General features: G+C 72.5%; 32 protein-coding genes (2 of these 32 only partly in view). 11 read left to right on the forward strand and 21 right to left on the reverse strand.

What is annotated here, in order from left to right:
• The 3 genes in view from BUE44_RS22215 to BUE44_RS22225 are tightly spaced (at most 56 nt apart) and all read left to right on the forward strand, a layout consistent with a single transcriptional unit that may run on beyond the window.
• On the forward strand, positions 1–329 hold the final stretch of the coding sequence (locus BUE44_RS22215; RefSeq protein ID WP_073500739.1) for an ABC transporter permease. The gene continues 655 nt to the left of window position 1, outside the view; 329 of the gene's 984 nt are visible here — the last part of the coding sequence; its start codon lies off the left edge, out of view; its stop codon occupies positions 327–329.
• Between the two features lie 56 nt (positions 330–385).
• Positions 386–1,324: an ABC transporter permease gene (locus tag BUE44_RS22220; RefSeq protein ID WP_073500740.1), complete on the forward strand. Its 939-nt coding sequence runs from the start codon at positions 386–388 to the stop codon at positions 1,322–1,324.
• Positions 1,321–3,438 (forward strand): dipeptide ABC transporter ATP-binding protein, encoded by a 2,118-nt coding sequence (locus tag BUE44_RS22225; protein WP_107415799.1) that lies wholly within the window; start codon positions 1,321–1,323, stop codon positions 3,436–3,438. Before BUE44_RS22220 ends, BUE44_RS22225 begins: the two co-directional genes overlap by 4 nt.
• Before the next feature lie 130 nt (positions 3,439–3,568).
• Here BUE44_RS22225 and BUE44_RS22230 read toward each other — a convergent pair whose 3' ends face one another.
• Genes BUE44_RS22230 through BUE44_RS22240 form a run of 3 tightly spaced genes read right to left on the reverse strand, consistent with a single transcriptional unit; the run spans position 3,569 to position 6,181 of the window.
• Positions 3,569–4,333, reverse strand: a complete 765-nt coding sequence (locus BUE44_RS22230; protein WP_235002348.1) for an FAD:protein FMN transferase — start codon at positions 4,331–4,333, stop codon at positions 3,569–3,571.
• Positions 4,334–4,335: 2 nt separating this feature from the next.
• Positions 4,336–4,809: an FMN-binding protein gene (locus BUE44_RS22235; protein WP_073500741.1), complete on the reverse strand. Its 474-nt coding sequence runs from the start codon at positions 4,807–4,809 to the stop codon at positions 4,336–4,338.
• Positions 4,810–4,816: 7 nt separating this feature from the next.
• On the reverse strand, positions 4,817–6,181 hold the full coding sequence (locus tag BUE44_RS22240) for a ferredoxin reductase family protein (protein ID WP_073500742.1): 1,365 nt from the start codon (positions 6,179–6,181) through the stop codon (positions 4,817–4,819).
• A 149-nt stretch (positions 6,182–6,330) separates the two neighbouring features.
• Between BUE44_RS22240 and BUE44_RS22245 the strand changes: the two genes are divergently transcribed.
• The 4 genes from BUE44_RS22245 (at position 6,331) to BUE44_RS22260 (ending at position 9,520) form a co-directional block, all read left to right on the forward strand.
• Complete coding sequence (locus BUE44_RS22245) at positions 6,331–7,071, forward strand: response regulator transcription factor (RefSeq protein WP_073500743.1); 741 nt, start codon at positions 6,331–6,333, stop codon at positions 7,069–7,071.
• Between the two features lie 35 nt (positions 7,072–7,106).
• On the forward strand, positions 7,107–8,552 hold the full coding sequence (locus BUE44_RS22250) for a sensor histidine kinase (protein ID WP_073500780.1): 1,446 nt from the start codon (positions 7,107–7,109) through the stop codon (positions 8,550–8,552).
• A 68-nt stretch (positions 8,553–8,620) separates the two neighbouring features.
• Positions 8,621–9,055 carry an ATP-binding protein gene (locus BUE44_RS22255; protein WP_073500744.1) on the forward strand — a complete coding sequence of 145 codons (435 nt, stop codon included), beginning with the start codon at positions 8,621–8,623 and terminating at the stop codon, positions 9,053–9,055.
• Between the two features lie 123 nt (positions 9,056–9,178).
• Positions 9,179–9,520, forward strand: a complete 342-nt coding sequence (locus BUE44_RS22260; protein ID WP_073500745.1) for an STAS domain-containing protein — start codon at positions 9,179–9,181, stop codon at positions 9,518–9,520.
• Positions 9,521–9,559: 39 nt separating this feature from the next.
• On the opposite strand, the gene BUE44_RS22265 is transcribed toward BUE44_RS22260, so the two are convergent.
• From BUE44_RS22265 to BUE44_RS22285, 5 genes are all read right to left on the reverse strand, one after another.
• Positions 9,560–10,525 (reverse strand): anti-sigma factor RsbA family regulatory protein, encoded by a 966-nt coding sequence (locus BUE44_RS22265; protein WP_073500746.1) that lies wholly within the window; start codon positions 10,523–10,525, stop codon positions 9,560–9,562.
• Entirely contained in the window at positions 10,522–11,334 is an 813-nt protein-coding gene (locus BUE44_RS22270; RefSeq protein WP_073500747.1) for an MEDS domain-containing protein, read from the reverse strand. The genes BUE44_RS22265 and BUE44_RS22270 overlap by 4 nt, the downstream gene beginning before the upstream one ends.
• Before the next feature lie 310 nt (positions 11,335–11,644).
• Positions 11,645–12,970 (reverse strand): serine/threonine-protein kinase, encoded by a 1,326-nt coding sequence (locus BUE44_RS39320; protein ID WP_079189973.1) that lies wholly within the window; start codon positions 12,968–12,970, stop codon positions 11,645–11,647.
• 145 nt (positions 12,971–13,115) lie between these two features.
• The gene (locus tag BUE44_RS22280) at positions 13,116–13,457 is read right to left on the reverse strand and encodes an STAS domain-containing protein (RefSeq protein ID WP_159450276.1); all 342 of its coding nucleotides are present in this window, start codon (positions 13,455–13,457) and stop codon (positions 13,116–13,118) included.
• Positions 13,458–13,577: 120 nt separating this feature from the next.
• Positions 13,578–13,982 (reverse strand): ATP-binding protein, encoded by a 405-nt coding sequence (locus tag BUE44_RS22285; protein WP_073500748.1) that lies wholly within the window; start codon positions 13,980–13,982, stop codon positions 13,578–13,580.
• Positions 13,983–14,900: 918 nt separating this feature from the next.
• Here BUE44_RS22285 and BUE44_RS22290 point away from each other — a divergent pair.
• The 3 genes from BUE44_RS22290 (at position 14,901) to BUE44_RS22300 (ending at position 37,438) form a co-directional block, all read left to right on the forward strand.
• The gene (locus BUE44_RS22290; RefSeq protein WP_073500749.1) at positions 14,901–15,119 is read left to right on the forward strand and encodes an MbtH family protein; all 219 of its coding nucleotides are present in this window, start codon (positions 14,901–14,903) and stop codon (positions 15,117–15,119) included.
• A gap of 288 nt (positions 15,120–15,407) precedes the next feature.
• On the forward strand, positions 15,408–29,852 hold the full coding sequence (locus BUE44_RS22295; protein ID WP_073500750.1) for a non-ribosomal peptide synthetase: 14,445 nt from the start codon (positions 15,408–15,410) through the stop codon (positions 29,850–29,852).
• Positions 29,849–37,438, forward strand: a complete 7,590-nt coding sequence (locus tag BUE44_RS22300) for a non-ribosomal peptide synthetase (RefSeq protein WP_073500751.1) — start codon at positions 29,849–29,851, stop codon at positions 37,436–37,438. Before BUE44_RS22295 ends, BUE44_RS22300 begins: the two co-directional genes overlap by 4 nt.
• Before the next feature lie 115 nt (positions 37,439–37,553).
• On the opposite strand, the gene BUE44_RS22305 is transcribed toward BUE44_RS22300, so the two are convergent.
• From BUE44_RS22305 to BUE44_RS22350, 10 genes are all read right to left on the reverse strand, one after another.
• Positions 37,554–38,456: a carbohydrate ABC transporter permease gene (locus BUE44_RS22305; RefSeq protein ID WP_033174258.1), complete on the reverse strand. Its 903-nt coding sequence runs from the start codon at positions 38,454–38,456 to the stop codon at positions 37,554–37,556.
• Entirely contained in the window at positions 38,456–39,346 is an 891-nt protein-coding gene (locus BUE44_RS22310; RefSeq protein WP_235002349.1) for a carbohydrate ABC transporter permease, read from the reverse strand. Before BUE44_RS22310 ends, BUE44_RS22305 begins: the two co-directional genes overlap by 1 nt.
• Before the next feature lie 137 nt (positions 39,347–39,483).
• On the reverse strand, positions 39,484–40,797 hold the full coding sequence (locus BUE44_RS22315) for an ABC transporter substrate-binding protein (protein WP_073500753.1): 1,314 nt from the start codon (positions 40,795–40,797) through the stop codon (positions 39,484–39,486).
• Between the two features lie 303 nt (positions 40,798–41,100).
• The gene (locus BUE44_RS22320; RefSeq protein WP_073500754.1) at positions 41,101–42,474 is read right to left on the reverse strand and encodes a ricin-type beta-trefoil lectin domain protein; all 1,374 of its coding nucleotides are present in this window, start codon (positions 42,472–42,474) and stop codon (positions 41,101–41,103) included.
• Between the two features lie 100 nt (positions 42,475–42,574).
• A complete protein-coding gene (locus BUE44_RS22325) occupies positions 42,575–44,035 on the reverse strand; it encodes a ricin-type beta-trefoil lectin domain protein (protein WP_235002350.1) in 1,461 nt (486 codons plus the stop codon).
• A gap of 60 nt (positions 44,036–44,095) precedes the next feature.
• Positions 44,096–45,892, reverse strand: a complete 1,797-nt coding sequence (locus tag BUE44_RS22330; RefSeq protein ID WP_079189960.1) for an RICIN domain-containing protein — start codon at positions 45,890–45,892, stop codon at positions 44,096–44,098.
• A 465-nt stretch (positions 45,893–46,357) separates the two neighbouring features.
• Positions 46,358–48,289: a hypothetical protein gene (locus tag BUE44_RS22335; protein WP_073500756.1), complete on the reverse strand. Its 1,932-nt coding sequence runs from the start codon at positions 48,287–48,289 to the stop codon at positions 46,358–46,360.
• 112 nt (positions 48,290–48,401) lie between these two features.
• Positions 48,402–49,355 (reverse strand): carbohydrate ABC transporter permease, encoded by a 954-nt coding sequence (locus BUE44_RS22340; protein ID WP_073500757.1) that lies wholly within the window; start codon positions 49,353–49,355, stop codon positions 48,402–48,404.
• Positions 49,345–50,259 carry a carbohydrate ABC transporter permease gene (locus BUE44_RS22345; protein WP_079189961.1) on the reverse strand — a complete coding sequence of 305 codons (915 nt, stop codon included), beginning with the start codon at positions 50,257–50,259 and terminating at the stop codon, positions 49,345–49,347. Before BUE44_RS22345 ends, BUE44_RS22340 begins: the two co-directional genes overlap by 11 nt.
• The gene (locus BUE44_RS22350) at positions 50,256–51,626 is read right to left on the reverse strand and encodes an ABC transporter substrate-binding protein (protein WP_073500758.1); all 1,371 of its coding nucleotides are present in this window, start codon (positions 51,624–51,626) and stop codon (positions 50,256–50,258) included. The genes BUE44_RS22345 and BUE44_RS22350 overlap by 4 nt, the downstream gene beginning before the upstream one ends.
• A gap of 330 nt (positions 51,627–51,956) precedes the next feature.
• On the opposite strand from BUE44_RS22350, the gene BUE44_RS22355 reads away from it, so the two are divergent.
• Positions 51,957–52,736, forward strand: coding sequence for a FadR/GntR family transcriptional regulator (locus BUE44_RS22355; protein ID WP_407640042.1), 780 nt, complete (start codon positions 51,957–51,959; stop codon positions 52,734–52,736).
• A 195-nt stretch (positions 52,737–52,931) separates the two neighbouring features.
• Here the strand turns inward: BUE44_RS22355 and BUE44_RS22360 are convergent, their stop codons facing one another.
• From BUE44_RS22360 to BUE44_RS22375, 3 genes are all read right to left on the reverse strand, one after another.
• Positions 52,932–55,340 carry a ricin-type beta-trefoil lectin domain protein gene (locus BUE44_RS22360; RefSeq protein ID WP_073500759.1) on the reverse strand — a complete coding sequence of 803 codons (2,409 nt, stop codon included), beginning with the start codon at positions 55,338–55,340 and terminating at the stop codon, positions 52,932–52,934.
• 144 nt (positions 55,341–55,484) lie between these two features.
• Positions 55,485–57,023, reverse strand: coding sequence for an arabinofuranosidase catalytic domain-containing protein (locus BUE44_RS22365; RefSeq protein ID WP_073500760.1), 1,539 nt, complete (start codon positions 57,021–57,023; stop codon positions 55,485–55,487).
• Between the two features lie 593 nt (positions 57,024–57,616).
• Positions 57,617–57,671, reverse strand: partial view of an endo-1,4-beta-xylanase gene (locus BUE44_RS22375; protein ID WP_265737168.1) — the final stretch only. Its footprint extends 1,370 nt past the window's final position; the window shows 55 of its 1,425 coding nt (coding positions 1,371–1,425); its start codon lies off the right edge, out of view — the gene reads right to left on this strand; the stop codon is at positions 57,617–57,619.

Below are 57,671 nucleotides of genomic sequence, written 5' to 3' on the forward strand. Positions count from 1 at the left end.
ACGTGCTCGGCTCCGACTACCTGCGCACCGCGCGGGCCAAGGGCCTCACCCGCCGCAAGGCGCTGCTGCGGCACGGGCTGCGCACCGCGCTCATCCCCATGTCGACCTTCTTCTCCTACAACTTCCTCGCGGTCTTCACCGGCGCCATCTTCACCGAGGCGATCTTCGGCTGGCACGGCATGGGGGAGTGGCTGGTCGCCTCCATCGGCAAGGACGACGTCAACTCGGTCGTCGCCGTCAGCACCTTCGCGGCCGTCGTGGTGCTGCTGTCGGGCTTCGTGGCCGACCTGCTGCACGCCGCACTCGATCCGCGCGTCCGCCACTCCTGACCACCGCACTCGTTCCGCCCGTTCGCCACTCCTGACAGGGGCCACACCACACCGCCATGGCAACAGCACCGGAAACCCTGCTCGCCGGGGCCGACCAGGACGACGGCCTGATCGCCCGGCCGCCCAGCCGGGCCAGAGTCACCCTGCGCCGCTTCGCCGCGCACCGCACCGCCTTGGCGGGGCTGATCGTCGTGGCGCTGCTGTTCGTGCTCGCCTTCGCGGGGCCGCATCTGACCCGGTGGAGCTACAGCGACATCGACTACACCGCGCTGCGCTCCGCGCCCTCCTCCCGGCACTGGTGGGGCACCAACAGGATCGGCCAGGACGTCTTCGCACAGACCGTGCACGGCCTCCAGAAGTCGCTGATCATCGGGCTGCTGGTGGGGGTGGCCGCGACCGGCGGCGCGGCGGTGGTCGGCGCGTGCGCCGGCTACTTCGGCGGCTGGACCGACCGGCTGCTGACCTTCACCACCGACCTGCTGCTGATCTTCCCGAGCTTTCTGGTGATCTCCGTCGTCTCACCCCGGCTCAAGGGCGGCGGCTGGCTGGTCTTCGCGCTGCTGCTGGCCTTCTTCGCCTGGATGGTCACCGCCCGGGTGGTGCGGTCGATGGCCATCTCGCTGCGGGAGCGCGAGTTCGTACGCGCCGCCCGCTACATGGGCGTCGGGCCGCTGCGGATCATCGCCCGGCACATCGTGCCCAACGTGGCGTCCTTCCTCATCATCGACGCCACCATCGCGGTGGGCTCGGCGGTGATGAGCGAGACGGCACTGTCCTACTTCGGCTTCGGTGTGCAGTCCCCCGACGTCTCGCTCGGCACTCTGATCGCCGACGGTACCGGCGCCGCCGTCACCTACCCGTGGATGTTCTTCTTCGCCGCCGGGCTGCTGGTGGTCTTCGTCCTGGCGGTCAACCTGGTCGGCGACGGCCTGCGCGACGCGATCGACCCGACATCACGGCCCGGCCGCCGCCGGGGCAGGGGAGCGGCCAAGTGAATGCCACGACCGCCGGCGCCGTCCTCGACATCCGCGGCCTGCACGTGGACTTCGCCGGTGTGCCCGCTGTACGCGGGGTGGACCTCGCCCTGCGCCGCGGTGAAGTCCTCGGCCTGGTCGGCGAGTCCGGCTCGGGCAAGTCGGTGACCGCGCTGGCCGCGATGGGCCTGCTGCCGAGCGGCGCGGACGTACGCGGCTCCGTGACCCTGGACGGGACGGAACTGATGGGCGCGGGCGACACGGCGCTGTCCGCGGTGCGCGGCAACCGCATCGCCATGGTCTTCCAGGACCCGCTGTCCGCCTTCACCCCGGTCTACCGGATCGGCGACCAGATCGTGGAGGCCCTGCGCACCCACCAGGACATCTCCCGTGAGCGGGCCGCGGAAAGGGCGGTGGAACTCCTCGACCTGGTCGGCATCCCCGAGCCGCGCATCAGGGCCGCGGCCTTCCCGCACGAATTCTCCGGCGGTATGCGGCAGCGCGCCATGATCGCCATGGCGGTGGCCAACGACCCCGACGTCATCCTCGCCGACGAGCCCACCACCGCGCTCGACGTCACCGTGCAGGCGCAGGTGCTCGACGTGCTGCGCACCGCGCAGCGCGAGACCGGCGCGGCCCTGCTGCTGGTCAGCCACGATCTGGGGGTCATCGCCGGCACCGCCGACCGGGTCGCGGTGATGTACGCGGGCCGGATCGTGGAGACCGCGCCCGTGGACGAGCTCTTCGCCCGGCCGCGCATGCCGTACACGCTGGGCCTGATCGGCGCGGTGCCGCGGCTCGACGCCGACGCCAAGGGGCGGCCCGAGCCCCTGGTGCCGATCCCCGGCGCACCGCCCGCCCCCGCCGCACTCCCGCCGGGCTGCGCCTTCGCGCCGCGCTGCCCGCTCGCCGAGGACCGCTGCCGGGTGGCGCAGCCCGAGTTGGTGGAGGTGGCACTTCCCGAGCCGGCCGTGGCGGTACGGCCCGAGCCGGCCGTGGCGGCGGACGAGCCGCACCTGGCGGCCTGCCTGCGGGCCGGCGAGGTCGCGGGGCTGCGCCCGCTCGACGTCTTCCCCGTGCCGGGCGCCGACGTTGCGGCGGAACGCGCCGCCGACGGGCGGCCGGAAGGGACGAGCGTGCTGCGGGTCAGCGGGCTCGCCAAGACCTTCCCGCTGCTCAAGGGAGCGGTGTTCAGACGCCGGGTCGGCTCGGTCCACGCCGTGGACGGGGTGGACCTCGACATCAGGGCCGGTGAAGTCCTCGGCCTGGTCGGCGAGTCCGGCTCGGGCAAGTCCACCACGCTCTTCGAGATCCTGGAACTGCGCCGCCCGGAGCGCGGCAGTGTCGAGGTGCTGGGCCGCGGCACCGACACGCTGACCCGGCGTGAGGCGCACGCCCTGCGGGCCCAGGTGCAGATCGTCTTCCAGGACCCGATGGCCAGCCTCGACCCGCGGCTGCCGGTCGGCGACATCATCGCCGAGCCGCTGCGCGCCCAGCGCGCCGAGCGGGACCGGATCGCCCGCCGGGTCCCGGAACTGCTGCGCCAGGTGGGCCTCGACCCGGCGCACGCCGACCGCTTCCCGCACGAGTTCTCCGGCGGCCAGCGGCAGCGCATCGGCATCGCCCGCGCCCTGGCGGTGGACCCCAGACTGCTGGTGCTCGACGAGCCGGTGTCCGCGCTCGACGTGTCGGTCCAGGCGGGCATCCTCAACCTGCTGCTGCGGCTGCGGGCCGAACTCGGCCTGTCCTACCTGTTCGTGTCGCACGACTTGTCCGTGGTGCGGCACATCGCCGACCGGGTGAGCGTGATGTACCTGGGCCGTACGGTCGAGACCGGCGCGGTCGGCGAGGTCTTCACCCGGCCCCTGCACCCCTACACCCAGGCGCTGCTGTCCGCGGTGCCGCTGCCCGACCCGGTACGCGAGCGGGCGCGCGCCAGGATCCTGCTGCCCGGCGATCCGCCGAGCCCGACCAGGCGGTTGCGGGGGTGCCCCTTCCGCTCCCGCTGCCAGGTCTTCGCCGCGCTGCCGGGGCCGCAGCGCGAGCGCTGCACCGACCAGGCGCCGCCGCTGGCGGAGCAGGGCGGGGACCACGTGGCGGCCTGCCACTTCCCGGCCGCGCGACCAGTGCTCTGACCACCCCGGGCAACGCCCCGCGGCGGTCAGGCGCGGACCCGAGCCGCCGACCGCGGCGGGTGCGGGCGGTCCGGGGCCCGGTCGACCGACCGGGCCCCGGGCGTCCGATCCGCCGCCGCGCGGCGCCGAGTCACCGAAGCACCCGCCCGCCGTCCGGTTCGGGGCCGCCGGTGGTCCACGAGGTGCCGTCCGGGGCGATCGCCAGGGACCGGGTGCCCGGCAGCGACGCCAGCCAGGCGCGGGCGCGGTCGCCCATGGCGTAGCCGGCGGTGGCGTGGGCGTCCGCGTCGGTCAGGCTGCGCGTGACGACCGTGAGGGAGGCCAGCGCGGTGGCCGGGGGGAGGCCGGTGCGGGGATCGACGACGTGGCAGCCGCGTTCCGCGGGGCCGGAGGTGGCGACGGCCAGTTCCCCCTCGGCGTGGACGACGGCCGCCACGGCCCCGCTGCGCAGCGGATCGGTCACGCCGATACGCCACGGTCCGCCGTGCACCTGGACGTCACCGCCGCCGTTGACGCACACCGCCTCGGCGCCGGCCGAGGAGAGCATCGCGGCCGCCCGCTCCACCGCCCAGCCCTTGACCAGCCCCGTGGGGTCGAAGCCGCCCGCGTAACCGGCGCTGAACCAGCCGCCGCTGCGCCGTTCGGCGGCCTCGCAGAGCCTGAGCACCTCCCACACCTCCGGTGAGCACGCGGACAGCGCCAGTTCCCCTGCCGACAGCCGGCTGATCTGGCTCTCCGGCCGGTATGTCGAGAAGATCCCGTCCACGTGGCGCAGCCAGGCCACCGCGGCCTCCAGGGCGGCGGCGACGCGCGGGCCGGCGCCGCGTACGTCGAAGGAGAAGGCGGTGCCCATGGTGTGCTCGACCCGGCGCAACCGGCCGTCCGCGTCAGCCATGGTCAGCCACCGGCCTTGTCGAGGGCGCTCTGCAGGGACTGGATGTAGCCCTCGCTGGTGTACGTCGCCCCGGAGACGGTGTCGATGTGCGCGCTCTGCGCCGCCAGCGCCTCCTGGGTGAGCTCGGGGACGGCGAAGCCGGTGATCTCCTGGTCGCGGGGGTTGTCCTGCGGCACCTGGACGGCGGACACGGCGGTGATCTTGCCGCCCTGCAGGGTGATCCGCAGCTGCACGGGGCCGTACCGGGTCTGCACGGTGTCGCCGTCCACGGTGCGGGTCCCCGTCGCACCGGTCGAGCCCGCCCCCGCGGAGGGGGCCGCCGAGGGGGCGGACGGCTGGGGCGCGGGAGGGGCGGCGGCGCTGCCGGCTCCTCCCGTCGCGTGCGGCTTGAGGCTGAGCAGGAGGAGCACGCCGGTGACGGTCACCAGGATGCTGAGCAGGACACGCCGCAACGGGCGGTGGGTGAGGCTGTTCACGGGCGTCTCACAGTTCGAACGACTCGTGGTGGATGTGGCGGGCCGGCACGTCGGCGTGCCGCAGTGCTTCGTAGGACGCCCGTGCCATTCCCGGCGGCCCGCACAGGTAGACGTCGTGCCGCGCGATGTCGGGCACCGCGGCGCGAAGCGTGTCGGCGGTGAACCGGGGGCTGCGGCCGTCGGCCTGGTTGAGCAGGTAGTGCAGGCGGGCGCCGCGGGAGCGGGCTATGGACTCCAGCTCTCCGCGCAGCGCCAGGTCCTCGGCCCTGCGGGCCCGGTAGATGAGCGTCAGGTCGCCGGGCCTCGCGGGCAGCGACTCGAACAGGGCGCGCAAGGGTGTCACCCCGACCCCGCCGGCGAGCAGCAGGACCTTCTGCCGGGTCCTGCGGTCCGAGGTGAGGGCGCCGTAGGGCCCCTCGGCCCAGATCCGGGTGCCGGGCCGCAGCCGGGCCAGCGCCGCGCTGTGGCCGCCCACCTCCTTGACGGTGATACGCAGCAGGTCGGGCCGCGGCGCGGTGGACAGCGAGTACGGGCTCGCCGTCCACCGCAGCCCGGGAGCCAGGAAACGCCACCGCAGGAACTGTCCGGCGCGGGCCGCGAGCTCCGGCAGCCGCTCGCCGTGCACGATCACCGACACCACCCCCGGCGCCTCCCTGACCACGTACGCCACCCGCAGGCGGTGCCGCAGGTTGAGCCGTAGCGGGACCGCGATCCGGTACCAGAGCACGGCTGCCGCGGGCGTCACGTAGAGCGCGTACCAGAAGGCGCGGGCGAGCGGGTGGGAGGAGAAGTCGGCACCGAGGGCGAGCTGGTGCCAGAAGGCCAGGAAAATCGCCAGGTAGGTGAGCAGGTGCAGGTAGTACCAGGTCTCGTAGCGGACCCTGCGGCGCACCGCCCGGGCGGAGACGACCCCGACGGTGAGCAGCAGCAGCCCGCCGGTCGTGCCCTTGAGCATGTCGGGGTACGTCAGGACGACCGTCGTCGCCTCACCGACCAGGCCCCTGTGGGCCTGCACCGCGTAGCCCCAGAGGACCAGCGTGACGTGCGCGACCAGCAGGCACACCGTGTAGCGGCCCAGTGCGGAGTGCCAACGGGCCGTCCTGTCGCTGCCCACCCCCTGTTCGAGGACGGGGATCCGGGCCATCAGGCCGACGAGCAGCGCGCAGCAGTAGCCGCTGAGCAGGCCGGCGATCCGGCCCGCTCCGATGATCCAGTCCGCGGCGCCGACAACGGCGCCCGTGTCCTGCCACCACAGGGCCAGAACCACGGCCGCGCCCGCCCAGCAGAGGAACAGCACCGGTGCGGCGGGGGAGCGCCGCCCGCTGGGCGCCACCGCGTGCCGCACCGGGCGCGGGCTGTTCAAGGTGGTCATGGGAGGTCCTTTCCTTCGCCGTGCACCGCCACTGTGCAGGCGAAACCTCTCAACCAGCTCTGAGACCGCACTCCGGCGGAAGGACCACAGCTGATTCAGAGGAAGCCGAGAGCCTCGCCGCTGCCCGGCCAGGGCATGCTGGAGGGACCATGGACACCGCACCGCGCGCCCAGCCCGCGCCCCTCTCCCGGCCCGACGGGTCCCCGGTCCGCGTCCTCGTGGTCGACGACGAGCCCGACCTCACGGAGGTTCTGGCCGGGGTGCTGAGCTACGAGGGCTGGCAGGTGCGCACCGCGGGCGACGTCGCCACCGCCCTCGCCCAGGCCGCCGACTTCCAGCCGGACGCGGTGGTCCTCGACATCATGCTGCCCGACGGGAACGGCCTCGCGGCGCTGCGGAAACTGCGGGCGTCCAGCCCGGACGTGTGCGTGCTCTTCCTCACCGCGCGGGACTCCGTGGAGGACCGGATCGCGGGCATCACCGCCGGTGGCGACGACTACGTCACCAAGCCCTTCAGCCTGGAGGAGGTGCTCGCCCGGCTGCGCGGCCTGCTGCGCCGGGCCGGGATGACACGGGCACGCAACGACACGGCGCTGCTGGTGGTGGGCGATCTCACCCTCGACGAGGACGCCAGGGAGGTCACCCGCGGGGGCGAGCCGATCGACCTGTCACCGACGGAGTTCGAACTGCTCCGCTATCTCATGCGCAATCCGCGCCGCGTGCTGAGCAAGCCGCAGATCCTGGAACAGGTCTGGTCCTACGACTTCGGCGGCGAGGCCCACGTGGTGGAGCTGTACATCAGCTACCTGCGCCGGAAGGTCGACGCCGGCCGCAAGCCGATGATCCACACCGTGCGAGGCGCGGGATACGTGCTGAAAGCCGCGCCGTGACAAAGCGGAGCGCCGTGACGAGGCTGCGTGCCGTGATGCGGCGGATGGTGCCACGCACCCTGCGGGCCCGGCTCACCTGCGGCCTGGTCGTGCTGCTGGCACTGAGCTGCGCGGCGGTGGGGATCGCCGCCGTCGTCACCCTGCGCTCCTTCCTCACCGAGCGGCTGGACCAGCAGCTCTCCCAGGCCGGCGGCACCTTCCCCGCCAGCCTCGAACACCACGGGTCCCACGAGCCGGACGCGGACAACGCGCACGTCGACACCCGCCGCCAGGTGCCCGGCACGTTCGGCGCCCGGCTGCTCCACGGGCAGGTCACCGCGGCCGGCGTCGTCCGGTCAGGCGCGGACACCTCGGTGACGCTGACGGCCCGCGACAGAGCAGCGATCGCCGCGGTCCCCGTGGACGGGCACACGCACGCGCTGGAACTCTCGGCGCTCGACGACTACCGGGTCAGGGCCGTCACCGGGGACGACGGGGACGTCCTGGTGACCGGGCTGCCGCTGAGCGGCGTGCAGGACGCCGTGGCCCGCCTGGTCATGGTCGAGGGCGCCGTCTTCGGCGGGGCGCTGCTGGTCGCGGGCGCGGCGGGTGCGTTCTGGGTGCGCTGGTCGCTCCGGCCGCTGCGCCGGGTCGCCGCCACCGCGGCCTCGGTGACCGCCCTGCCGCTGGCCAGCGGTGAGGTGGCGCTGCCCGACCGGGTCCCGGACACCGATCCGCGGACCGAGGTCGGCCAGGTCGGCATCGCGCTGAACCGGATGCTGGGCCACGTCGAGAACGCGCTCGGCAAGCGGCACGCCGGCGAGGAGCGGCTGCGCCGCTTCGCCGCCGACGCCAGCCACGAGCTGCGTACCCCCGTCGCCTCCATCCGCGGCCACGCCGAACTGGCCAGGCTCCACCCCGAGCCCGTACCGCCCGGGGTGTCCCGCGCCCTGGAGCGCATCGCCGCGGAGTCGGCCCGGATGGGCGGTATGGTCGACGACCTGATGCTGCTCGCCCGCCTCGACGCCGGCCGGCCGCTGGCCCGCGAACAGGTCGACCTCACGTTGCTCGTCCTGGACGCCGTCGACGACGCGCGCGCCGCGGGCCCCGGCCACCGCTGGGTCCTCGACCTGCCGGAAGCCCCGGTCACCGTGACCGGGGACGCGTTGCGGCTCCAGCAGATCCTCGGAAATCTGCTGGCCAACGCCCGCCTGCACACTCCGGCCGGCACCCGGGTCACCGTCCGGCTCCGCCAGGACCAGGCCGCGTCCCGCCTCGTGGTCGAGGACGACGGCCCCGGCATCCCCGCGGACATCCGCGACACCGTCTTCGAGCGCTTCGCCCGCGCCGACCACACCCGGCCGGGGCCCGAGGGCCGCGGCGCCGGACTCGGTCTCGCGATCGTCACCGCCGTGGCCACCGCCCACGGCGGCACCGCGGAGGTACGAAGCCGCCCGGGTGCCACCGAGTTCACGGTCACGCTGCCCAGGTCCGTCCTATAGTCGGCAGTTGTCGCTCGAAACGCGGAGCGCCGGGACGGCTGGAGCCCGGTGAAAGGGGAGGGCCTGGGATGCAGGAGAAGCCACAGGACGGGGACACGGTGTCCAGGCACGCCCGGTTGCGGGCGGCGGTCTCGTACGACGGGCAGTCGTCCGTGATCGGTCAGGCGCGCGATTTCACCGGGGTGTTCCTGGACCGGGCCGCGGCGCGGGGCGTGACGGTGGGCGCGGTGCAACGCGGGGACGCCCTGCTGGTGGTGAGCGAACTGGTGACCAACGCGGTGCGGCACGCGCCAGGCCCGTGCACCCTCACCCTCGACCTGGACGGTGATCTGCTGGAGATCGCCGTGACCGACACCTCCGCGCGGCCGCCGCGGGCCCAGCTCTTCGAGCCCGAGCGTGTCGGCCAGCACGGACTGGAGATCGTCACGGCCGTGTGCTCCACGGTCGTCACCTCCGTCACCGACCGCGGGAAGACCGTTCGCGCCCAGCTCATGGTCTTCTGAGGCCCGCCCCGCCGCAGTTGTCGCGGTGCACCGGAGTTGACACCGGCAGGACGATTGCGCTGGGCTGAAGACCAGGCCGCTCCCGCGGTCGGCGGTACCGAGGCCGCCCGGAAAGGTGGCACATTGTTCAGCGAACGCCTGCAGATCCGTACGACTGTCACATCCCGGGGCATCACGGTGGTCACCCCCGCCGGGGAGGTCGACCACACCGGCGCCCCCGCCCTGGAGGAAGTCCTCACCGCGAGCGGCCGGCTGCCCTGCGCCGTGGTCGACTTCTCCCACACCGCTTTCATCGACTCCAGCGGGATCACCGCCCTGCTCCGCGCCAACCGGAGCCTGCGTGCCGCGGGCGGCTGGCTGCGGCTGAGCAGCATCCCCGAAGGACCCCTGCGCGTCATGCGGATCGTCGGCCTGGACCACGTCATCGACGTGTACCCGACCCTGCACGCCGCCCTCCGGACGTAGCAGCTCCCCGGCGGCGGACGCGGCTGAGGGTGAGCGGTGTCATGACAGCGCTGTGCTCAGACGTACGGTGGTGCCGCGCTCGGCTGTGGAACGTATCTGGACGAGGTCGCACAGCTGGTTGACCAGCCACAGGCCGCGGCCGCCGATCTGCTGCGGCGTCGGACGGTAGCGTCCCACCAGGGGATCGCGGATGTGGCCGCTGTCGTCGAACTGGCAGATGAGGGCGTCGTCGCTGACCCAGGCCCGCAGAGTGCCGCGGCCGCCGCCGTGCCGGACGCTGTTGGCGGCCACCTCGGTGGCGGCCACCAGGAATTCCTGCAACCGGGGGCCGGTCAGTCCGTGCCGTCGGGCGCAGGCGGCGACCCTGGCACGCACCTCACCCAGGTCACCCGCACCGTAGACCAGTGACTGCTCGGGGTCGCGGGGCGCGGTCAGCTCGTCGAAGGGGAAGGGGCCGTCGGCGAAATGCGGGTTGTCGCCGTGGACGCCTTCGACGAGGTGGTAAGGATGGCAGCGGCGCGCGGAGTCCAGCACGGTTTCCTCCACGACGGCGGTGTCGTACGGGCACAGCAGCCACCAGGCGGGGGAATCGATGAACGTCCGGTTGACCAGCCACTCGTGGTAGCGCAGCTCGCCGCGTTCGGCCGGCGTCGCGGTCGCCCACGGGGACTCGCTGATACCGCGCACGGGCAGGCCGTGGCCGAAGCTCTTGGCGATCCAGTCCTTCCAGGCGGGGATGAGCCGCCCGGGGTTGCGGCCCAGCGCCCCGGTGTCCATGAAGGTCACCCGTTCCCGCCCGGCGCCGGCCCCCACCGCGTCGCGCAGCACGGCCCGCTTGTCCTCGCCCACGGCGACCAGCACGGTCTCGTCGGCGTCCAGCGCGTCGTGGATGAACGTCACGGCGCCCTGGAGGAACGCGGCCTCGCCCCGATAGGGGTACAACTCGTGGCGGAAGACCGGCGTGCCGCCGGTGCGGGGCGAGGCGGCCGCGGGCGGTGAAATCATGGTGCCAGCTCCACGGCGATCGTCGGGTCGTTGAAACCGAGCAGCTCCCAGCACTTGCGGACGGTCGAGTTGCAGCCCTCGACCAGGATCCTGCGGCCGGGGAAGGCGCGTGCCGCCTCGGCGAGCGTCTGCATGCCCGCCACGTCCATCATGTCCAGGCCGTGGCAGAGCAGCCGCAGCGTGGCCGTGGTCCGCAGGAGTTCGGTCACCGCGGTGCGAAAGGCGTCGACGCCGTCCGCGTCGACCACCCCGCTCACCGTCCAGCGTCCCTCCCCGGAGCTGAACAACTGGAAGGACGGCGCGCGGGCGGGGCTTCCGGCGAAATGCGGATGCAGCGTCGCCGCCTGCTCCAGGATGTGGGGGAGGAAGGCGCGGCCGGGATAGGCGCACACCACAGCCGCCGCCGTGCCGCTGCCGACGAGCGCGTCCAGCTTCAACTCCTGGTCGGCGATCTGCTGCGGCGTGGCGCCGGCGGGCCAGACGTGGTCCATCCGGGCGAGCACCCGCAAGGCGCGGTAGCCCTGGCGGCCGGCGGTCTCCGCCTCCTGCCGGACCAGGGACACCAGCGAGTCCGTGCCCCAGGCCGAGCCGCCGGCGGCCGGATCGATGAGCAGGGCCTGCGGGGGTCGCCACTCCGGCCACGCGGTGGACAAGGGCCCCAGGACCATGAGTTTGTCGCCGATCTTCGCGCCGTCGTGGAGGTAGTCGTAGGCGGTGCGCCGGAAGTCGTCGTCGGCGGGCACCAGCCAGCACACGTGGTCGCCGACGTTGACCGGAGAGAGGCTGGCCGCGTTGCGAGCGATCCTCACAGCGTTCTCCTCGTCTCGTGCCGCCGACTCGAGCAGCGGTTCAGCGCGGTGTTCCGCTTCTCGAGGACGACAGGTCAGGTGCTCCCTCAGCCCGCGTACCGGGCGCGGGCCCGCGATCGTGCGGGCCACTCGTGACGGTGGGACCCGGGATCACCGGCCCCGACGGTCTGTTGGAAAAGGTCGTCATGCAACTCATCTGCCCAGTAGGCGCGGTTCAACCGCGCACGCTGCCGCGCATCCGCAGGCCCGGGCGCCAGGAGCCTGTCGCCGGTCGGCCGGCGGCAGAGCGCGGACCGGCAGGGCGGCGGCCCTACTTCTTGGGCTTCTTGGGTTTCCTCGGCTTCTTGCCGGATGAGCCGTCGTCGTGTGCCGGGGGTGCTGCCTGGTGGGTGGTGGCGGCGGGGCCGGCGGCCGGCGGGGGCGGGGCGGTTGTGGTGGCCTTCGCGGAGGCGTGGCCGGGGGAGGCGGCGGTGGATGCCGCCGGCCGGGCGGCCGTGGGGGAGGACATGGAGTGTGGCGAGGCCGCTGCCGGTTGGGAGGGCGCCGGGCCTCGGCCGTTACCGGAGGTGGGGTCGGACAGGGCGAGGATGCCGGCGGCCGTGGCGCCCAGCGTGGCCGCGGCCGCCGTTCCGATCACCAGCCGTTGGCGCCTTTTCGACCGGGGAGGATACGCCCGGGACGGTGTGGTGGGGTCGAGCGCGGGCGCCGGACCCGGCAGGGGCCGGCGAGTGGTGCGGGTCGTGGTGGTGCCGGGCGCCGGGCCGGGGCTCCAGTGGCGCAGCCAGCTCTCGGCCTGTTCCGCGGTCGGGCGTTCGGCGGGGTCCTTGGCCAGCAGGCGCAGGATGTACTGCGAGAGCGCCGGCGGGATCGCCGGGTTGCGCTGGTGCGGCGGTTCGGGCTCGGTGTGGACGTGCTGGTAAAGGATCGCGGCGGGGACGTCCGCGGTGAAAGGCGGCGCGCCGGTGAGGAGCTGGTAGAGCGCGCAGCCCAGGGCGTAGACGTCGCTGGCGGTGGTGGCGGGACGGCCCAGGGTGCGTTCGGGGGAGAGGTAGGCGACGGTGCCTATGACCTTTCCGTTCGAGGTCGGTACCAGGGCGGCCGTGGTGTCCTGCGTGAAACGGGCGATGCCGAAGTCGGCGATGCTGACGTTCCCGTCCTCGTCCAGGAGCAGGTTGGCGGGCTTGATGTCGCGGTGCACGATGCCGTGCCGGTGGGCGGTGGCCAGGCCGGCGGCGATCTGCGCGCCCAGGGCTGCCACCCGCGGGGCGTCCAGCGCGGCGACGTCCTCCAGCTCCTGGGCCAGCGAGCGGCCGGTGACCAGTTCCATCACCAGATACAGGCGGTCCTGGTCGGCACCGAAGTCGTACACCGTGACCACGTGCGGGTCGTTGAGGTGTGCGGCCGTGCGGGCCTCCAGCGAGAACCGCTGGGTGGCGGCCTGGTCGGGGGTTTTCTCGGTCAGCACCTTCACGGCGACCGGGCGCCCCAGCGTTTCGTCCCAGCCGCGCCACACCTGGCCCATACCGCCGCGGCCGATCAGCGCGTCCAGCCGGTAGCGGTCGGCGAGCAGGAGGCGTTGGTGCGGGTTCCGCGCCTTGTCCGCCTCGCCCTGGCCTCGTCCCGGATCTGTCGACATGGTCGCCATCTACCCCGCGCGCCCCGCGCCACTCGCCCGCTTTCCCGGCCCGCCGGCCGCGCTGCGGGAGGCCGCGCCACCGCCGGCATCGCCACCGGAAGCCGGGCCGCCCCGGTACGGCCCGGCAAGATCCGCCGGACAGGCCCTAGGTCCGGAGGGCCCCGCCGAGGCTCGGGTAGACGTCGATGACCTGGTCGATGCCGACGATCCGCATGGCACGCAGCGGCGTGTCGGGGACGCTGCTCAGGCGCAGCCAGCCGCCGGCGGCCCGCAGGGTGTGGCTGGCGCGGAGCAGGGCGGTGATCCCGCTGGAGTCGATGAAAGTGATGTGCGGGAAGTCCACGACGGCGCACGGCAGCCGGCCGGTCTCGGTGAGGGCCGCCTCCAGCGCGGCGGCGCTGCCGTAGTCCAGTTCGCCGGCGGGGGTGATGACCGTGACGCCTCTGGGGGTGACGGACGTACGGATCTGTATGCGTTCGCTGGGCAAGATGCCCACCTTTCCGGACGGCTTCGACACCGCCGGCTGTTGGAGAGGGCCGGCCGTCAGGCCTGCCCATCCGTCCCGCCGGTCTGTGTCTTCCCGCAGTCGGACGGGCCGGCGCGGATCTCAGAGGACCAGGATGCGGGCGCGGACGGTTTTCCCGCGCTCGGTGGGTTCGACGGCGACCCCGGTACACAGGGCCACGACTATTTCCAGCCCGTGCTGGCCGATGCGGCGCGGCTCGTAGGGCTGCGGCTGCGGTGGCAGCCGCGAGGTGTCCGACACGGCGATCTCCAGCAGGTCGCCGTGCAGGGCGAGAGCGAGGGTGCACGGTCCTGGCGCGTGCCGCACCGCGTTGGTCACCAGCTCGCTGGCCACCAGCAGCGCGTCTCCCCGCGGCACGGGGGCCACCTGCACACCCCGCACCGCGGCACGGTCCAGGAACGCACCGACGAAGCCCCGCGCCTGGCCGATCACGGGCACCTGCCCGTCATAGGAGGCCACCGCCCGCAACCGGGCCCGCCGGGACATGGTGCTCCCCTCCTGCGGTATCTGTTGCACCGAAGGCCCCCTCTTCCGACGTCAGGCTTGTGCCTGGCACCCGCGCCTTGAGCGAAGGTGCCGTAGAGGGCGTATACCACGCTCCGCCCGCCGCATGCCTCCGGCGTGTCCGGTGAACTCTCGCACGGCCGCCGCCCGCTGTGAGACGGAGGGCTCCGGTATGAGCGGGAGTGATCGCCGTCGCCTACGGCTGTCCGCACGCCTGTACGCCCATGAGCGTATTTCCCACCCCCGGCGGCGATGGGAGCCGGTTCGGCGGCAGGGCCTCCGCACGGCGGCCGAACCGGACTGCCGGAGTTCGCCGGTGCCTTCCCGGGGCGCCCGCCGACGAGCACCTCCTGCCGGTGGCCGCCGGGCGCCGCACGCTGACGTGCGGGTTTCCGGAAGGCGGGAACGCCTGTTCGCGGAGACTATGCCAGACGGTTTTGCCGGCTGGCGCATTCGCCGGGGGTGCGCTTTTCGGACGCCGGATTGGCGATTTCGAAAGGCCGAAAAGCGCCGGGAGGGCTTGCCGGCACCGGTCGGCCATGGCTGTGCGTCAGTCCATGGCCAACGCTTATCGTGCATATATATATTCGTTCAATGCGGAACGATCGAATAACGCGCGGTCACCCGCAGGTCCCGGCCCGCTTCGAAACTTTGTCCGCCTCCGCGGGGCCCCTGTCTACCCAGACTTTCCCGCTTGAATCAGAGAGGTTCCGCCGCGCCGTCGGCGACCTGCTTTGAACCGGCCATCTCCGGGCCGGTTCCCCGGCTTTCTGTCACGCGGTGACGCCTCATGTAGCCTGACGTGACTGCGATGAGGGGTCACTCTCGTCGCGGATCCGGCGCCTTATGGCGACCGGCCGACAATGAGATGAAACGTCGCCGACGAGAACAGGTGGAGTTGTGGCTAATCCTTTCGACGACGAGTCCGGGACATTCGTGGTTCTGGTGAACGACGAAGGCCAGCACTGTTTGTGGCCGGCCCATATCGACATTCCGGGTGGTTGGCGGGCCGACGGCCCTGAACGGTCCCGCCAGGAGTGCCTGGACGCGATTGACACGTCGTGGACCGATATGCGCCCCGCCAGTCTGGTCCGGGCAATGGAGGCCGACGCCCGCTGAGCGGGGTCCCGGCCCTCCGAGAGCGCCCGGCCCGGCGAGTCCGCGGGCGCTCCCACCCACATATCGCATAGTCGCGTCGCCTTCAGGGCGGCGAGCGGGTCTGCGGGATTTCTCGCACGGGCTCACCCTGCCCGTGGAGAAGTAGCGCGGGCTGCTGACGCCTGAACGCGTGCTTTTCCTTTCCTTTGTGTCGGGCTGCCGTCGATGCAAGGGAGTACGGCTTGGCCGATTCCGCGCCATTCCTTCATCAACCGTCCCCGAGAACCCGCACCAAAGAGGAAGGCCGACATGCGCGAGGAGTTATCTCCCCTGGCGGACCCGACGCCGCAGGAGCACTTCGAATTGACCATGGCCCAGCGTGGTGTGTGGTACGGGCAGCAGGTCGAACCTGACAGTCCCAAGTACAACATCGCCGAATGCCTGGAGATACGCGGTGGCCTGGACGAGGCGCTGTTCGCCCTCGCGGTCGACGAAGCCGTGGCACGGTACGACAGCCTCAACGTCGAGTTCGCCGTCGAGGACGGCGTCGTACGCCAGCGCGTCGTCGGCCGCCCCTCCGCGGGGAACCGCCGGCTGCGCCTGGTCGACGTCTCGGGCGCCGAGGACCCGGCCGCCGAGGCCGAGCGCTACATGGCGCGCGACTCGGCCACCGTCGACAGGCTCGACGCCCCGCAGCACCACTTCGCCCTGCTGCGCCTCGGTCCCGAGCTGCACCACTGGTACATCCGCTACCACCACATCGCCATCGACGGCCTCGGCGGCTCGATGCTCGCCCGTACCGTGGCCGATTTCTACGCGCGTGCAGTGCGCGGCGAGGACCTCGGCGCGGTCGACCTGCCCGTCGGGTCCGTGCGCGACCTGGTGGCCGACGAGACGGCCTACCTCGGCTCGGAGCAGTACGAGGCCGACCGCGCCTACTGGACCGCCAGGTTCGCCGACCGGGCCGCGGGGACGGCAACGGACGGGCAGGCGGCGGACACGGCCTTCGTCCGGCGGCGCACCGACGCCCCCGCGCGGACCGCGCCGAGCGAGGCGGGCTTCCGGCTGGACGCCGGGCAGACGCTGCCCGTCGACGTCCACGACGGGCTGAGACGGTTGGCCTCAGCGGCCCGCACCACCTGGAGCGCCGTGCTGGTGGCCGCCCTCGCCGTCTATGTCGGACGGACCACCGGGCGGCAGGACGTCATCGTGGGGATCGCCTCCAACGGCCGCCACGGCGGCAAGCGCCACATCGCCGGCATGACCGCCAACATCCTGCCCGTACGCCTGGACCTCGCCGCGCACACGACGGTCGGCGGCCTCATACGCGCCGCCGCCGACGAGATGCGCGGCGCCCTGCGTCACCGGCGCTTCTCCCGCGAGCAGCTCGCCCGCGAGCTGAACGTCACCGACCCCGCGGCGCAGCTGACCGACGTCATCGTCAACGTGATGGGCTACAACTACGGCCTGGACTTCGGCGGCAGCCCCGCCACCTCCCGCGTGCTGTCCCTCGGCCCGGTCGACAACGTGTCGCTCTTCGTGTGCGAACGGGCCGAGGGCACGGGCCCGTTGATCGGCCTGGACGCCGAGCCCGAGCTGTACCACCCCGAGGACGTGCGGCTGCACCAGCGGGCCGTCCTGTCCTTCCTGGCCGCGGTCGCGGGCGCCGACGCCGGCACGCCGCTGCGCGACCTCCCGCTCCTGGACGACGCCACCGCACAGGTCCTGCTCGCGCGGGGGCGCGGCGCCGACCTCGCGGCGCCGGCCATGGCCGCGAGCGTGCCGGCGGCCTTCGCCGCGCAGGTCCGGCGCACCCCGGACGCCACCGCCGTGGTGGACGACGCCGGGCCGCTGTCGTACCGCGAACTGGCCCGGTCGGCGGACGAGCTGGCCGGAGCCCTGGCCGGCTGGGGGCTGGCCCCCGAGGACGGCGTAGGTGTCGTCGTGGGCCGCTCGGCGGCCCTGGTGTCCGCCACGCTCGGCGTGCTGTCCGCGGGAGCCGCGTACGTGCCGATGGACGCGGGGTGGCCGGATGAGCGGCTCGGCCAGGTGGCGGAGATCGGCCGGGTGCGCGCCCTGGTGGCCGACGAGGACGCCGCCGGTGAGCCCTGGGTGAAGGACTTCGCCGCCGCCCTGCCGGTGATCGTCGTCGACGGCCGGGGCGAGGTCGTGCACGGCGGCCCACCGCGGCCCGGCCGCACACCGGCGGTCCCGCGCGCCGACCGGCTCGCGTACGTGATGTTCACCTCCGGGTCCACCGGGCTGCCCAAGGGGGTCGGGGTCACCCACGCGGACATCCTCGCGCTGGCGGCCGACTCGGCCTGGACCGGCGGGGTGTCGGACGCGGTCCTGCTGCACTCGGCCTACGCCTTCGACGCCGTCACCTTCGAGATGTGGGCGCCGCTGCTGAACGGCGGCCGGGTGGTCGTCGCCCCCGCCCCGGTCCTGGAGGCGCGACACCTGCGGGACCTGGTGGAGCGGCACGCGCTCACCGCGGTGTTCCTGACGACCGCGCTGTTCAACGTCATCGCGGAAGCGGACCCCGCGGCCTTCGCGGGACTGCGCCTGGTCAGCGCCGGCGGCGAGGCCGCCTCCCGGTACCTGATGCAGCGGGTCGCCGCCGAGCTTCCCGGCACCCGGGTCCTGCACGTCTACGGCCCCACGGAGACCACGACCTTCGCCACCCGCCACCCGGTCGGCGCCTCGCCCGCGGGCACCCCGCCCATCGGCGTGCCGCTCGACGGGGTGCGGCTGTACATCCTCGACGGCGACCTGCGCATGGTGCCGCCCGGTGTCACGGGCGAGTTGTACGTCGGTGGCCGCGGCGTCGCCCGCGGCTACCTGGACCGCCCCGCGCTGACCGCCGCCCGCTTCGTCGCCGACCCGTACGAAAGGCGCGGCCGGCGGATGTACCGGACCGGCGACCTCGCGCGCTGGACCGCCGACGGCGACGTCGACTACGTCGGGCGGGCCGACGGGCAGGTCAAGCTGCGCGGTTTCCGCATCGAGCCCTCCGAGATCGAGAACACCCTGCTCGCCGGCCCCGACGTGTCCGCGGCCTGCGTCCTGGTGCGCGAGGACGTCCCCGGCGACCGGCGGCTCGTCGCCTACGTCGTGCCGGCCGGCGGTGCCCGGCCGGACGAGCCCGCACTGGCCCGCCGGGTGGCACGCTCCCTGCCCGCGTACATGGTGCCCTCCGCCTTCGTCTGCCTCGACGCGCTGCCGCTGAACGCCAACGGCAAGGTCGACCGGCGCGCCCTGCCCGCCCCGCAGGTCACCGTCTCCGCGGGGCGTGCCCCGCGCACCTCGCGGGAAGAGGTGCTGGCCGGACTGTTCGCCGACGTCCTCGACGCGCCCGCCGTCGGGATCGACGACGACTTCTTCTCGCTGGGCGGGCACTCCCTGCTCGCCACCCGGCTGCTGGGCCGGATCCGGGCCGCCCTGAGCACCGAGGCCGACCTGCGGACCCTCTTCGACAACCCCACGGTCGCCTCGCTCGCCGCGGCCCTGGGCGACGCGTCGGCGGCCGGGCCCGCGCTCGTCCCGCAGCGGCGGCCCGACCCGCTCCCGCTGTCCTTCGCGCAGCAGCGGCTGTGGTTCCTCAACCGCTCGGAAGGCGCCGGCGACACGTACAACGTCCCGCTGGTCCTGGAGATCGAAGGCCCGCTGGACGCCGCCGTGCTGGGCGACGCGATGGCCGACGTGGTCGCCCGGCACGAGAGCCTGCGCACCGTCTTCGCCGAACACGACGGCGTCCCGAGTCAGGTGATCCTCGACGCGGCCCGCGCCGCCGCGCACTGCCCCCTCGTCGTCGAGGACCCTCCCGCCGGGCAGGACGCCGAGCAGTGGTCGCGGGAGGCGGTGCGCCGGCTGACCGCCGCGCCCTTCGACCTGGCCGGCGATCCCCCCGTGCGCGCCCACCTGCTGCGGCCGGCGCCGGAACGCCACCTCCTGGTGCTCGTCCTGCACCACGTCGTCGCCGACGGCTGGTCCCTGGCCCCGCTGTGCCGGGACCTCGGTGCCGCCTACCGCGCCAGGTCCACCGGCGTCGCGCCCGACTGGCCCGCCCTGCCCGTGCAGTACGCCGACTACGCCCTCTGGCAGCGGGACCTGCTGGGCGGCGACGGCGAGAACGGCCTGGCCTCCCGGCAGCTCGCCTTCTGGCGGGAGGCGCTGCGCGGCGTCCCCGACGTCCTCGACCTGCCGGCCGACCGGCCCCGGCCCGCCGCGCCCAGCTACCGGGGCGACGCCCACCACTTCGAGATCCCCGCCCCCGTGCACGCCGGACTCGTACGGCTCGCCCGGACCGCGGGCTGCACCCCCTTCATGGTGCTCCAGGCCGCGCTGGCCGCGACGCTGCACGCCCACGGCGCCGGTACCGACATCCCCCTGGGCACGGCGCTGGCCGGGCGCACCGACGAGGCCCTGGACGACCTGGTCGGCTTCTTCGTCAACACCGTCGTGCTGCGCGCGGACCTGTCGGGCGACCCGGCCTTCCGCGAACTGCTCGGCCGGGTGGCGGAGTTCGACCTCGCCGCCTTCAGCCACGGCGACGTCCCCTTCGAGCGGCTGGTGGAGGCGCTCAACCCCGAACGGTCCGGCGGCCACCACCCGCTGTTCCAGACCATGCTGGTCCTGCAGAACCAGGGGCAGGCGGTGCTCGACCTGCCCGGCGTCACCGTCCACGACCGGTCCCGGCACACCGGCGTCAGCAAGTTCGACCTGACGTTCTCCCTGACGGAGGTCCACCCGGCGCCCGGGCCGCGGGAGGAGCCCGGCACCGGCCCGGCCGACGGCGCCGGCGGCCTGCGCGGATATCTGGAGTACGCCACCGACCTCTTCGACGCGGCCACCGCGAGCGCCCTGTGCGACCGCTTCGCCCGCGTCCTCACCCAGGCGGTGACCGACCCCGGCCTGCCCGTCAGCCGCCTCGACCCTCTCGCGCCCGGCGAGCGGGACCTCCTGCTCGCGCTGGGCAGGGGCCAGGAGCGGCCGCTGCCGGCGCTCACCGCCCCCGAGGCGGTCCGGGAGCAGGCCGCCCGCACACCCGGCGCCACCGCCGTGCGCGACGCGCACACCAGCCTCAGTTACGCGGACCTGGACGCCCGCGCCGACACCCTCGCCCGGGTCCTGCGCGAGCGCGGGGTGGGCCGGTGCGACCTGGTGGCGCTGGCCGCACCACCGTCGGTGGACACCGTCGTGGCCCAGTTGGCCGTGCTGCGCGCCGGCGCCGCGTACCTACCCGTCGACCCGCAGTATCCGGCCGCCCGTACCCGGCACATGCTGGACGACGCCCGGCCCGTCCTGCTGCTGACCACCGCGGATCTGCGGCCCGGCCTGCCCGCCGGCGACCTGCCCTGGCTGGCGCTCGGCGACCCCGCCGCCCGGCCCGCGGAGCCCGACGCGCCGCTGCCCGCACCGCCCCGCCCGGCGGACCCCGCTTATGTCATCTACACCTCCGGCTCCACCGGCCGGCCCAAGGGCGTGGTCGTGCCGCACGCCGCCCTGGCCAACCACATGGCCTGGATGGCAGGGCACCTGGACATCACCCCGGACGACCGGGTCCTGGCCCGCACCTCCACCAGCTTCGACGCCTCGGTCTGGGAGCTGTGGCTCCCGCTGATGAACGGGGCCGAGGTCTGCGTGATGCCGCACGACGCCAACCAGGACCCGCGGGCCGTCGTGTCGTGGATGAGCCGCTTCGCCGTCACGGTGGCCCAGTTCGTGCCCTCCCACCTGGCCCTGGTCCTCAGCGAGGCGGCGCGGACGGCGGCACTGCCCGCGCTGCGCGCCGTCCTGTGCGGCGGTGAGCCGCTGCCCCGTGCCGTCGCCGACGGCATCCGCACCGTGTGGCAGGCCGAGGCGCACAACCTCTACGGACCCACCGAGACGACGATCGACGCGACCGCCCACCGCGTCGCCGGCCCCCGCGACGAAGGCGGGGCCCACCCGCCCACCGGCCGGGGGCCGTTCGAGGCGGTGCCGATCGGCCGGCCCGTCGACACCATGCGCGCCTACGTCCTCGACGACCGGCTGCGGCCGGTGCCCCCCGGTGTCACCGGCGAGCTGTACGTCGCCGGCCCCAACCTCGCCACCGGTTACCTCCGCCGCCCGGGGCTCACCGCCGCGCGCTTCGTCGCCGACCCCTTCGACGCCGGCGGCTCCCGCATGTACCGGACGGGCGACCGCGTGCGGTGGAACCGGCAGGGGCTGCTCGACTACGTCTCCCGCGCCGACGACCAGGTCAAGCTGCGCGGATTCCGCATCGAGCTGGGCGAGGTCGAAGCGGCCCTGCTGGCCTGCCCGGACGTCACCGCCGCCTGCGCCGTGATCCGCGAGGACCTGGCAGGCCAGCGCCGCCTCGTCGGCTACGCCGTCGTCGACGGCCCGGCACCCCTTCCCGGCGCGCTGCGCGACGCCCTCGCCGGGACGCTGCCGCGCCACGCGGTGCCCGCGGCCGTCGTCGTGCTGGACGCCCTGCCGCTGCTGCCCAACGGCAAGGTGGACCGGCGGGCCCTGCCCGTGCCGGCGCAGGACACCGCTTCGCCCACCGGTCCCGGACGGCGTACTCCGCACGAGGACCTGCTCGCCGGGATGTTCGCCGACATCCTGCAACGCCCCTCGGTGGGCCCGCGCGACGACTTCTTCGACCTCGGCGGGCACTCGCTGCTCGCCATGCGCCTGGTCAGCCGGGTGCGGAGCGTACTGGGCGCCGACATCGCCGTACGCACCCTCTTCGAGCACCCGACGGTCGAGCGCCTGGCACGCGTCCTCGGCACGCCGGGGCGGACCCGTCCCGCGGTGACGGCCGCCGCACACCGGCCCGACCCGATGCCGCTGTCCTTCGCCCAGCAGCGCCTGTGGTTCATCGACCAGCTCGAAGGGCCGGGCGCCGGCTACAACATTCCGCTCGTCCTCGAACTCCACGGCGCCCTGGACACCGCCGCCCTGCGCGCTGCCCTGGGCCACGTCGTGGAACGGCACGAGACGCTGCGCACCGTCTTCCCCGAGCGGGACGGCGTGCCCTGCCAGCACGTCCTGCCCGCGACCGAGGCGACGCCCCGGCTGCCGGTCGAGAGCGTCGCACCGGCCGCTGTGGAGCCCGCCGTCCTGGACACCGTCCGCGAGCCCTTCGACGTCGTCACCGACCCGCCGCTGCGCGCCCGCCTGCTGCGCCCCGCCCCCGACCACCACCTCCTGGTGCTCGTCCTGCACCACATCGCGGCCGACGGCTGGTCGCTCGCCCCGCTGGTCCGCCAACTCGGCGACGCCTACCGCGACTTCTCCGCCGGCCGCGAGCCGCGGCCGCCGGCCGGCAGCGCGCTCCAGTACGCCGACTACACCCTCTGGCAGCGCACCCTCCTGGAGGACGGCGGCGAGCACAGCGTGCTGCGCGAGCAGCTCGACCACTGGCGCAGCGCCCTGGAGGGCCTGCCGGGAGTGATCGACCTCCCGCTGGACCGGCCGCGGCCGGCCGTCGCCGACCCGAGGGGCGCCGTCCACGCCTTCGACGTCCCGGCGGCCCTGCACACACGGCTGCTGCGGCTGGCCAGGGAGTCCGGGACCAGCCTCTTCATGGTGCTCCAGGCCGCGGTGGCCACCCTGCTGCACCGGCACGGAGCGGGCGAGGACATCGCGCTCGGCACGCCGGTCGCCGGCCGCACCGACGAGGCGCTGGAGGACCTGGTCGGCTTCTTCGTCAACACCCTCGTCCTGCGCACGGACCTGTCCGGCAACCCGACCTTCCACGAACTGCTGTCACGGGTACGGGAGTTCGACCTGGCGGCCTACGCGCACCAGGACGTGCCCTTCGAGCGCCTGGTGGAGAGCGTCAACCCCGTCAGGTCGCGCAACCACCACCCCCTGTTCCAGACCATGCTCGTCCTGCAGAACCAGGAGACCGCCCGCCCCGACATGCCGGGCCTCACCGTCGAGGACCGGCTCGTGCACAACGGCCTGAGCAAGTTCGACCTCACCTTCGCCTTCACCGGGCAGGACGGTGAGGGCGGCCTGAGCGCCGGGATCGAGTACGCCACCGCCCTGTTCGACCACGCCACCGTCGAGACCCTCGCGGACCGCCTGGTCAGCCTCCTTGACCAGGTGACCGCCGACCACGGCCTGCCGCTGGCCGCGTACGACCTGATGGCGCCGGACGAGCGCGACCGCGTCCTGCGGTGGGGCGACGGCCGCGCCCTTCCCGCCGGCACCGGTCGGCCGGTCCTGCCCGCGCTCTTCGCCGACCGGGCCCGCCGCACCCCCGACGCCGTGGCCGTGGCGGGCACCGGCGGTGAGGCCCTCACCTACGCCCGGCTCGACCGGATCTCCGCCGACCTCGCCGGCGCCCTGGCCGGACTCGGCGCCGGCCAGGAGAGCACGATCGGGGTGCTGCTCGAACGCAGCCCGGCGGTGGTGTCCGCGTCCCTCGGCGCGGTCCGCGCCGGCGGCGCCTACGTGCCGCTCGACGCGCGCTGGCCCGACGAACGGCTCGACCAGGTCGCCGAGGTGGCCGATCTGCGGATGCTCGTCGTCGGCGAGGCCGCCGCCGCCTCCCCCTGGGTGACCGCGGCGGCCCGCCGGATGCCGGTCGTGGTCGTGGACCGGCTCGGGCGGATCCTGCGGGGCGGTCCTGACCGTCCGGCGATGCCGGCGGCCGTGCCGGACCCGGCGGCGCTGGCCTACGTGATGTTCACCTCCGGCTCCACCGGCCTGCCCAAGGGCGTCGGCGTCAGCCACGCCGACGTGGCCGCGCTGGCCGCCGACTCCGCCTGGCACGACGGCGCCGCGGCGGCGATCCTGATGCACTCCGCGTACGTCTTCGACGCGTCCACCTTCGAGATCTGGACACCGCTGCTCAACGGCGGCCGGGTGGTCGTCGCGCCCGAGGGCGCGCTGGAGCCGGGCGTGCTCGGCGACCTCGTCCACGAGCAGGGCGTCACCGCCATGTTCCTGACCACGGCGCTGTTCAACGTCCTCGCCGAGACCGATCCGGGCGTCTTCTCCGGACTGCGGCTCGTCTGCGCCGGAGGGGAACTGGCCTCCCCCGACGCCATGCAGCGGGTGGCGGGCGCCGTACCCGGCCTGCGGGTCCTGCACGTCTACGGCCCCACCGAGACCACCACCTTCGCCACCCGGCACCCGGTGGCGGCCGATCTGCCGGCCGGTCCGCCCCCGATCGGCCGCCCGCTGGACGGCATGCGGCTGTACGTGCTGGACGGGCACCTCACCCCGGTCCCGCCGGGCGTCGTGGGCGAGCTGTACCTGGCCGGACGCGGGGTGGCGCGCGGATACGTCGGGCGGCCGGGTCCGACCGCCGTACGCTTCGTGGCCGACCCGTTCGGACCGGCCGGCTCGCGCATGTACCGCACCGGTGACCTCGTCCGCTGGTCGGCGGACGGGCAGGTCGACTACGTGGGCCGCGCCGACGACCAGGTCAAGCTGCGCGGCTACCGCATCGAACTGGGCGAGATCGAAGGCGTACTGGCCGCGAGCGAGGGCGTCGCCGACGCCTTCGCCGTCGTGCGCGAGGACCTTCCCGGCGATCGGCGGCTGGTCGCCTACGTGGTCCCCGCGGCCGGCGCGCGCCCCGACCCCGCCGACCTGGCCCGCGTCGTCGGCCGGTCACTGCCCGCGTACATGACGCCGTCCGCCTTCGTGCTGCTCGACGCGCTGCCGCTGAACGCCAACGGCAAGGTCGACCGCCGCGCCCTGCCCGCCCCCGACACCCACGCGCAGGCGCCCGGCCGCGCGGCGCGCACCGCCCGCGAGGAGGTCGTGTGCGGCCTGTTCGCCGACCTGCTCGGCGTGCCCGCGGTGGGACCCGACGACGACTTCTTCGCCCGGGGCGGCCACTCCCTGCTCGCCACCCGCCTCGCCGCCCGCCTGCGCACCGTCTTCGGCGTGGAGGTCCCGGTCAAGGCGGTGTTCGAGCAGCCCACCGCGGCCCTGCTGGCCGCGTCGCTGGACGACGCGGAGCAGGCCAGGACCCCGCTGGAGCGCGTCCCGCGCCGCGCGGAGCCGCTGCCGCTGTCCTTCGCCCAGCAGCGCCTGTGGTTCCTCAACCGGCTCGAAGGCCCCAGCGCCACCTACAACGTGCCACTCGTGCTCCGCCTGGACGGCCCGCTGGACGCGGAGGCGCTGGAGAGCGCCCTCGGGGACGTCGTCGAGCGGCACGAGAGCCTGCGCACCGTCTTTCCCGACACCGGGGGAGTGGCGCGCCAGGTCGTGGTGGACGCCGACGAGGTCGCTCTCGACCTCGCACCGCTGGACACCGACGCCGGCCGCCTCGACACGGCCGTGGCCGCCGAGGTGGCGCACGCCTTCGACGTGAGCACCGAAGTCCCGCTGCGGGCCCGGTTGCTGCGCCTGGGGGCCGAGGCCCACGTCCTGGTGCTGGTCGTCCACCACATCGCGGGCGACGGCTGGTCCCTGGCGCCGCTGGTCCGCGACCTGGGGACGGCCTACCGGGCCCGCGCCGCGGGCGAGGAGCCCGGCTGGACGGAACTGCCCGTCCAGTACGCCGACTACACCCTCTGGCAGCGCGAACTGCTCGGTGCCGAGGCGGATCCGGGCAGCCTGGCCGCGCGGCAGCTGGACTTCTGGCGCACCGCGCTGGCCGGCGCCCCCGACGTGCTCGACCTGCCGTACGACCGGCCGCGCCCGGCCGTCACCGCCTACCGGGGCGACGCCTTCGGCTTCACCGTGGACGCCGGCACCCACCGGGCGCTGGCGGGCCTGGCGCAGGCCCGCGGGTGCAGCCTGTTCATGGTGCTCCAGGCCGCCCTGTCGGTGCTGCTGTCCCGGCACGGCGCCGGGGAGGACATCCCGCTCGGCACCCCGGTGGCCGGGCGTACGGACGAGGCCCTCGACGACCTGGTGGGCTTCTTCGTCAACACCCTCGTGCTGCGCACCGACCTGACCGGGGACCCCACCTTCGATGAGGTGCTCGACCGGGTCAGGGCCTTCGACCTGGCCGCCTACGCCCACCAGGACGTGCCGTTCGAGCGGGTGGTGGACCGCCTCGACCCGGATCGCGCGCAGAACCACCATCCGCTGTTCCAGACCATGCTGGCGCTGCAGAACCAGGCGGAGGCCGTCGTGGACCTGCCGGGGGTGACCGCGACCCCGCAGGCGGTGCACACCGGCATCAGCAAGTTCGACCTCACCTTCACCTTCTCCGAGACCCGCGACGCCGCAGGCCGGCCCGCCGGGCTGGACGGCGTGCTGGAATTCTCCACGGAGCTGTTCGACCACTCCACCGCGCACGACCTGGCGGCCCGGCTGACCCGCCTGCTCGGCTCGCTCGCCACCGACCCCGGCCGGCGCGTGCACTCCGCCGCCGTCCTGGACCCCGCCGAGCAGGAGCACCTGTCCCGCACCGGCCACGGCGCCGACCGGACGGTGGCGCCGCGAACGGCGCCGGAGGCCTTCCGCGCCCAGTGCGCGCGCACCCCCGGCGCGGTGGCCGTACGGGACGGTGCCCGCACCCTCACCTTCGCCGGACTCGACGCCCTCTCCGACGATCTGGCGCACCATCTGCACGCGCGCGGCATCGGCCGCGGCGACCTCGTCGCCCTGGCCGCGCCAGGCACCGCCGACCAGGTCGTCGCCATGCTGGCGGTCGCCAAGGCCGGCGCCGCCGTCCTGCCGGTCGACCCCGACTACCCCGCGGCCCGGGTGGCCCACATCCTGGACGACGCCCGTCCGGCGCTCGTGATCACCCGCGGCCCCGCGCCGGCTCTGCCGGCCGGCCGGGACGTACCCACTGTGGACGTCGGCGACCGGGCCGCCTGGTCCACCGGCGCCGCGGCGCCCGCCGTCGCGCCGGACCCGCGGGACCTGGCGTACGTCATCCACACCTCCGGCTCCACCGGGCAGCCGAAGGGGGTCGCCGTCACCCATGCCTCGCTGACCAACCACATGGCCTGGATGGCCGACCACCTCCGCCTCACCGGCGACGACCGGGTGCTGGCCCGCACCTCGCCGAGTTTCGACGCGTCGGTGTGGGAGACCTGGCTGCCGCTGCTGCACGGCGGCTCGACTTGCCCGGTCCCGCCCGCGCTCAACCACGACCCGCGCGCCCTGACGGCCCTGATGCGCGAACTGGGCGTGACCATCGCCCAGTTCGTCCCCTCGCACCTGTCCGTCATCCTCGCCGAGACCGGTCCCGACGCGGCGCCCGACTGCCTGCGGGCCGTCGCGTGCGGCGGCGAACCGCTGCCCGTCTCCTTGGCCGAGCAGGTCGCCGGCGCGTGGCGCGCGGAGGTGCACAACCTGTACGGCCCGACCGAGGCGACGATCGACGCGACCGCGTACCGATACCCCGGCAGGGCGGCCGAGGGCGGCGAGCCGTACGTGCCGCTCGGGCGTCCCGTCGACAACACCCGCGCCTACGTGCTCGACAGCCGCCTGCTGCCGGTGCCGCCGGGGGTGACCGGCGAGCTGTACCTCGCGGGTGACGGCCTGGCCCGCGGCTACCTCGGGCGCGCCGGCCTGACCGCCGCGCGGTTCGTCGCCGACCCCTTCGGGCCGCGCGGCTCCCGCATGTACCGCACCGGCGACCTCGTCCGGCGGGACGCCGACGGCCTGCTCGGCTACGTCTCCCGCGCCGACGACCAGGTCAAGCTGAACGGGCTGCGCATCGAGCCCGGCGAGATCGAGGCCGCCCTGACCGCGCTGGACACCGTCGCCGCCGCCTGCGTCGTGGTCCGCGAGGACCGGCCGGGCGAACGGCGCCTGGTCGCCTACACCGTCGCCGGTGCGGCGGGCGACGGCCCCGCGCCGACCGGCGATGAGATACGCGCCCGGCTGGCGTCGACGCTGCCGGCCTACATGGTGCCGGCCGTCTTCGTGGCCCTCGACGCCCTGCCGCTGCTGCCCAACGGCAAGACCGACCGGAAGTCCCTGCCCGCCCCGGTGCGGGCCGCCGCCCGGCCCGGCGGGGAGCCGCGCACCGCACGGGAGAGCCTGCTGTGCGAGGTCTTCGCCGCTGTCCTGGGGGTGGACGCCGTCCGCGCCGACGACGACTTCTTCGCCCTCGGCGGCGACAGCATCCTGTCCATCCAGCTCGTCAGCCGCGCCCGTGAGGCCGGCCTCGGCGTCACTCCGCGCGACATCTTCGTCCACCGCACCCCCGAGGCCGTCGCGGCCGCCGCCACCGCCGCCGAACCGGACACCGTCGCGCGGTCCGTGCCCGGGACGGGGACGATGCCGCCGACCCCCATCGCCGCCTGGTTCCTGGAGCGGCCGGGCGCCACCGACGGCTACAACCAGTCCGGGGTGCTGCGCACGCCGGCCGGCGCCGGCGAGGACACCCTCGTCGCGTGCCTCCAGCGACTGGTCGACCACCACGACACGCTCCGCTTGCGGGTCGTACGCGGCGAGGACGGCGACGACGGCGAGGCGGTCCTGGAGGTCCTGCCGTCCGGCGCCGTGGACGTCCGGCGGCACTTCACCCGCGTCGACGCCGCGGGGCTGGACTCCGCCGGGATGAGCGCGGCGGTCACCGAGGCCGGTGAGAGGGCGCGCGCCAGGCTGCGGCCCGCCCGGGGAGAGGTGGTCAAGGCCGTCTGGTGCGACGCGGGACCCCGCGCGCAAGGCCGGCTCCTGCTGGTGGTGCACCACCTGGCCGTCGACGCGGTCTCCTGGCGCGTCATCGCCGCGGACCTCGCCGCCGCCTGGCGGTCCGCCGAGCCCGCCCCGGTCGCCCAGCCCGGCCCGGTCGCCGAGCCCGCGCCGGCGGCGCTGCCCGCCGTCGGCACGACCTACCGGCACTGGGCGCAACTGCTGGCCTCCCAGGCCCGCAGCGAGGACCGCGAGGCCGAACTCCCGCTGTGGGAGGGCATGCTGGACGCGGCGGTGCCACGACTGGGCCACCGGCCGCTGGACCCCGGCCTTGACACCGCGCAGCGGACCGTCACCCTCACCACCCGGCTGCCCGCCACCTGGACAGAACCGCTGCTCACCTCCGTGCCCGCGGCCTTCCACGCCGGAGTGGACGACGTCCTGCTCACGGCGCTGTCCCTGGCCGTCAGCGCCTGGCGCGCCGAGCGGGCCGGGAGCGGTACCCACGGACAGGGTGCCCCGGGCGTGCTGCTCCACCTGGAGAGCCACGGCCGCGAGCAGATCGCCGACGGCCTCGACCTGTCCCGTACGGTCGGCTGGTTCACCAGCCTCTACCCGGTCCGGCTCGACCCCGGCCCCGTCGACCCGCGCGGTCCGCGGCCCTTCGCGCGCCCGCTGGCCGACGGCGCGCTCAAGCGCGTCAAGGAGCAGCTGCGGGCCGTCCCCGACCACGGCGTCGGCTACGGGATGCTGCGCCACCTCAACCCGGCCGCCCGCGCCCGCCTCGCCGGCCTGCCCGAACCCGAGATCGGCTTCAACTACCTGGGCAGATACACCACTTCGCACGGGAGGGCGGACCGCGCCGCCGCCGACTGGGAGGTGGTGCTCGACGGCGGCGGGCCGCGCAGCCAGGACCCGGACATGCCCGTGCACCACGTCCTCGACATCAACGCGCACACCGAGGACCTGCCGGACGGGCCGTGCCTGGTGACCCGCTGGACCTGGCCGGGCGACCTGCTCGCCGAGGAGGACGTGGAGTCCCTGTCCGCACTGTTCACCCGCGCGCTGCGCGCGGTCGCCGAGCACGCCGAGAGTCCGGACGCGGGCGGCTGGACACCGTCCGACCTTCCGCTGGTCTCGCTCAACCAGGCCCAGATCGACCGACTGCAGAACAAGTGGGGTGGACGCAAGTGACCGGGTTCCAGCTGGAGGACATCCTTCCGCTCACGCCGACGCAGGCGGGAATGCTCTTCCACGCCCTCTACGACACGCGGTCGGTGGATGTCTACACCGCGCAGTTCGTCTTCGGCCTCGAAGGAAGAGCCGACGTCCCCGCCCTGGGCGCCGCCATCGCCACGCTGCTGCGCAGACATGCCAACCTGCGTGCGGGCTTCCTGCACGAGGACCTCGACGAGCCCGTGCAGGCGGTGGCGGCCGAGGTGCGGGTGCCGCTGGAGGAACTGGACCTGACGGGGAGCAGCGGCGCGGACACCGTGGAGGAACGCCTCGCGGCCTTCCTCGCCGCCGACCGCACCCGCAGGTTCGACCTGACCACCCCGCCGCTGATGCGGTTCACCCTCGTACGCACCGCTCACCGGCGCAGCCGGCTCGTCATGACGAGCCACCACATCCTGCTCGACGGCTGGTCCATGCCGCTGCTGGTGCGCGAGCTGTTCGAGCTGTACGCCCGCGGGGGCGACGACAGCGCCCTGCCGCGCGTCACTCCCTTCCGCCACTACCTCGCCTGGCTGGCCGCGCAGGACCGCGCCGCCGCCCTCGACACCTGGCGCACCGCGCTGGCCGGCGTCGAGACCCCGACCCTGCTCGCCGGGCGCGGCAGCGCCGCGGCGGCCACGGGCGAACTGCCCGAGACCGTCGTCCTCGATCTCGACACGGCCACCACACGCCGGCTCCGGGAGACCGCCCGCGCCCACCGGCTCACCTTCAACACCCTCGTCCAGGGCGCCTGGGGGCTGCTGCTCACGCACCTCACCGGTCGCGGCGACGTCCTGTTCGGCACCACCGTCTCCGGCCGCCCGCCGGAGATCCCCGGCATCGAGTCGATGGTCGGCCTGTTCATCAACACCGTCCCGGTACGGGTGCGCCCGCTGCCCGGCGAGACCCTCGCGGCGCTGCTGACCCGCCTGCAGGAGGAGCAGAGCCGCCTGCTGGGCAGCCAGCACATGGGGCTGACCGACATACGCGGGACCACCGGACTGGACGAACTCTTCGACACCCTCCTGGTGTTCGAGAACTACCCGATGGACGCCGAGGCCCTGCGCGCCGCGCAGCAGGACCTGCCCGACCTCACCGTGACCGGTGTGGAGGGTACGGACGCGGCGCACTACCCGCTCACCTTGACCGTCGCCCCCGGCGACCGCCTGCGGATCACCTTCGGCCACCGGCCCTCGGCTCTCGGCGGTGAGGAGGTGGCCCGCACGGCCGCCCGGATGCGGCGGCTGCTGACGGCGCTCGCGGACGGGCTCGGCGCCCGCGTGGACGCCCTGCCGGTCCTGCTCGACGGCGAGCGCGACGCACTGCTGGCTCGGGGACGCGGCGCCGCGCTGCCGCCCGGCGCCACGCACATGCCGGTGGGCGACGTCGTCGTCCGGTACGCGGAGCGCCATCCCGGCGCCGTCGCCGTCTGCGGCGCCGGCGAGCGCCTGACGTACGGCGAACTGCACCGGCTCGCCGACGCCTTGGCGGGTGCGCTGCGCGGGCTCGGCAGCGGCGCCGAGGACGGCGTCGGCATCCTCCTGGGGCGCTCGGCCGCGGTGGTCACCGCCTCGCTGGCGGCGCTGCGCGCGGGCGCCGCCTACGTCCCCCTCGACCCGAAGTGGCCCGCCGAACGGCTCGACCGGGTCGCGGAGGTGGCCGGCCTGCGCTTCCTGGTCGTCGACGAGGCCCACGCCCGGCATCCCTGGGTACGGGGCCTCGGTGCCGACGTCGCCGTGGTGACCGTCGACGGCAAGGGCCGCGCCCGCGCCGGAGCCCCGGCCGTCCCCGGCGCCCTCCCGGCCGCCGCCTTCGGCGGCTCGGGGCTCGCCTACGTGATGTTCACCTCGGGCTCCACCGGCCTGCCCAAGGGCGTCGGCGTCAGCCACGCGGACATCACGGCGCTCGCGGCCGACCGCGCCTGGGGCGGCGGGGCGGCCGACGCCGTCCTGATGCACTCCGCGTACGCCTTCGACGCCTCGACGTTCGAGATCTGGACCCCGCTGCTCAACGGCGGCCGGGTCGTCGTCGCGCCCGAGGGCGTGCTGCAGCCCGCCGCGCTGCGGGACCTGGTGGCCCGCCACGGTGTGACGGCGGCGTTCGTGACGACGGCGCTCCTCAACGTCATCGCCGAGACCGACCCCGGCGCCCTCGGCCTGCTGCGCCTGGTGGCGAGCGGCGGCGAGGCGGCCGCGCCAGGCGTCCTGCAGCGCCTGGCGGCCGACCACCCCGGCACCACCGTCCTCAACGCCTACGGACCCACCGAGACCACCACCTTCGCGACCCTTCAGCACGTCGGCCCGGTCCACGGCGAGGGCGTACCCCCCATCGGGCGCCCGCTCGACGGCGTCCTGGCCTACGTGCTCGACGCGTCGCTGCGCCCGGTGCCGTCCGGCGCCGAGGGCGAGCTGTACGTCGGGGGCGCCGGCGTCGCGCGCGGCTACCTGGGGCGTCCCGCCCTGACCGCGACGCGCTTCGTCGCCGACCCCTTCGCCGGCGCGGGGCGCCGGATGTACCGCACCGGCGATCTCGTACGGTGGAGCGCCGACGGCGCCCTGGAGTACGTCGCCCGCGCCGACCAGCAGATCAAGCTGCGCGGCCACCGCATCGAGCCCGGCGAGATCGAGGCCGTGCTGCGCGCCCATCCGGCGGTGCGCTCCGCCTGCCTCCTGGTCCGCGAGGACCTGCCCGGCGACCGCACGCTCACCGCCTACGTCGTCCCGGCCCCCGGCGCCACCCCCGACCCGGACCAGCTCGTCGCGCACGTCGCGCGGCAGCTGCCCGCCCCGATGGTGCCCGCCGCCGTCCTCCTGCTGGACGCGCTGCCGCTGACCGCCAACGGCAAGGTCGACCGCGCGGCGCTGCCCGCGCCGGTACGGCCGGCCGACGCTGCGGGCCGGGCGCCCCAGGGGGCGTACGAGGAGATCCTCGGCGGCCTGTTCGCCGACGTGCTCGGCGTGCCCAGGGTCGGGGCCGACGACGACTTCTTCGCCCTGGGCGGCCACTCCCTGCTCGCCACCCGCCTCGCCGGCCGTATCCGCGCGGCGATGGGCACCGAGACCGAGATCCGCACCGTCTTCGAGAACCCCACCGTCGCCGCGCTGGCCGCCGCCCTGCGGGACGCCGGCCGCCCGGCCCGCCCCGCCCTGGTCCCGCAGGAACGCCCCGCCGTCCTGCCGCTGTCCTACGCCCAGCAGCGCCTGTGGTTCCTGCACCGCCTCGAAGGACCGTCCGCGACCTACAACATCCCCTTCGCCGTACGCCTCGACGGGCCGCTCGACACCGGCGCCCTGCGCCAGGCCCTGCACGACGTGGTGGTCCGGCACGCGGCGCTGCGCACCGTCTTCCCCGAGCACGACGGCGGGCCGTGCCAGCACATCACCGCCCCGGACGACGTCCGCGTCCCCTTCGTCCCCGAGTCCGTCGACGCGGACAAACTCCACGACCGCATCGCGGTCGCCGTCTGCGAGCCGCTCGACATCGAGCGCCGCCTCCCGCTGCGGGCGACCCTGCTGCGCCTCGCCGACGACGCCCACGTCCTGGTCCTGGTGATCCACCACATCGCCGCCGACGGCTCGTCGCTGGCGCCGCTCGCGGGCGACCTCGGCGCCGCCTACCGCGCCCGCAGCCGCGGTCAGGCGCCCGCGTGGGCGCAGCCGCCCGTCGACTACGCCGACTACACCCTCTGGCAGCGGCGGCTGCTCGGCGACGAGCACGACCCGGACAGCCTGGTGGCACGTCAGCTCGGCTACTGGCGGGTGGCGCTCGACGGGCTGCCCGAGGTGATCGACCTGCCCGTCGACCGGCCGCGCCCCGCGGTGCCGCGGCACGCCGGTGCCACCCTCGACTTCGCCGTGGCGCCCGGGACCGCCCGGCGGATCGGCGACCTCGCGCGGAGCAGCGGGTGCAGCGTCTTCATGGTGCTCCAGGCCGCACTCGCGCTCGTGCTGTCCCGGCACGGCGCGGGCGAGGACATCCCGCTGGGCACGGCGGTCGCCGGCCGCACCGACGAGGCCGCCGCCGGCCTGGTCGGCTTCTTCGTCAACACCCTGGTGCTGCGCACCGACCTGACCGGCGACCCCACCTTCCTGGAACTCCTCGACCGGGTGAGGGACGCCGACCTGTCGGCGTACGCGCACCAGGACGTCCCCTTCGAGCGCCTGGTGGAACTCCTCAACCCGGCACGCTCGCAGAGCCACCACCCGCTCTTCCAGACCATGCTCGTCCTGCAGAACCACTCGCCCGCCGCCCCCCTCGACCTGCCCGGCATCACCGCCGCCGGGCTGCCCGCCCAGCCGGCGGTGAGCAAGTTCGACCTGTCGTTCGCCTTCACCGAGACCCGTGACGAAAGCGGCGAGGGTCTGCGGGCCACCGTCGACTACGCCACGGACCTCTTCGACGAGAGCACCGTCCGCGCCCTCGCGGAGCGGCTCGTCCGGCTGCTCACCGACGTCACCGCCGACCCCGGCCGCCGGCTGCGCGCCTACGACGTCCTCACCCCCGCGGAGCGCGAACGCCTCACCGCCCAGGGGACCGGGCCGGACGAGGAACTGCCCGCGGCCACCGTGCCCGAGCTGTTCGCCCGATGGGTCGCGCGCACCCCGGACGCCCCGGCGGTGCGCGACGCCACCACCACGGTGACCTACCGGGAACTCGACGCGCGCGCCGACGCCCTCGCCCGGCGGCTGGCGGAGCACGGGGTGCGGCCCGAGGAGCGGGTGGCCGTCGCCCTGCCCCGCGACCACCGGCTCGCCGTGGCCCTCCTCGCCGTCCTCAACGCCGGCGCGGCCTATGTGCCGCTCGACCCGGACTACCCCGCCCAGCGCCTGTCCTACATGCTCGACGACGCCAGGCCGCGGCTGCTCCTGACCACCCCCGCCGTCCGCGACCGCCTGCCGGCAAGCAACGTCCCCTGCCTGGACATCGGCGACGCGGGGCCGCGGCCCCCGGCGCCCGCTCTCGCCGGGGGCCCCACGGCCCCGCTCGCGGCGCACCCGGCGTACGTCATCTACACGTCGGGCTCCACCGGCCGGCCCAAGGGCGTCACCGTCACGCACCGGGGCGTCGGCGCGATGGCCGCGACGCAGCGCGAGCGGCTGCGCGTCGTGCCCGGCAGCCGGGTCCTGCAGATGGCCTCGGTCAGCTTCGACGCGGCTTTCTGGGACCTGTGCATGGGGCTGCTCTGCGGCGCCTGCCTGGAGATCGACGAGCGCGACGCGCTGCTGCCCGGCCCCGCCCTGGCCGCGCAGGTCCGCGACCGGGGCATCACCCACCTCACGCTGCCGCCCGCCGCGCTCGCCGTGATGCCGCCCGGGTCGCTGCCCGCCGGCATCACCGTCGTCCTCGCGGGCGAGGCCTGCACGCCTGCCCTGGTCCGCGCCTGGGCGCGGGACCGTTTCGTCGTCAACGCCTACGGGCCGACCGAGACCACCGTCTGCGCCACCATGAGCGCCGCCCAGCACGCGGAGGGACCGTATGCCCCGGATCGCACCGTGCCCATCGGCCTGCCCGTCGACGGCACGCGGGTGCACGTCCTCGACGACCGGCTGGCCCCCGTGCCGCCCGGTGTCGTCGGCGAGTTGTACGTCGCAGGCGCCGGGGTGGCACGCGGCTACCTCGGCCGGGCCGGGCTGACCGCGTCCCGTTTCGTGGCCGACCCCTTCGACCCCGCGGGCGGCCGGATGTACCGCACCGGTGACCTGGTGCGCTGGACGGGCGACGCGGGCCTGGCCTACGTCGGCCGCGAGGACGACCAGGTCAAGCTCCGGGGCTTCCGGATCGAACTGGGCGAGATCCAGGCCGCGCTCACCGCCCTGCCCGGCATCGCCGCGGCCTGCGCCGTCGTGCGCGAGGACCTGCCCGGCGACCGGCGCCTGGTCGCGTACACCGTGCCCGACGCCGGGGCGGCGGGACCGGACGAGGCCGCGATACGCGCCCGCCTCGCCGCCACCCTGCCCGGCCACATGGTGCCCTCCGCGTATCTGAGCCTGGACGCGCTGCCGCTCACTCCCAACGGCAAGACGGACCTGCGCGCGCTGCCCGCCCCCGGGCGGACCGCTCCCGCTGGGGGCCGGGCACCGCGCACGGACCGCGAACGCGCCCTGTCCGCGGCCTTCGCCGAGACGCTCGGCGTGACCGAGGTCGGTGTCACCGACGACTTCTTCGCCCTCGGCGGCCACTCCCTGCTGGCCGTGACCCTGGCCCAGCGCATCGAGGAGAGGTGCGGCAGGCGGCTGTCCCTGCGGGCGCTGTTCTCGGCGCCCACGGTCGAGGGCGTCGACCGCCTCCTGGGCGACGGGGAATCGGGCGCGGAATCGGACGGGCAAGGGGCCGGCCGCAAGGGGTCCGGCGGGGACGAGGCCGCCGTGCCGGACCTCGCCGCCGAGGTCCGGCTGGCGGAGGACGTCACCGGCGCCGGCCGGCCCGCTCCCGCCCGGAGCACCTCCACCCGGCCGCTGCTGAGCGGGGCCTCCGGATTCCTCGGCGCCTTCCTGCTGCGGGACCTCATCGAGACCACCGGCGGCCCGGTGGACTGCCTGGTGCGTGCGGACAGCGAGCGGCACGCGGCCGACAGGCTGCGGGCCAACCTGGAGCGCTACGGCCTGTGGCGCCCGTCGTACGCGCGACTGGTCCGCCCCGTCCCCGGCGATCTCGCCGCCCCGGGGCTCGGCCTGTCCCGCGAGGACCGGGCGGCCCTGGCCCGCCGCCTCGGTCCGGTGCTGCACAACGGTGCCCGGGTCAACTTCGCCGCCGGCTACCGCGATCTGCGCGGGCCCAACGTCGCCGGGACGGAGGAACTGCTGCGCCTGCTCGCCGACTCGGCGTCGCCGGGGCTGCACTACGTCTCGACCACGAGCGTCTTCGCCCCGACCGCGGGCCCTGGCTCCGCCGTCATCACGGAATCCACCGCGAGCGGCCCCGCGCCGGGGCTTCCCGGCGGCTACGCGCAGAGCAAGTGGGTCGCCGAGGGGCTGGTGGACCTGGCCCGTGAACGCGGCCTTCCGGTCGCCGTCCACCGGCCGGGCCGCATCAGCGGCGACACGGCCACGGGCGCCTGCCAGGACCGCGACCTGCTCTGGCAGCTCATCAAGGGCTGCCTCCAGGCGGGAGCGGTGCCCGACCTGCCGTTCGGGTCGACCGACTGGGTGCCCGTCGACTACGTCAGCGCGGCGATCGTGGCGCTGGTCACCTCCGGCGGGGCTGCCGCGGGGACCGCGGCAGGGATCTACCACCTGACGAACGCCGAAGCGCCGGGTCTCGACCGGGTCTTCGCCGCCGCCGCCCGCCTTGGCCACGACCTGCGGACCGTCCCGGCCGCCGAGTGGCAGAGCCTGGTCGCGGCCCAGCACGACAACGCCGCGCAGCTCTTCCTCGGCGACGAGGCCGGGACCGGGCACGAGGGCGGCGACCACCGCCGCTTCGACTCCGGCCGGACCGCACGGGCCCTGGCGGACCTGGGCGTCCACCTGCCGCCACTGACCGACGACGTCCTGACCCGCTATCTGGAGTACGGCCACGCCACCGGCTTCCTCCCGGCCCCTCCAGGGGCGGCCGTGCCGTCGTAATAGCCGGGAGCCGTGTCGTCGCGGTGGCCGCCTTTCCCGCTGCCCCCTACGTGACGGGCAACGCACCACCGCGCGGCGGGCGGCCGCGCGGTGGTGCGAACCCCCCCTACCGGTCTCAGCCCTTCACCGCCCCCGTGAGACCGCCGACGATCCGCTTCTCGAAGATGGAGAAGAAGACCAGTGCGGGCAGCATCGCGAGTGAGGTGAAAGCGAGGACCTTCGCCGTGTCGGTGGAGTACTGCGAGGAGAAGGCCTGCACGCCGAGCGGCAGGGTGAAGTTCGCTTGCGAGTTGAGGATGTAGAGGGGAAGGACGTAGTTGTTCCAGCTTCCGATGAACGCCAGGATGCCGACCGTCACGACACCCGGAAGCGACAGTGGGATCACCATCCGGACGAAGAACCCGAGCCGGCTGGTGCCGTCGATCGCGGCGGCCTCCTCGATCTCGTTCGGGATGGCCCGCAGGAACGGCACCAGGATGATGACGGTCGTCGGCAGGCCGAAGGCGATCTGCGGGACGATCACGCCCAGCAGGTTGTCGACGAGTCCGAGGTCCTTGATCACGATGTACAGCGGGGTGATCGCGATGACCATCGGGAACATCAGGCCGGCGGCGAACAGGGAGTACATCGCGCCCTTGAGCTTGAAGTCGTAGCGCGCGATCACGAAGCTCACCATCAGTCCGAGGACGACGATGCCGACGGTGCTCGCCAGCGCGACCAGGACGGAGTTCGCGAACTCGCCCCAGAACCTCGTGGACTTGAGGACGTTGACGTAGTTGGCGGTGATCCATGGGTGCGGCAGGCCGGCGGGGCTCGTGGTGATCTGCGAGTTGGTGCGGAATCCCCCGAGGACGATGTAGATCACCGGAGCGATACAGACCCCGATGAACAGCAGCGCGACGAAGTAGGTGAAGGGGCTTCCCCACTTCTGCGGTGCGTCACGGCCGGTCCGACGACCGCTCGGCCCGTTCGGCCCGGCGGCGGTGGAGAACCAGGATCGTGCAGTGGTCGCGCTCATCAGACGGTTCCCTCCGTGACGGCTCCCCGTAGGTCACGGCGCAGGACGAAGCGCTGGTAGATCAGCGCCACGATGAGCGAGACCAGGAACATCACGACCGCGATCGCGCTGCCGTAGCCGTAGTTGCCCGCGTTGCGGCCCTGGGCGAGCATGTAGATCGCCATGGTCGAGGTGCCCGCGGTGCCCGAGACGTACTGACCCCAGATGATGTAGACGAGATCGAACAGCTGCAGCGAGCCGATGATCGACAGGAACGCCCAGATGCGGATCGTCGGCCCCAGCAGCGGCAGGGTGATGCGGCGCTGTATCTGCCAGTAGGAGGCGCCGTCGATCTGGGCGGCCTCGAAGAGCTCCTCGGGGATCGACTGCAGGCCGGCGAGCATCAGGATCACCGCGAAGCCGATGTACTTCCACGAGATGATGGCCATCAGCGTCCAGATGGCCAGCTTCGGGTCGGAGAGCCAGTCGGCTTGCAGGGAGCCCAGGCCGATCTTCCGGAGCAGGTCGTTCATCGCGCCGTCGCCCTGGAGCATCAGGCTCCAGCCGGTGCCGACGATGACCTCCGAGATGATGTAGGGCACGAAGATCAGGACCCGGATGACCGAGCGGCCGCGGATCTTCTGGTTGAGCAGGAGCGCGAGAATGATCGCCAGCGGTCCCTGGATGATCAGGGAGAGCCCCATGATCATGAAGCTGTGCTTCAGGACCTGCTGGAACGCGGGGTCGGTGAGGATCAGCTTGTAGTTGTTCAGACCGACCCAGTCGGTCGGTGCTCCGTAGCCGTGCCAGCGGTAGAAGCCGTAGTACGCGGCGAGCGCGACCGGGAAGATCACGAACGCCAGGAACATGAGGATCGCCGGTCCGGACAGGAGGGCGATCTCGAGTCGCATCTTGGCACGGCCGCGGCGGCGTGAAGCCGCTCGCGGCGAAGTCGGGGGCGTGGCAGCGCCCCCGACCCGAGACGTGCCCTGCGACTGGCGGCCGATGGCCGTTTCAGTACCCAGGGTGTCGCTCATTGGCTACTTACTCAGCCCCTCTCGGCAGCCTTGTTCGTGTCCTTGACGATGTCGGCAGCGGAGCCCTTGCCGGCGAGCAGGTTCACGACGGCGGTGTTCATTGCGTTGCCGACGTTCTGGCCGTACTCGGTGTCGAGGAACTGCATCGCGTAGGCGGCCTTGTTGAAGGCCTGGAGTGCCGAGATGTTGTACGAGTCGGTGACGACCGACTGGGCGGCCTTGTTCACCGGGATCGTGAAGAAGCCCTTGGCGTAGCCCTCCTGCTGTTCCTTGGTCACCAGGAACTGGAGGAAGTTGAACGCTTCCTTGGGGGCGTTCTTGGTCAGGGAGTATCCGCCGCTGCCGCCCATGATGGCGCTGGGGTCGCCCTTGCCGCCGGCCACGGCGGGGAAGGGGAACCAGGCCAGGTCGGGGAGCGGCTTCTGGTTCGGGGTCAGGGAGCCGATCACACCGGGGTCCCAGTTGCCCATGAGCTCCATGGCGGCCTTGTGGTTGGCCAGCAGGCCCGCCGAGGACCCGGCGCCCTGCTGCGCGGAGGCGGTCAGGAATCCGTTCTGGAAGGGGCTGATCTTCAGGAACGCAGACAGGTCCTCGCCGGCCTTGGTCCAGCAGGGGTCGTCGAACTTGAGCGACTTGCTCGCACCCTTCATGACGTCCTGGCTGCACTCGCGCAGAGCGAAGTTGTAGTACCAGTGCGCGGCCGGCCAGGCGTCCTTGGCACCCACCGCGATCGGCGCGACCTTGATCGCCTTCAGCTTCGCGACATCCGCCTCGAGCTCGTCCATCGTGGTCGGCGTGGCGGTGATGCCGGCCTGCTTGAACAGGTCCTTGCTGTAGTAGATGCCCTCGGGCGCCGTGTCGAGCGGCATCGCGTAGACCTTGCCGTCGATGGAATCGGCGGCGAGAGCGGCCGCGCCGACGTTCGCCTTGTCGGTGTCGGTGAGGTTCAGCGCCTGGAGCTGGCCGGCGTCGACCATGGCCTGCATCTTGCCGCCGCCGCGCTGCAGAAACATGTCCGGCCCGGAGTTGGAGTTGAGCGCGGTCTGCAGCTTGCCGTCGAGGTCCTCGTTCTGGACGTACTGGATCTTGATCGTGACGTTCGGGTGCAGCGTGTGGTACGCGGCTGCAGCGCTCTTCCAGTACTCCGCGCCGGGCCCGGGCTGCGCGTTCTCCCAGACGGTCACGGTGACCTTGTCGCCCGACGAACTACCGCCGCTGTTGTCGCTGCTGCTGCTGCTGTCGCTGCCGCCGGCGCAGCCGGTGGCGGCGAGTGCGATACCCAGGCCGATCGCGACAGCCGTCGCACTGCGTATTTTCCCCGACATCGTGGGAACTCCCTGATCTGTCGTCATTGACACAATAGGTCCGAAAAGTGTGCGCAAGACCATGGCCTGCCACGGTGTCGAAACGTTTCGTCTGCGTGTTGACCGGGCGTTGTTTGGTGAGCGCTAACATGGGTCCCTTTTTCGTGTTCGCCGGTGAGGCTACCCAGTCGTTTCCGAAACTTCCGCAGATCATGCGAACGTTTCGGGCACACTAGGACGGCGGTGGGCGGGCGTCAATACGTCGCGCAGACGTCAGGGCTGAGCCGGAGGTTCCGGCCCAGCCCTGAGTTCGTCCCTCAGCGGTCAGTTACGCTCGCTCCACTGCTGGTTCGCACCTCCTGTGCAGGCCCAGAGCTGGATCTTCGTGCCGTTCGCCGTGCCCGTGCCTGCGGCGTCGAGGCACAGGCCCGACTGCACGCCGGTGATCGTGCCGTTGGCGTTCAGGTTCCACTGCTGGTTGGGCTGGCCGTTGCAGTCCCAGATCACCGCCGCGGTGCCGTTGGCGGTTCCCTGGCCGGAGGCGTCCAGGCACTTGTTGCCGTAGACCACGAGCTGCTTGCTCGCGGAGTAGGCCCACCGCTGGTTGGTGCCGCCGTTGCAGTCCCAGAGCTCGGCCTGCGTGCCGTTGGTCGTCGAGGAGTTGCCGATGTCGAGGCAGCGGCCCGACTGCTGGCCCACGATCTGCTGGCTGCCGGACGGCGGCGGGGTGGTGGGCGGCGTGGTAGGCGGGGTGGTGGGCGGGGTGGTCGGGGGAGTGGAGGAGCTGAACTGGCTGAAGAAGTTCCACACCACCCCCGACGTCCAGGTGTGCCAGCCGTCACCGGTGGACCCGTCGATGGGGCCCGGGTCATGGCCGGCACCGTCGAAGGCCGCCCACACCACCGGGTAGCCGGCCTTGCAGCCGGAGTAGGCGGTGACGATGTGGGTCAGGCTCCCGTTCGCCGGCTCGGGCGGGTTCTGGGGGGTGCAGCCGTTGTTCCTGACGAACGTGTCGCGCAGCGCCCGGCCTGAGGAGATCGGCAGGACGTTGTCCCGGATGCCGTGGAGCCCGATGTAGGCGACGGGCTGGGTACCGCCGCTGCAGCCGCTCAGATTCGCACCCGAGTAGACCGCGACCGCACGGAAGACGGTCGGCCGGGCGCAGGCCAGCGCGTACGTCATCGAGCCGCCGTAGCTGAAGCCCGACGAGAACACCTGACCGGTGTCGACGCACAGGCCGCCCTCCAGCTGCCTGAGCATGTCGTCGACGAAGGTGACGTCCTGCCCGTTGGAATTGGCCCAGCCGTTGCTGATGCCCTGGGGCGCGACGAAGACGGTCCCGTTGCCGTCGCTGTCGGCGAGCCGCCTGAGGCCGTAGTAGGACCAGTTGTACCCGTCGGTTCCGCCGGAGTCGACGTCGTTCGCGGTGCCGCCGACCCAGTGGAAGCCGAAGACCAGCCGGTAGGGGTGGTTCTGGTCGTAGTTGGCGGGGACCCGCAGGATGTAGCTGCGGTTCTGGCCGCTGCTGGTGATCGTGTGCGTGCCGCTCGCCAGCGTCGGCGCCTTGCCGCAGCCGCCGGTGGCGGCGTTCGGCGCGGACCAGGCGGTCGCGCTGAATCCGCTCAAGGAGATTCCGACGGCCGCCAGGACCATCGCCAGGGCGGCGAGAACCGCTGGGAGCAGGGATCGACGTCTCATGGGCTTCCCTTTCTGCGTGGGGGGATGAAAAGCGGGGGAGTGTCCCGGCAGGAACGTGCGTAGGGGCGCATGCCCCTGCCGCGGACACTCCTGTGGACAGCTACTGCCGGGTCCACTTCTGGTTGGCGGCGCCGGTGCAGGTCCACAGATCGGTCAGGGCGCCGTTGGCGGTGGAGGCGCCGGTGACGTCCAGGCACAGGCCGGACTGGGCGTTGGTCACGGTCCCGTCGCTGTTGAGGTTCCACTTCTGGTTGGTGCCGCCGTTGCAGTCCCAGATGACGACTTTCGTACCGGCGGAGGTCCCTGCGCCGTAGGCGTCCAGGCACTTGCTGCCGTAGACGCGCAACTCCTTGGCGGGGGTGAGGTTCCACTGCTGGTTGCCGCCGCCGTTGCAGTCCCAGATCGTGGTCTGGACGCCGTTGGTGGAGGACGCGTTGGGCACGTCCAGGCAGCGGTTGGAGCCGACGCCGCGCAGCGGACCGGTGGTGCCCGGGTCGCTGCCGCCACCGGGGTTGGTGCCCGTGCCCCAGCCCCACTGGAGGCGGTCGAGGCCGGACTGGTTGGTGACGCTCACCGAGAGGTTGGTGCCGGTGCCGCCCAGGGAGGTGATGGCGCAGGAGGCGTTCTCGCAGGGCCCGGGTCCCTGCGTCTGAGTCGGCTGCTTGACGCCGGTCCACAGCACGGAGCCCATGCCCAGGCTGCGTACGGTGTCGGTGATGGCGTACAGGTAGGACAGGTCGTTGACGCCGTCCTTGGGACCGTTGTAGTTGACGCCGGTGTTCATGGGGACGCCGAACTCGGTGAGCACGGCGCGACCGGCGTAGCCGCACAGATTGCCGGTGAAGTCGTTGACCCAGGCGGCCTCGGTGGTGTGCGAGTCGCCGAACATGCCGTAGATGTGGATCGACAGCAGGGTGCCCGACAGCCGGGAGTCGGCGCCGACCGCGCACAGGTTCCCATCGGACCACAGGCCGGGCACGATGACGTGGCCGCGGGCCAGGCCGGGGTAGCGCGCCAGCCAGTTGGCCTCGAAGTTCGTCAGGTCGGTGGCGTTGTAGCCGTACGGCTCGTTCATGATGTCGAAGTAGAAGTTGCTCTTCGCGCCGTACTTGTTGATCATCGTGTCCCACATCTGGTTGAAGGACGCGGTGTCACTGACCTTCCCGCCCTGCAGCCAGGGGGCGACGATGACGTTCATGCCCAGCGCGGTGGCGGCGTCCAGAGCCGCTGTGTAGCTGTTCCACCAGGATCCCGAGGTGGTCGCCGCGTTGAACCCCAGCCGTACGGTGTTGGCTCCCAGGTTCTGGAAGCCCTTGAGGATGCCGGTGGATTTCGTGTACGTCGTCGCGTAACTGTCCGACGTCGACAGGCCCACCGGGATGTTGGGGCCCGTGATGAAGTTGTCGTTCGGGTCCGCCCAGTTCACGCCGTGGAACTGGCTGGTCGACGCGGCGGCTGCCGCCGGCGCGGCGTGCGCCGTCGCGCCACCTGCCAGCAGCCCGAACACCATCAGGGCGATGGTTGCCAGGCACGCGGTCAGGCGTGAGAATCTGCTGTTCAACGGGTCTCTCCTTGCGGTGTGGGGGGCACTCGGTGCAGGAGGGTGAGCGCTAACAAATTGCTATCCGAGGGTCCAGTGCTGGTTGCTGCCGCCGTTGCAGGTCCATAGTTCGACCGGCGTGCCGTTGGCGGTGCCGGCTCCGGTCACGTCCAGGCACAGTCCTGACTGGGCGCTGGTGACGGTGCCGTCGGAATTGACGTTCCACTGCTGGTTCGGCTGGCCGTTGCAGGACCAGACGATGGCCTTGGTGCCGTTGCCGGTGCCCTGGCCGTTCGCGTCCAGGCACAGCTGGCTGCTGCCGGAGTAGACGGTCAGCTGGTTCGAGGACGTGCGGGTGAAGACCTGGTTGGTCCCGCCTGAGCAGTCCCGGATCTGCGTCTGGGTGCCCGCCGTGGTGGAGGAGTTCGGCACGTCCAGGCACTTGCCCGCGCCCACGGCGTGCAGCTCGCCGCTGGTGACCCCGCCCGTCGATCCGGCCGGTGTCACGTAGACCGCGAAGGCGTCGTGCGCCGCCTGGAAGGTGACGGGCACGGTGACCGACCCGCCCGCGGCGCTCACGTTCTGGTTGTAGACGACCTGCGGCGCGCTGAGCGGGTACTGGTCGGGGATCCGCTTGACGGTCACGTTGACGCTGCCGTTGCTCGCCAGCCAGGGCACGGAAGCCAGGCCGTTGAAGGTGAGCGAGGCGGCGCCGGTGTAGCCGTTGCTGTCGCCCATGACGGCGACGGCGCGCTTGGCCGCGCTGTCCTCGGACGCGGAGATCGCGGTCGAGCCGACCTGTCCCGAGGTGTTGACCAGCGTCCCGGTCATGTCCGCGTAGCTGCGCAGGGCCCACCAGTTGCCGTTGGGCTGCCATGTCCCGTTGCTCTGGGTGAGGACCCCGGTCAGGTTCGGGGTGACGCAGCAGGACCAGTTGCCGCGCATCGCGTTGGTGTACCCGGACTGCGCGAAGCGGGCGAGGTACCAGGCGGTGACGCCCGCGGTCTGCCGGTCGGCGGGCTGGTACTCGTTCGCCGACAGCGGGCGTGCCGAAATGCCGTTGGCCGACAGCGCGTTGTTGAGCGACTGCGACACGGTGACCGGGTCGTCGACGTCGCCCTCGTCGTGATTGGTGATCATGTCGGGGACCGTCCCCGCGGCCTTGACGTGGGCCAGCCAGGTGTTCCACTCGCCAGGATTGCTCTGCGGGGTGAACGCCAGGGACGGTCCGACGATCTTCGCGTTCGGGGCGACGCGGCGGATCTCCCGGTAGGCGGTGTCCCACATCTGGAAGTACTGGGCGCTGTTCATCCCGCGGGTCCAGAACACCGAGATGTCCGGCTCGTTGTAGATGTCGTAGGCGAACGGCAGGCCCGTCGCCTGCAGGGCGCCCACCGTGGTGTCGATGAAGCTCACCCAGTTCGAGCAGTTCCCGTTGTCGCACGGGTAGACCTCGTTCGAGGGCTGCCCGCCGTTGTTGCCCCACAGATCGCTGACCAGCACCTGGTACTGGGCGTGGTAGGGCGGCTGGGTCAGCCGCCTGGCCTGCGCGGTGATCGAGGCGATGTCGGCCTTGGTGGCCGACCCGTACGTGTAGTTGTCCTTGACCCAGCCGCCGGAGAACCACCCGCCACCACGGAAGGCGTTGATGCCCAGCGGCTGGAGGTACTGGTCCGCCGGCTGCGCGCCGTCCTCGGTGATCCCGTAGAGGAAACCCTCCCCTACGCCGGTCGACGGCCCTCGCGTGGAGCTGAGATCCACGCTCAGCGACTCGCCGGAGGCGGCATGACTCGCCGCCGGCATCACCAGCAGGGCGGCGAGACCCGACACCGCGACTGCGGCCATGGCCAGACGACCCGGCTTTGCTCTCTTCCTCATCGACTTCCTCCTACGACTGGACGCCACTGCGCTGTGGCGGGACGTGGCGGGGCGGTGCGATCGGGGGCTGTTCGTCGCACGCGGTACCCGTGGTCCTCCGCGGACCGGCCGGACCGCGGTGCCGTGAAACGGCTCGGTCGCCCAGAACGACCGTCGGTGCCAGGTGGTGGGTGGAGGACTGACAGAGCTGTGCCCGCCGTCCAGCAACTGGCCACGGGTGTCGGGCACGGATGGTGCCCGACCTCTCGCCTTGCGCGACTGTCAGGTGACGAGTCGAACCGATTCCCACCAATCGGTTCGACGGATATTACGGCCATGAGTCATCGGGGTCAATGAGGCGTCAGATGGCCACCGTTTCAACTGGGCTTGTCTGCGTCCCTCTTGGCTTTGTACGTGGGGTCACGTAGGAGCGAATCGATTCGATACATCCTCCACCTTCATGGCGACGTCCTTACGGCGACGTCCTTACGGCGACGTCTGCTCGGCGGGCTCGTCGAACGGCGAGCGGTAGGACGCTGCTCGGGTGCGCAGGTCGAGGCGGAGGATGAGGCGGACCGTGCTGGACCGGGGGAGGTCCACCCGCAGCCACGGCCCCCCGACCGGTGTCGACGCGGTCGTCACCGTCGGTGCGGTGTGTCCGTAGTCGTACAGGCCGCCGATCCAGGAAGGGTCCTCGCAGACGCTGTGGTCCACCGAGCGGATGGTGTGCTCGCTGAACGCGCCGGCCTGGACGATCACCGACCGCGCCGACTCCGGGTCGAGGTTCACCAGGTCGAGGACCGTGGCGTCCGGGTCGATGGCCGAGACCAGCGCCGCGACCCCGGGGGGAAGTCCCGGACGCCGGGCGGACGCGTCGTGATAACGCACCCGCGCCTGCTGCAGGCCGCCGTTGTAGACCACCTGGGGGCCGCCCCAGGTGAGTTGGACCAGGGCTTCGGTGACCACCGGGTTGGACTGCTGCCACAGGTGGATGTCCGCCTCGGGCACCTCGGTGTCGCGGTACGCCGCCATCCGGGACAGCCGGTGCCGCACCTGGGCCTGGGCGGCGGCCAGGATCTTCTCCGGGTAGGCCGGGTCGTCGCCGGCCAGGAAGGCCAGCCAGGGTTCCTCGTGGCCGGCTTCCTCCTTGCTGCGGAAGGACCGGACCGTGCGCCAGTCGTACCCGGTGGCCGTGCGCAGGTGCTCGACGCGCGCCCGGTCCGCCTCGGAGGCCGTGTGGTGCCACAGGGCCGTCGGGACCGCCATCAGCATCGGGTTGTAGTCGAACCAGCCGTCGTCCCCGTACCGGAACGGCACGTGGAGGGTGGGAGTCCGTACGTCGTCCGCCAGTTGGGGGATCCACTTGGACCGGATGCTGGAGTCGGCCTCGGTGAAGGCCATCACCTTGCCGTGCGAGATGATCTCGTCCAGCGCCGGACGGACCAGGTCCAGGTAGGAGTCGTCGCCGGTGGCGGTGGCTCCCGCGAGGGCGGCGACGATCGCGGCGTGGCCCACGCTGTACCAGCCGTGCGGCCAGGACCAGCCGTAGTGGCCGCCGTACCACCGTCCCTCCAGCAGCCCGCCGACGGTACCGTCCGGGGCGACGTTGTCCGGCAGGATCCCCCCGTTGGCCGCGGCGCGCTCACGCCATGCGCCCACGTATGCGGCGATCCAGTCCGCGTAGCGCTGCTCGCCGCTCAGGATCCAGGCGTTGAGGACGAGCCCGGCGGCGGCCAGGTTGACCGCGGTGTCGCCGGAGCCCATCCTGCGGCGCATCTCCTCGCCCAGGCGCGGGTCGGCGTCGAGCGGCGGCTGCTCCGTACCGGCGGCCGGGAGCCAGCCGAGCGGGTAGCCGTACATCTGCGCTTCCTTCGGGAGCCAGGGGTAGGCGTCGCCGTCGAACAGGCCGTCGCGCCCGGGGTCGCTGCCGTTGTGCGGCCGGCGGATGATGCGGTGCTCAGGGTCGTAGTTGCCGTATCCGGGGTCCACGTACAGGTCGGCGAAGCGGCGCGCGCGCCCGGCCCACCGGTCGGGGGCGGCCATGCACAGGAAGTACAGCAGCAGCAGGCTCTCGCCCTGGTGGAACCAGTCGTAGCCGCGTTCGTACTCGTCCTTGAGCATGCCCAGCTCGGTCAGCTGGCGGGTGACGCCCTCCCAGTGCCGCTCGGACTGCGCCAGCAGGTCGTCGGCTCCGCCCAGGAGGTAGAGCTGGGGCCAGTTGAAGAAGACCTCGTAGAAGTCGTCCACGCCGTCGCGGGAGGTCAGTTCACCGGTGTAGCGCAGCCGGCCGTCGGGCTCGGTGAAGTCGTCGGAGAACCGGCGCCAGGCCCGGTCGAGCAGGTCGAACAGCTCGCGCTGCGCGAGCGCCCAGCCCGGCGGTTCGAGCAGCGGTACCGAGGCCGTGATGACGGGATGCATCGGGAGGGGCTCCATTCGCGTTTCAGGCCCGGCCGCGCTCGGGCGCGACGACGCCCGCGCACCGGCCCGGCGGGCCGGTGCGCCGCGTGTCGCGCGGGGAGCGACCGGACGGTCAGTTCTTGGTCGCGCCGGCGAGCATGCCGGCGACCAGGAACCGCTGGGAGAACAGGAAGACGACCAGCACCGGGACGATCGCCAGCAACGTGGCCAGCGCCAGTTCGGGACGCTCGACCTGCAGCGTGCTCGCCGTCGGGTTGAACTGCGGTACGGAGTCCAGCAGCGTCCCCAGGCCGACCTGGACCGGGAACTGGTCGCTCTGCGGCAGCATGACGTAGGGCAGGTAGTAGTTGGTCCAGTTGGCGACGAAGCTGAAGAAGCCGACCAGGGCGACGACCGGCGCCGCCAGCGGCAGTGCCACCCGGCGGAAGACGCCGACCTCCGAGCAGCCGTCGAGCCGGGCCGCGTCCAGCAACTCCCGTGGCAGGGCGGTGCTGAAGTAGATGTAGGTCAGGTACACGCCGAACGGGTAGAAGGCGTACGGCAGGATGATCGACCACATCGAGCCGATCAGATGGACCGCGTTGACCTCCAGGAAGAGCGGCACGACCAGCGTGGCGTTCGGCATCAGCATCACCACCAGGGTGGCGACCAGCAGGGTGCGCCGGCCCCGGAACTCCGTCATCGCCATCGCGTAGCCGGCCGGCACCGCCACGCACAGGGTGATCACCAGCGCGAGGGAGGAGTAAACGGCCGAATTCCGCAGCCACATGAAGATCGCGTCGCCCTGGTAGGCGGTCAGGGCGTTCCAGTTGGCGTGCAGCGCCTGGAACGACCCGAAGGACAGCGGGTTGTCGTGCACCAGCTGGTCGTCGGTCTTGGTGGCCGCCAGCAGGAGCCAGAGCACCGGCAGCACGAAGAAGACCACGAACAGCAGGAGCACCAGCGCCGGCAGCGGGTTGGGGCGGCCGCGCGCGGAACGGCCGGGCCCGGTCCCGGCCGGCCGCTCCGATCCCGGCCGGCTGCCGGACGAGTGCGCGACCGCGGGCCGCTGGACGTCAGTCGGCATCGAAGAACCCCGATCTGGCCACGAAGACACCTGCGACGACCAGTCCGACCAGCAGCAGTTCCACGGACACGGCGGCCGCGGTGTTGACGTCGTTGTTCTGGAAGGCGAAGTCGTACGCGAGCTGGTTGAGGGAGTAGTCCCGGCCGGCGACACCGACGCTCGCCTGGGACAGCAGTTGCGGCTCGACGAACAGCTGGGTGCCGCCGGCGAAGGCGAGGATGACCATGTAGACGATCCACTTGCGCAGCAGCGGGATCTGGATCCGCCAGGCCGTCTGCCAGGCCCCGGCCCCGTCGATCCGCGCGGCTTCCAGCACGTCCTGCGAGATGTTGTTCAGCGCCCCGTACATCACCACGATCCAGCCGCCCGCCCCGGTCCAGAAGGCGATGAGGGTGAAGAGGATCGGCAGGTGCCCGGGCGCGATGACCTCGCCGAAGGTGTGGTAACCGAACGCCCGCAGCAGGAAGGCGACCGGGCTCACCGTGGGGTCGAGCACGAACAGCCACACCATGACGCTGGCCGCCCCGGCGAGCGCGCCGGGGACGTAGTACAGGAAGCGCAGGGCCCTGCCCACGCCCTGCTGCGCCAGGCGGTGCAGCAGGAGTGCGAGGCCGACGACGAGGACGACCAGCGACACCAGCCACCACAGCAGGTACAGGGCCACGTGCTCGACGGCGGGGGTGAAGCGGAAGTCGTCGACGGCGGTCGAGAAGTTGTACAGGCCGCTGAAGGTGCCGCCGCCGTTGGTGAAGGCGAAGTAGACCGCGTAGCCGGTCGGCACGAGCCCGAAAGCGACCAGCAGGACCGTGTAGGCGGCGACGAAGCCGTATCCGGCCCGGCCGGACCACAGCGTGCGGGTGCTCCGCGCCGGGGTCCGGCCGACCTGGGGGGACTGTGCCGTCACTGCGTCACCTTGTAGCCGGCGGCGCGGGCGTAGTTGGCGATCGCGGTCTGCCAGGCCGGCAGCAGGGAGGCGATCGTCTTGCCCGCCGTCAGCTTGGGAGTCACCGTGGCGGCCCAGACGGCCTCCTGGCTGAACTGGCCGTAGCCCCAGCCGGGCCAGACCTGCTCCGCCGCGGCCTGCAGGGGTGCGGAGATGTCGCCGGCGAAGTAGTCGGAGGCGGTCTGCTTGGCCAGCCAGTTCTTCGCCGCCGCGGTGTAGGCCGGGTAGCCGGGTGCGAGCTTGGCCTGGTAGTCGTCCGAGGTGGTCACCCAGGTGAGGAAGGCGGTGGCGGCCTTGAGGTTCGCGCTGTGGGCCGACACCAGCCACGTGCCGCCGCCCACGTTGCCCGCCGTGGTCCCGGCATCAGCGGACCACTTGGGCATCGGCGCGACCGCGACCTGGTGCGCCGGTGTCTTGAACGTCCCCTGGAACAGCGCACCGCCGAACCAGGAGGGGCCGGGCATCATGAGGATCTTGGCGGCCTGGTTCTTGTCGAAGTCCGAGCTGAAGACGCTGCTCATGGACATCGTCTTGTTCTTGATCAGGGTGTCGAGCAGCGAGGCCATACGCGTGCAGTCCGCGCCGGTGGTGTTGACCGTCACCGCCTTGGGCCCGGTGATCTGGTTGGCTCCGCACTTGCTCGGCCACATGTAGAGCTCGGGCGCCCAGGTGTCACCGGCCGATCCGACCAGATAGCCGGGGTGTTCGGTGGCCACCTTCTGCCCGAGGACCTGATACTGCTCCCAGGTCTGCGGGACCTGGTAACCCCACTGCTTCATCAGCGGCGCGTTGTACCACAGCACGGTCTGGGCGAGGTCGTTGCGCAGGCAGTACAGCGTGCCGTCCACCGTACAGGGGGCGTTGGCGCCCTTGGCCCAGCCCGACAGCGTCGACTCCGGTATGAGGCCCTTGTTCAGCGGGGCGGTGAATCCGGCGTCGACCGCCCAGGTGGTCTCGTTGTTCTGGGAGCTGAACACCACATCCGGCCAGCCCTTGCGGGTGCGGTTGAACAGACTGACCTTCGTGCGCAGGTAGTTGGAGCCGTTGGCGTCCCCGTCGTAGCTGACGACGTTCATCTTCACGTCGGGGTGCTGCCGCTGGTAGAGCTTGGCGGCATCCATGCGTGAGGCGTCCACCCACACCGTCAGGGCGCCGCCCGTCTGCTTGACCGGGTGGAAGCCCTTCCCTGAACCGCTGCTACTGCCACCGCCCCCGCCGCACGCGGCGACCGTGACCAGCACCAGGGCGCCGGCCGCGGCCAGCAGGCCGGTGCGTCTGCGTGTTCCGCCCGGCGTGTGCGCGCCGACCGCGCGGACCTTGGCTGTCATGAACAACTCCACTACGTCGTGGGACCCAACCGGGACGAAGCCGTCCTGACCTGACTGTTCAGGCGAAGCGGCGTGATGCTTTGGTCACACATAACAAGCTCCCGACCCGGGTGCCGTCAACAGGATGAGCATGGTTATTTTCCGGAATCCTTCCCGGAGAAGGCTTGAGAGTGGTCGATATAACCTGGTATTCCCCAGTACGCGAGGCCGAGGGCAGCAGAATAAGTCGTACACATATCGTCGTCAGGCGCGATCGATGTAAGCTGCGACATGACGTCGGACGGGTCGGGTGACCCGCGGCCGGCAACAGGAGACGAAGGAGGCGGGTCGTTGGACGACACCCCCGTGGTTGCGGCGACCGGCAGTTCCGCGTCTGTGCCGTCAGCGGAGCCGGACGCGGCGGCCTACCGCCCCGGCTACGAGCGGGTGGCCGAGGAGATCCTGCGGCTCATCGCCGAGTTGCAGCTCCAGCCGGGTGACCGGATGCCCACCGAGAACCAGCTGGCCTCGCGTCTGGGCACCAGCCGGACCGTGGTGCGTGAGGCGGTCAAGATCCTTTCGGCCATCGGGCGGATCCGCGCCCAGAAGGGCCGCGGCCTGTTCGTGGCGAACGACCAGGGCATGCTGGGCTCTTCGCTCTGGGGCAGCTTCTTCCTCCCCACCGACCTCGAACACGTCTACCGGCTGTTCGAGTTCCGCCGGGTGCAGGAGGCCGCCGCCAGCCGGCTGGCGGCGACCCGCGCGACACCGGCGGACCTGCGCGCGATCGAGAAGGCGGCCGAGACCTGCCGGGAAGGCCATCTGACCGGCCGGCACGAACTGTTCGACCGTGGCGACGACGACTTCCACCTCTGCGTCGCCCAGGCCTCGCAGAATCCGTTCCTGGTGGACGCGGTCCGCGAGGCCCGGCGGCTGCAACGCCAGTCCAGCACCATCGGGTTGCACGGCACGGTCGGCGGCCACGCCGAGGAGGCCGTGGCGGAACACGCGGCGATCTACCGTGCGATCAGGGACGGCGACCCCGAGGCGGCGGCGCTGGCGGCCACCGTCCACCTGGACCAGACGCTGGAGGACTACCGGCGCGAGATCCAGCGCCGCGTGTTCGGCTGAGCCGCGGCTCTCCGGCCGAACTCCTCGCCGGAGAACCGGTCCGCGAGTGCCGAAGAGCCGGCTCAAGAGTGCCGGAGAGCCGGCTCACGACCGCCGGAGTCCCGACGCCGCCTCAACCCCGGGAAGACCCGGAGCGAGGCGGCGTTCCCGTGTCTCAGCGGCGGGGCGGCCGCTGAGAGGGCACGGTGGCGGGGCTCACCCGAGGGTCCACTGCTGGTTGCTCTGGCCGTTGCAGGTCCACAGCTCGACCAGGGCGCCGTTGGCGGTGGAGGCCGCGGACACGTCCAGGCACAGCCCGGACTGGACGCCGGTGACGGTGCCGTTGGAGTTGAGCGTCCACTGCTGGTTGCTCTGGCCGTTGCAGGTCCACACGGCCACCTTGGTGCCCGGGGTGGTGCCCTGGCCGCTGGCGTCCAGGCACATCTGGCTGCCACCGGTGTAGACCGTCAACTGGCCGGACGAGGTGCGGGCGAAGGTCTGGTTGGCCGCGCCGGAGCAGTCCCAGATCTGCGTCTGTGTGCCCGGGGTGGTGGACGAGTTCGGGACGTCCAGGCACTTGCCCGCGCCCACCGCGTGCAGCGCCCCGCTGCCACTGCCGCCGCCGCTGCTGGTCACACCGGCCTGAGCGATGACCTGCTGGGCTCCGGACGGCCAGTTGGTGCCGCTGACCTGGACGTTTCCAGTCAGCACGTTGTTGTGCGGGGAGCCCGTGGAGACCTGCGTCGCACCTGAGTTGTACCAGTTGCCGGAGAAGGTGCTGTCGTTGGTGTTGTTCGACCCGCTGGCGTTGGTGAAGGCCCACACCCCGCTGTCCTGGACGACGTTGCTGCTGAGCGTCAGGTAGCGCGAACCCTCGTCGAGATAGAGGCCGACGGTGTGCTGGTTGTCGTAGATGTAGTTGTGGTCGATGCTGCCACCGGGGTTGGCCGACAGGTTGTAGATGCTGCCGCCGTCGTGGAAGACCTTCTTGGTGCCGTGGACGAGGTTGTAGCTGACGACCGTGTTCTTCAGGGTCGTCGCGGTGGTGTAGACGGGCTGGTAGTTGTAGAGGCCGCGGTTGCGGTAGTCCTGGCTGCCGCCCGGGTCGTTCGCCCCCCAGCCCCAGCCGACGTCGATGCCGTCGTAGGCGAGGTTCGAGACCTCGTTGTGGGTGATGACGGCGTGCGTGACGTAGGTGGACAGGATGCCGGCCATGTCCTTGTAGTCCTCGGCGACCCCGCTGATCCGGTTGCCCTGGATGGTGATGTCCTGGTCGGTCATCGCGGCGTTGGAGGGGTGGTGAGCGTCGGGCTGCACGCCGCCGACCACGATCGCCGAGCCGGAGTCGTCGGAGAAGGTGCTGCCCGTGACGGTCACGGAGGACGCGCCGAGCCCGACTCCCGAGGCGTGGGCGTTGGCGTCGTTGCCGATGCCGAGGCCCACCTGGCCCAGGTGCGCGAAGGTGTCACCGGTGAAAGTGATGCCGCGGGCCGCGGAGACCTGCACCGCCGCCGGCACCTGGCTCCAGCTGTTGCGGGCCGCTTCGAACAGCTGGCAGCCGGACTGGCAGGACGTCATGAAGTCGGAGGGCTGGGTGAAGGTGCGTCCCAGGAAGGCACCGCTCTGCTGGTCGGCGTAGCCGGTGGAGGTGCTGGGCTGCAGCCACGTGGTGTGCTGGAAGGAGATGCCGTTGACGGTGATGTCATGGGCGGGACTGCTGTAGCTTCCGCCGATCTGCAGCAGCGAGGTCAGCCGGGGCAGTTCGATGTCGTGGGATGTGGGCGACCATCCCGACGGCGCCTTGTAGTAGAGCTGTCCCGCCTGGGGGTCGAGGAACCACTGTCCGGCGGTCTTGAGGAAGGAGTAGGAGTTCTCCAGCTGCAGGCCGCCGCCGGCGAAGGGCTTCGCGAGGGTGTCGTAGCCCCAGTTGTTGTTGTTCCAGGCGGGCTGCTGCATCGTGACGGTGGTGCCGCTGATGCTCTGGACGGGGGCGTAGCGGTCGGTGAAGGAGTTCTGGCTCTCCAGTTCGATCCGGTTCTGCTGCGGCAGCGAGGCGAGGTAGTTCAGGGCCGGGTTGACGATGGTCATCCCGCTGCTGGTGATGTTCACGTCGCTGCGGGCGAGGGAGATCGCCGCCCGCGGTGCCAGGGCACCGTCCACGTACAGCTGCCGCGAGTCGGCTCCGCCGGGTACGGACGCGGAGTAGATGTTGTTCGACGCGTCCTTCACGGTCCAACCGGTCACCTGCTGTCCACCGGAGAGCACCGGGCTCTGGCCGGGGGCGGCCTGCCAGACCACCTGGTGGCCGTTGCTGCCCGAATCCGCGCTGCCGAGCACGAGCGGGGAGGACATGCGGTACGTGCCGCCGGCCAGCTGCACGACGATGTCGCCGCTCATGTTCCCGTCGATGGCCTCGACCGACGACTTGGCCTGGGTCACCGAGCAGGGGGCCGAGGCGGAACACGACGTACCACTGCCGGTGGGTGAGACGTACAGGGTCGTCATGGTGGCCGCGTGCGAGGTCACAGCGGGTGCGGCGACGACCGCCCCGACGGCGAGGGCCGCGACGAGAGCCGCTCTCGGTGGTCGGCCGCGATCCGGCCGGCTGTGGCGGAGGAAGGTCATGGTCTGCTCTCTTTCTGCGTCGTGGAGTGCGGGTCCGGGGGAGCGGCGCCCCGACCGGTCGGGGCGCCGCGTCGCGTCAGGGCGAACTGCTGCCGCACGGCGTGGCGGTGGGGTGCCCCGCCGTGCGGCCGGCTGCGGGCCCGATCAGCTCCAGCTCCATTTCTGGTTGGTTGCGCCGGTGCAGGACCACAGCTGCACGAGCGTGCCGTTGGCGGTGCCGTAGGCGCTGACGTCGAGGCAGAGCCCGGACTGGGCGCTGGTGATGGTGCCGTCGGAGTTGACGTTCCATTTCTGGTTGGTCCCGCCGTTGCAGTCCCAGATGATCGCCCGGGTGCCGTTCGCGGTGCCGTTCCCGTCCGCGTCCAGGCACTTGCCGCCGTAGACCCGCAGTTCCTTGGCGGTCGTGGCGGACCACTGCTGGTTGGCGCCGCTGTTGCAGTCCCACAGCTCGGTCTGGGTGCCGTTGGTCTGGCTGGAGTTGGGGACGTCGAGGCATCGGCCGGCCGCCACCGCGTGCAGCGCGCCGCTGGTGCCCGTGCCGCCGGTGGAGGTGCCGTATCCGGCTGTGGTGATGCTGGCCTGCACGGCGTTCTCGGTGGCGTCGCTGGGGAAGCCGGCGGTGATGGCGCCCTCGAAGAACTCGCCCTGCCCGGAGACGCTGTTGTCGCCGCCGGTGCCCAGGAGGATGGAGCTGTCGGTCTTCATCGGCGAGTAGCCGTTCGGCAGGCCGCCCGAATAGGTGGTGGTCAGGCTGCCGGTGGTGGCGTTTCCGTATTTGAGGGTGAAGTTGCTGGTGCCGTTGTTCTTCTCCCACGCGCTGACGAAGGGGTAGTGGACGCCCTGGTTGTTGGCGTCGTGGTTGGAGCCGGACCCGGTGTGGAACATGCCGTTCTCCAGGTCGGCCTCGACCCAGGGGCCGGTGCCGGTGCAACCGCCGAACCAGCAGGCGTTGCCCCAGTAGATGGAGTTCATGGTGGCGTTGCCGGTGTCGGTGTGGGTGTTCTCGCCGCTGCCGTAGTCGAAGCAGCACCACTGGTTGGTGTAGTTCGACGAGGTGACCATGTAGATGCCCTCGGGCTGGGCGCCGGTGGGGGCGCCGTTGGCGTGGTCGATGCGGTAGCCGGTGCCGGGGGTGACCTTGACGCCGAAGACCTGGTGGCCGGCCGCGGTCACGGGCAGGGCCGAGGCGTTGGCGCCGATGTCGGCGCCGTTGGCACCCGGTCCCTTCCAGTAGCCGCCCCAGGAGATCGGCATATCGTTGTGCTTGGCGCTCTGGTCGTAGATCTTGGTGATGGTGCACGAGGTGCCGGCGCAGAAGGACACCTGCGAGGCCCCGTCGGCGTATCCGCCCGCGGACAGCAGTCCGATGTCGCGGTAGGTGTGATCGGACGCCCGCTGCACCTGGTACAGCGGGCCGTTGTACGCCGCGAACAGCGCGCGGGTCGTGGAGTGAGCCGCGATACACGGCGTACCACCGGTGGCATAGAGGTCACACGGAAGTGACGAGGCGGCTGCCGCCGCGGGAGCGGCCTGGCGGGCGGCGGCCGGGCTCGCGGCGGGCCCGCTGGCGTCGGCCCGCCCTCCGAAGATGGCCGCGGCCACGGCCAGCGCGAGCACCAGCAGGAGCACCGCGGCAGGTCTGCCGCGGCGTAGCCCGGTGGGTGGGGGGGATGTGACGGACATGGTCTTCCTTTCGGGGAGAACGAGGCGCTGAGGTCGACGGCGGGCGTGCGGGGACGACGCCGCGCACGACGCGGAACACCCGCCAGTGGCAGGCCCGGACGGTGGGGAGACATCGGGTTCGCCGCCCGTGCGCCATGTAATAACACCTATGTGGAGGCAAGCCCGCGACGATGAATCAGTCTCTTGTGGGAGTCACGGCCTTGCTGCTGCGGGAGCGGTGCCGGGGCGCCGCCCCACCTCCGCCCGCGTCCCCGCTGCTGCTTCCGTATGCGGTGAAGTCTGGAGACGGGGCAGGTGGGCCGTTTGACCAGGCCAGTACGGTTCCTCTGATCACGGAACACTCCCGAGGGGGGATGTGAGCGCTCACAATCAGCGCGTGAGGGGTGCGGTGGTGCAGGAGTTCCACTGGGGCCGGACGGATGAGCGTCGAAATGAGACTGACACATTCTCGGGTGGAACCTCAAGAGGCGTGCGCCGTGTTCGTACGAGGTCCCGCGAGGTGCGCGGCGCCGCCCGCCCGTACTGGCTGGGGAGAGCCGTAACGGGCGGCGCCGCTGTGGGCGCCGACCCATGGGTCGGCGCCCACGCCCGGGTCAGGGGCTGGTGCAGGTGAGGGACGGTGTCGACGGTGTGCCGTTGGCGAGGAAG

Source organism: Actinacidiphila paucisporea, assembly GCF_900142575.1.
GTDB classification, from domain to species: domain Bacteria; phylum Actinomycetota; class Actinomycetes; order Streptomycetales; family Streptomycetaceae; genus Actinacidiphila; species Actinacidiphila paucisporea.

Bases quoted from the DNA above. Each gene is read 5' to 3' on its own strand.
- BUE44_RS22220 (WP_073500740.1), top strand. From the start codon at position 386: ATGGCAACAGCACCGGAAACCCTGCTCGCCGGGGCCGACCAGGACGAC.
- BUE44_RS22230 (WP_235002348.1), bottom strand. From the start codon at position 4,333: ATGGCTGACGCGGACGGCCGGTTGCGCCGGGTCGAGCACACCATGGGC.
- BUE44_RS22240 (WP_073500742.1), bottom strand. From the start codon at position 6,181: ATGACCACCTTGAACAGCCCGCGCCCGGTGCGGCACGCGGTGGCGCCC.
- BUE44_RS22245 (WP_073500743.1), top strand. From the start codon at position 6,331: ATGGACACCGCACCGCGCGCCCAGCCCGCGCCCCTCTCCCGGCCCGAC.
- BUE44_RS22250 (WP_073500780.1), top strand. From the start codon at position 7,107: ATGCGGCGGATGGTGCCACGCACCCTGCGGGCCCGGCTCACCTGCGGC.
- BUE44_RS22255 (WP_073500744.1), top strand. From the start codon at position 8,621: ATGCAGGAGAAGCCACAGGACGGGGACACGGTGTCCAGGCACGCCCGG.
- BUE44_RS22265 (WP_073500746.1), bottom strand. From the start codon at position 10,525: ATGATTTCACCGCCCGCGGCCGCCTCGCCCCGCACCGGCGGCACGCCG.
- BUE44_RS39320 (WP_079189973.1), bottom strand. From the start codon at position 12,970: ATGTCGACAGATCCGGGACGAGGCCAGGGCGAGGCGGACAAGGCGCGG.
- BUE44_RS22285 (WP_073500748.1), bottom strand. From the start codon at position 13,982: ATGTCCCGGCGGGCCCGGTTGCGGGCGGTGGCCTCCTATGACGGGCAG.
- BUE44_RS22295 (WP_073500750.1), top strand. From the start codon at position 15,408: ATGCGCGAGGAGTTATCTCCCCTGGCGGACCCGACGCCGCAGGAGCAC.
- BUE44_RS22305 (WP_033174258.1), bottom strand. From the start codon at position 38,456: ATGAGCGCGACCACTGCACGATCCTGGTTCTCCACCGCCGCCGGGCCG.
- BUE44_RS22310 (WP_235002349.1), bottom strand. From the start codon at position 39,346: ATGCGACTCGAGATCGCCCTCCTGTCCGGACCGGCGATCCTCATGTTC.
- BUE44_RS22315 (WP_073500753.1), bottom strand. From the start codon at position 40,797: ATGTCGGGGAAAATACGCAGTGCGACGGCTGTCGCGATCGGCCTGGGT.
- BUE44_RS22320 (WP_073500754.1), bottom strand. From the start codon at position 42,474: ATGAGACGTCGATCCCTGCTCCCAGCGGTTCTCGCCGCCCTGGCGATG.
- BUE44_RS22330 (WP_079189960.1), bottom strand. From the start codon at position 45,892: ATGAGGAAGAGAGCAAAGCCGGGTCGTCTGGCCATGGCCGCAGTCGCG.
- BUE44_RS22335 (WP_073500756.1), bottom strand. From the start codon at position 48,289: ATGCATCCCGTCATCACGGCCTCGGTACCGCTGCTCGAACCGCCGGGC.
- BUE44_RS22340 (WP_073500757.1), bottom strand. From the start codon at position 49,355: ATGCCGACTGACGTCCAGCGGCCCGCGGTCGCGCACTCGTCCGGCAGC.
- BUE44_RS22350 (WP_073500758.1), bottom strand. From the start codon at position 51,626: ATGACAGCCAAGGTCCGCGCGGTCGGCGCGCACACGCCGGGCGGAACA.
- BUE44_RS22360 (WP_073500759.1), bottom strand. From the start codon at position 55,340: ATGACCTTCCTCCGCCACAGCCGGCCGGATCGCGGCCGACCACCGAGA.
- BUE44_RS22365 (WP_073500760.1), bottom strand. From the start codon at position 57,023: ATGTCCGTCACATCCCCCCCACCCACCGGGCTACGCCGCGGCAGACCT.